This is a genomic window from Streptomyces albidoflavus, assembly GCF_000719955.1.
Lineage (GTDB): Bacteria > Actinomycetota > Actinomycetes > Streptomycetales > Streptomycetaceae > Streptomyces > Streptomyces albidoflavus.
The window spans coordinates 1-57671 of the sequence record NZ_JOII01000022.1; the positions used below are offsets into that span (position 1 = coordinate 1).

General features: G+C 74.0%; 45 protein-coding genes. 18 read left to right on the plus strand and 27 right to left on the minus strand.

What is annotated here, in order from left to right:
- Positions 1–566 precede the first annotated feature (566 nt).
- The 4 genes from IF45_RS0121085 to IF45_RS0121100 all read right to left on the minus strand — a co-directional run bounded on the left by IF45_RS0121085 (position 567) and on the right by IF45_RS0121100 (position 4099).
- Complete coding sequence (locus IF45_RS0121085) at positions 567–905, minus strand: putative WhiB-interacting protein (RefSeq protein ID WP_003950732.1); 339 nt, start codon at positions 903–905, stop codon at positions 567–569.
- Positions 902–1273 carry a WhiB family transcriptional regulator gene (locus tag IF45_RS0121090; RefSeq protein WP_003950731.1) on the minus strand — a complete coding sequence of 124 codons (372 nt, stop codon included), beginning with the start codon at positions 1271–1273 and terminating at the stop codon, positions 902–904. Before IF45_RS0121090 ends, IF45_RS0121085 begins: the two co-directional genes overlap by 4 nt.
- A gap of 167 nt (positions 1274–1440) precedes the next feature.
- On the minus strand, positions 1441–1755 hold the full coding sequence (locus IF45_RS32495) for a hypothetical protein (protein WP_008409920.1): 315 nt from the start codon (positions 1753–1755) through the stop codon (positions 1441–1443).
- A 160-nt stretch (positions 1756–1915) separates the two neighbouring features.
- On the minus strand, positions 1916–4099 hold the full coding sequence (locus IF45_RS0121100; RefSeq protein ID WP_051720719.1) for an ATP-dependent DNA helicase UvrD2: 2184 nt from the start codon (positions 4097–4099) through the stop codon (positions 1916–1918).
- Between the two features lie 225 nt (positions 4100–4324).
- Here IF45_RS0121100 and IF45_RS0121105 point away from each other — a divergent pair, with 225 nt between their 5' ends.
- Entirely contained in the window at positions 4325–4582 is a 258-nt protein-coding gene (locus IF45_RS0121105) for a mycoredoxin (protein WP_008409915.1), read from the plus strand.
- A 72-nt stretch (positions 4583–4654) separates the two neighbouring features.
- On the opposite strand, the gene nudC is transcribed toward IF45_RS0121105, so the two are convergent.
- The 5 genes from nudC to IF45_RS0121130 all read right to left on the minus strand — a co-directional run bounded on the left by nudC (position 4655) and on the right by IF45_RS0121130 (position 14959).
- On the minus strand, positions 4655–5599 hold the full coding sequence (gene nudC, locus IF45_RS0121110; RefSeq protein WP_008409913.1) for an NAD(+) diphosphatase: 945 nt from the start codon (positions 5597–5599) through the stop codon (positions 4655–4657).
- Positions 5600–5740: 141 nt separating this feature from the next.
- Positions 5741–7144 carry a dipeptidase gene (locus tag IF45_RS0121115; protein WP_030308944.1) on the minus strand — a complete coding sequence of 468 codons (1404 nt, stop codon included), beginning with the start codon at positions 7142–7144 and terminating at the stop codon, positions 5741–5743.
- A gap of 9 nt (positions 7145–7153) precedes the next feature.
- The gene (locus IF45_RS0121120; RefSeq protein WP_030308945.1) at positions 7154–10729 is read right to left on the minus strand and encodes an ATP-dependent helicase; all 3576 of its coding nucleotides are present in this window, start codon (positions 10727–10729) and stop codon (positions 7154–7156) included.
- A 183-nt stretch (positions 10730–10912) separates the two neighbouring features.
- On the minus strand, positions 10913–14290 hold the full coding sequence (locus IF45_RS0121125; protein WP_078842905.1) for an ATP-dependent helicase: 3378 nt from the start codon (positions 14288–14290) through the stop codon (positions 10913–10915).
- A 288-nt stretch (positions 14291–14578) separates the two neighbouring features.
- Positions 14579–14959, minus strand: coding sequence for an MGMT family protein (locus tag IF45_RS0121130; RefSeq protein ID WP_015507130.1), 381 nt, complete (start codon positions 14957–14959; stop codon positions 14579–14581).
- A 352-nt stretch (positions 14960–15311) separates the two neighbouring features.
- On the opposite strand from IF45_RS0121130, the gene IF45_RS0121135 reads away from it, so the two are divergent.
- The 3 genes from IF45_RS0121135 to IF45_RS0121145 all read left to right on the plus strand — a co-directional run bounded on the left by IF45_RS0121135 (position 15312) and on the right by IF45_RS0121145 (position 21715).
- A complete protein-coding gene (locus tag IF45_RS0121135; RefSeq protein WP_008409903.1) occupies positions 15312–18092 on the plus strand; it encodes a lysylphosphatidylglycerol synthase transmembrane domain-containing protein in 2781 nt (926 codons plus the stop codon).
- 104 nt (positions 18093–18196) lie between these two features.
- Entirely contained in the window at positions 18197–19783 is a 1587-nt protein-coding gene (locus tag IF45_RS0121140) for an alpha/beta hydrolase (RefSeq protein WP_030308949.1), read from the plus strand.
- Between the two features lie 315 nt (positions 19784–20098).
- Positions 20099–21715, plus strand: coding sequence for an alpha/beta hydrolase (locus tag IF45_RS0121145; RefSeq protein WP_030308950.1), 1617 nt, complete (start codon positions 20099–20101; stop codon positions 21713–21715).
- A gap of 115 nt (positions 21716–21830) precedes the next feature.
- Here the strand turns inward: IF45_RS0121145 and moeZ are convergent, their stop codons facing one another.
- The 7 genes from moeZ to IF45_RS0121180 form a co-directional block, all read right to left on the minus strand.
- Positions 21831–23009, minus strand: a complete 1179-nt coding sequence (gene moeZ, locus IF45_RS0121150; protein ID WP_008409896.1) for an adenylyltransferase/sulfurtransferase MoeZ — start codon at positions 23007–23009, stop codon at positions 21831–21833.
- Positions 23010–23090: 81 nt separating this feature from the next.
- Positions 23091–23840 carry a spherulation-specific family 4 protein gene (locus IF45_RS0121155; RefSeq protein WP_003950718.1) on the minus strand — a complete coding sequence of 250 codons (750 nt, stop codon included), beginning with the start codon at positions 23838–23840 and terminating at the stop codon, positions 23091–23093.
- Positions 23828–24844 carry an SDR family oxidoreductase gene (locus IF45_RS0121160; protein ID WP_008409892.1) on the minus strand — a complete coding sequence of 339 codons (1017 nt, stop codon included), beginning with the start codon at positions 24842–24844 and terminating at the stop codon, positions 23828–23830. Before IF45_RS0121160 ends, IF45_RS0121155 begins: the two co-directional genes overlap by 13 nt.
- Before the next feature lie 141 nt (positions 24845–24985).
- Positions 24986–26305, minus strand: coding sequence for a hypothetical protein (locus tag IF45_RS0121165; protein ID WP_030308951.1), 1320 nt, complete (start codon positions 26303–26305; stop codon positions 24986–24988).
- A 76-nt stretch (positions 26306–26381) separates the two neighbouring features.
- A complete protein-coding gene (locus IF45_RS0121170) occupies positions 26382–30488 on the minus strand; it encodes a glycosyltransferase (RefSeq protein WP_030308953.1) in 4107 nt (1368 codons plus the stop codon).
- A 199-nt stretch (positions 30489–30687) separates the two neighbouring features.
- Positions 30688–32022: a DUF3152 domain-containing protein gene (locus IF45_RS0121175; RefSeq protein WP_015507135.1), complete on the minus strand. Its 1335-nt coding sequence runs from the start codon at positions 32020–32022 to the stop codon at positions 30688–30690.
- Between the two features lie 8 nt (positions 32023–32030).
- Positions 32031–33083 carry an alpha/beta fold hydrolase gene (locus IF45_RS0121180; RefSeq protein ID WP_003950712.1) on the minus strand — a complete coding sequence of 351 codons (1053 nt, stop codon included), beginning with the start codon at positions 33081–33083 and terminating at the stop codon, positions 32031–32033.
- A gap of 247 nt (positions 33084–33330) precedes the next feature.
- Between IF45_RS0121180 and IF45_RS0121185 the strand changes: the two genes are divergently transcribed.
- From IF45_RS0121185 to IF45_RS0121200, 4 genes are all read left to right on the plus strand, one after another.
- Positions 33331–33552, plus strand: a complete 222-nt coding sequence (locus tag IF45_RS0121185) for an Rv3202a family protein (protein WP_015507136.1) — start codon at positions 33331–33333, stop codon at positions 33550–33552.
- A 206-nt stretch (positions 33553–33758) separates the two neighbouring features.
- Complete coding sequence (locus IF45_RS0121190; protein WP_003950710.1) at positions 33759–34400, plus strand: TetR/AcrR family transcriptional regulator; 642 nt, start codon at positions 33759–33761, stop codon at positions 34398–34400.
- Between the two features lie 142 nt (positions 34401–34542).
- Positions 34543–34773 (plus strand): DUF3107 domain-containing protein, encoded by a 231-nt coding sequence (locus IF45_RS0121195; protein WP_008407951.1) that lies wholly within the window; start codon positions 34543–34545, stop codon positions 34771–34773.
- Between the two features lie 289 nt (positions 34774–35062).
- Positions 35063–35338, plus strand: a complete 276-nt coding sequence (locus tag IF45_RS0121200) for a hypothetical protein (RefSeq protein ID WP_010642473.1) — start codon at positions 35063–35065, stop codon at positions 35336–35338.
- 19 nt (positions 35339–35357) lie between these two features.
- Here the strand turns inward: IF45_RS0121200 and IF45_RS0121205 are convergent, their stop codons facing one another.
- Positions 35358–36089, minus strand: coding sequence for a ferritin-like fold-containing protein (locus tag IF45_RS0121205; RefSeq protein ID WP_008407955.1), 732 nt, complete (start codon positions 36087–36089; stop codon positions 35358–35360).
- 489 nt (positions 36090–36578) lie between these two features.
- On the opposite strand from IF45_RS0121205, the gene IF45_RS0121210 reads away from it, so the two are divergent.
- Positions 36579–38555 carry a DEAD/DEAH box helicase gene (locus IF45_RS0121210; RefSeq protein WP_234344659.1) on the plus strand — a complete coding sequence of 659 codons (1977 nt, stop codon included), beginning with the start codon at positions 36579–36581 and terminating at the stop codon, positions 38553–38555.
- Between the two features lie 84 nt (positions 38556–38639).
- On the plus strand, positions 38640–39506 hold the full coding sequence (locus IF45_RS0121215) for an alpha/beta fold hydrolase (RefSeq protein WP_030308961.1): 867 nt from the start codon (positions 38640–38642) through the stop codon (positions 39504–39506).
- An 18-nt stretch (positions 39507–39524) separates the two neighbouring features.
- Here the strand turns inward: IF45_RS0121215 and IF45_RS0121220 are convergent, their stop codons facing one another.
- Positions 39525–40433, minus strand: coding sequence for an NYN domain-containing protein (locus IF45_RS0121220; RefSeq protein ID WP_010642479.1), 909 nt, complete (start codon positions 40431–40433; stop codon positions 39525–39527).
- Positions 40434–40710: 277 nt separating this feature from the next.
- Between IF45_RS0121220 and IF45_RS33410 the strand changes: the two genes are divergently transcribed.
- Complete coding sequence (locus IF45_RS33410; RefSeq protein ID WP_003950703.1) at positions 40711–40863, plus strand: DUF8834 family protein; 153 nt, start codon at positions 40711–40713, stop codon at positions 40861–40863.
- 100 nt (positions 40864–40963) lie between these two features.
- On the opposite strand, the gene IF45_RS0121230 is transcribed toward IF45_RS33410, so the two are convergent.
- Both IF45_RS0121230 and IF45_RS0121235 read right to left on the minus strand, forming a co-directional pair.
- Positions 40964–41569 carry a MarC family protein gene (locus tag IF45_RS0121230; protein ID WP_010642482.1) on the minus strand — a complete coding sequence of 202 codons (606 nt, stop codon included), beginning with the start codon at positions 41567–41569 and terminating at the stop codon, positions 40964–40966.
- A gap of 128 nt (positions 41570–41697) precedes the next feature.
- Entirely contained in the window at positions 41698–42576 is an 879-nt protein-coding gene (locus IF45_RS0121235) for a PHP domain-containing protein (protein ID WP_003950701.1), read from the minus strand.
- Between the two features lie 225 nt (positions 42577–42801).
- Here IF45_RS0121235 and IF45_RS0121240 point away from each other — a divergent pair, with 225 nt between their 5' ends.
- A complete protein-coding gene (locus IF45_RS0121240; RefSeq protein WP_010642487.1) occupies positions 42802–44052 on the plus strand; it encodes an MFS transporter in 1251 nt (416 codons plus the stop codon).
- Positions 44053–44136: 84 nt separating this feature from the next.
- Here IF45_RS0121240 and IF45_RS0121245 read toward each other — a convergent pair whose 3' ends face one another.
- Complete coding sequence (locus IF45_RS0121245; protein WP_003950699.1) at positions 44137–44754, minus strand: suppressor of fused domain protein; 618 nt, start codon at positions 44752–44754, stop codon at positions 44137–44139.
- A gap of 571 nt (positions 44755–45325) precedes the next feature.
- Between IF45_RS0121245 and IF45_RS0121250 the strand changes: the two genes are divergently transcribed.
- From IF45_RS0121250 to IF45_RS0121260, 3 genes are all read left to right on the plus strand, one after another.
- Positions 45326–46441, plus strand: a complete 1116-nt coding sequence (locus tag IF45_RS0121250) for a magnesium and cobalt transport protein CorA (protein WP_003950698.1) — start codon at positions 45326–45328, stop codon at positions 46439–46441.
- A gap of 71 nt (positions 46442–46512) precedes the next feature.
- Positions 46513–47331: a class I SAM-dependent methyltransferase gene (locus IF45_RS0121255; RefSeq protein WP_030308962.1), complete on the plus strand. Its 819-nt coding sequence runs from the start codon at positions 46513–46515 to the stop codon at positions 47329–47331.
- Positions 47332–47354: 23 nt separating this feature from the next.
- Positions 47355–47879, plus strand: coding sequence for a hypothetical protein (locus IF45_RS0121260; RefSeq protein ID WP_003950696.1), 525 nt, complete (start codon positions 47355–47357; stop codon positions 47877–47879).
- Between the two features lie 13 nt (positions 47880–47892).
- Here the strand turns inward: IF45_RS0121260 and IF45_RS0121265 are convergent, their stop codons facing one another.
- Positions 47893–48666, minus strand: coding sequence for a hypothetical protein (locus tag IF45_RS0121265; RefSeq protein ID WP_003950695.1), 774 nt, complete (start codon positions 48664–48666; stop codon positions 47893–47895).
- A 291-nt stretch (positions 48667–48957) separates the two neighbouring features.
- Here IF45_RS0121265 and IF45_RS0121270 point away from each other — a divergent pair, with 291 nt between their 5' ends.
- The 3 genes from IF45_RS0121270 (at position 48958) to IF45_RS0121280 (ending at position 52105) form a co-directional block, all read left to right on the plus strand.
- Positions 48958–50229, plus strand: coding sequence for a magnesium transporter MgtE N-terminal domain-containing protein (locus tag IF45_RS0121270; RefSeq protein WP_030308963.1), 1272 nt, complete (start codon positions 48958–48960; stop codon positions 50227–50229).
- Positions 50222–50839 carry a DUF1003 domain-containing protein gene (locus IF45_RS0121275; RefSeq protein WP_003950693.1) on the plus strand — a complete coding sequence of 206 codons (618 nt, stop codon included), beginning with the start codon at positions 50222–50224 and terminating at the stop codon, positions 50837–50839. The genes IF45_RS0121270 and IF45_RS0121275 overlap by 8 nt, the downstream gene beginning before the upstream one ends.
- 129 nt (positions 50840–50968) lie before the next feature.
- Positions 50969–52105, plus strand: a complete 1137-nt coding sequence (locus IF45_RS0121280) for an Mrp/NBP35 family ATP-binding protein (protein ID WP_030308964.1) — start codon at positions 50969–50971, stop codon at positions 52103–52105.
- Between the two features lie 81 nt (positions 52106–52186).
- Here the strand turns inward: IF45_RS0121280 and IF45_RS0121285 are convergent, their stop codons facing one another.
- From IF45_RS0121285 to sigE, 5 genes are all read right to left on the minus strand, one after another.
- Positions 52187–52930 carry a hypothetical protein gene (locus IF45_RS0121285; protein WP_008404903.1) on the minus strand — a complete coding sequence of 248 codons (744 nt, stop codon included), beginning with the start codon at positions 52928–52930 and terminating at the stop codon, positions 52187–52189.
- Positions 52931–53086: 156 nt separating this feature from the next.
- On the minus strand, positions 53087–53530 hold the full coding sequence (locus IF45_RS0121290) for a sec-independent translocase (protein WP_003950689.1): 444 nt from the start codon (positions 53528–53530) through the stop codon (positions 53087–53089).
- A 194-nt stretch (positions 53531–53724) separates the two neighbouring features.
- The gene (locus IF45_RS0121295; protein ID WP_008404906.1) at positions 53725–55443 is read right to left on the minus strand and encodes a trypsin-like peptidase domain-containing protein; all 1719 of its coding nucleotides are present in this window, start codon (positions 55441–55443) and stop codon (positions 53725–53727) included.
- A gap of 349 nt (positions 55444–55792) precedes the next feature.
- On the minus strand, positions 55793–56692 hold the full coding sequence (locus tag IF45_RS0121300) for a zf-HC2 domain-containing protein (RefSeq protein WP_008404908.1): 900 nt from the start codon (positions 56690–56692) through the stop codon (positions 55793–55795).
- Positions 56689–57498, minus strand: coding sequence for an RNA polymerase sigma factor SigE (gene sigE / locus IF45_RS0121305; protein ID WP_015507139.1), 810 nt, complete (start codon positions 57496–57498; stop codon positions 56689–56691). Before sigE ends, IF45_RS0121300 begins: the two co-directional genes overlap by 4 nt.
- Positions 57499–57671 lie beyond the last annotated feature (173 nt).

The following is a 57671-nucleotide window of genomic DNA, read 5'->3' on the forward strand; positions in this document are numbered from 1 at the left end:
GACGGGGAGGGAGGGGGGCGGGGGGCCCGAGGAGTCGACACAACGTGACTCCCCAACAAGGGTTACCCCACACAGACATCGCCCCCGCTCACCCACCGGCCTGCCCGGCCAGCCCTCTCCCCCAGCCTCGCCCCCTGTCCGGACGGTCCGCATTCGCCACACAGGCCAGACCCGGCGCCCAACGTGAGCGCACCTAGCCATGAGGCCCACCGCCCACACCGCGGACCAGGCCATCCAGTCCCCGGCCGACGCACACCGACCGTCTCTGCCAGCAGGCCACCGCCGCTTCGCGGCTCCCGACCGACCAGGCAACGAACCACGCCCGACCGAACCCGCGACAGGAAGCCACTGCCCGGAGCCCAGTCCGACGCAGGCATGCCAGCCCCTATGGGACCGGCACACCCACGCCCACCACATCTCGGAGCCCCGGGCACCGGCCCCGGCCCCGTCCGGGCCAACCGAGCCGACACCCGCCCCAGCCACATCAGGCCAGGCTCAACGGCAGCCCTGAGCAGCCCTGCTCAGGACCGCCGACCGAGCCGTCCCCCGGCCGGAACCTCCGTGGGTCAGTGCATGACGGCGATGGCGAGCGCGCGCCGGGCGCGCAGTGAGGCGCGCTCGGCCCTGCGCTGCATGCGCCGGGCGGCCATGAGGCGCTGCACGGGCCGGGCCTGTTCGGCCTCGGCGGTGCGTTGCTCCATGTGCGCACGCGCCATGGCTTCTGGAATGAGTTGCATCTCTCGGGTCCTGTTCTGACGCGACTCGTTCGCGCCGGTGATGGTGGTGTCAGGGGTGGCGGAGCCTGCGGGCGCGCTGTCTGCGGTCCTGGCGGACGCTCGCTTCATCGGGGCCTGCTTCATGGGGTCGTGCGTGAGGGGACGGTCGATCGTTCCGGTGATGTTCATGCCGCGACCGGGTTCTTGCGCGGGCGGCCACGGGGCCGCTTGCGGGCGACGACGACGCCCTGGACGAAGAGCTCTCCGCCCCAGACGCCCCAGGGCTCACGCCGGTCCTTGGCGCCGGCGAGGCAGGCCTCGACGAGCGGGCAGGCACGGCAGAGGGACTTGGCGTACTCGACGTCGGCCGGCGACTCGGCGAAGAAGACTTCGGGGTCGTAGGCGCGGCACGGCGGCGGGGTGACGAGGTTCTCGATGGCGTCGTCGAGAGCGGTGAGAGCGGTGAGCTGCGAAGACAAGGTGGAATCCTCCGGGATACCGGGTGGCGAGATCTCGTGTGTGAGCGGTGCTGACGGGACGTGCGTTTCGATCTGCACGGGGCTTTGGTTCCTCGTCTGGTCGGTCCGGCCGGTGGGCCGGGTGGCGGCTGGTACCTGCACCTGTCCAGGGGCCCTTCACTGCCTCGCCCCGCTCGGGGCAAAACAAAAGGGCCGCGGTTCCCGGGTGGGGTTCCGCGGCCCTGAAGGCGCCTGCCTGATCGAGATCAGGCTGGATCACTCCAGGGTTCGAGCCCACGGAAGGCCCACATCGTGTGCTGCTTCGTCTTCGGGAATCCGGCACCGGCTGCCGCAAAGGCATAGGCATGCGCCTGTGCCGCTGCTTCTACTGCCGGTGCCTGGGTCGGTCGCTCGTTCCGCTCTCGGACCGGGAGGTTCGAGGGGGAAATGGGGGACGCGGGACGCACGGCGGCGAGGCCGGACATACCGGTACCCAGGGACGAGACGCCGGACATGCACAGGTTGACGACGGAACGATCGGTCATTTTCACGACCGTGCTGGTGGTCTTGATGCTGATCACTTCCATCGCCTCCTCTCGGCGTCTCGTGGACCGCGAACGGTCCGGTGGTTGAACTCAGTACAGCACGGACCCAGGGCTTCGAAGAAGCGCCTGTTCCCGTGCCTAAGAACCTATGGGGATTCCCAGGGCCTGCGCAAACTATTTTCCGGACGAGTTTCCCTCAGCTCTCGCCCGCCCCGCTCACACCCTCTTGACCTGCACAGATGGCGAGAACATCGGCGCCGTAGCGGCGAAACTTCCGTACGCCGACACCGGCGATGCGGCTCAGCTCCGGCTCGTCCTCGGGGAGCTGCTCGGCGATGGCCATCAGGGTCTTGTCGGTGAAGACGCAGTAGCTGGGCTGCCCCAGCCGTTCGGCCTCGGCGGCGCGCCAGGTGTGGAGCCGCTCGTAGACGCCTTCGTCCATGTCCGAGGGGCAGCCTTCGCAGCGCATCAGCTTCATCTCGCCGGCATCGGTGAGGCTCCGGCCGCAGGTGCGGCACCGGATCGGTTTCCTCGGTCCCCGGCGGGGTGCGCCGGTGCCCGCCGAGGTACCGCCCGGACCGGCCACGGAGAAGGACGAGGCTCCCCTGGTCGCCGAGGCGCCCCGGAGGTCCTTCAGGAAGCGGCTGGGGACGCGGTGGGCGCGTCCGCCGGGGGCGCGGGAGAGCGACCAGGAGAGCGTCAGCCGGAAGCGGGCCCTGGTGATGCCCACGTAGAGCAGGCGGCGCTCCTCCTCGAGCTGTTCGTCGGTGCGGGCGTAGGTGATCGGCATCATGCCCTCGGTCAGCCCGACCAGGAAGACGGCGTCCCATTCGAGGCCCTTGGCGGCGTGCAGCGAGGCGAGGGTGACGCCCTGGACGGTGGGGGCGTGCTGGGAGGCGGCGCGCTCGTCCAGTTCGGTGACGAAGTCGGCGAGGGAGGCGTCCGGCCGGGCGGCGCCGAAGTCCTCGGCGAGCCGGGCCAGCGCGGCGAGGGACTCCCAGCGGTCCCGGGAGGCACCGGAGCCGACCGGTGCCTGGGCGCTCCATCCGGAGGCGGAGAGGACGGCGCGTACCTGGGAGGCGAGGTCGTCGGCCAGGTCGAGAGCGGCGTCGTTGCCGCCGAAGCGGGCGGCGCCGCGCAGCGCGGCCTGGGCCTCGCGGACCTCGCGGCGTTCGAAGAAGCGCTCGGCTCCACGGAGCTGGTAGGGGACGCCCGCGTCGGTGAGGGCCTGCTCGTACAGGCCGGACTGTCCGTTGGTGCGGAAGAGGACCGCGATCTCGCCGGCGGGGACGCCCGCGGCGATGAGGTCGCGGATGCGGCGGGCGGTGCCCTCGGCCTCGGACGGTTCGTCGCCGTACTCGATGTGCTGCGGTTCGGGCCCGGTGTCGCGCTGGGAGACGAGTTCCAGCCGGTGGTCGGCGGCGCGGCCGCGGGCCTGGGAGAGCAGTCCGTTGGCCAGGTGGACGATCTGCGGGGTGGAGCGGTAGTCGCGGACCAGCTTGACCACGGTCGCCTCGGGGTGGCGGACCCGGAAGTTCAGCAGGTGTTCGGGGGTGGCGCCGGTGAACGAGTAGATCGTCTGGCTGGCGTCGCCGACGACGCAGAGGCTGTCGCGGTCCCCCAGCCAGAGTTCGAGGAGGCGCTGCTGGAGGGGGCTGACGTCCTGGTACTCGTCGACGACGAAGTGCTGGTACTGGGCGCGGACGTGGTCGGCGATGTCCCGGCGGTCCTGGAGGATGCCGATGGTGAGGAGCAGGACGTCCTCGAAGTCGATGACGCCCCTGTCCCGCTTGAGCTGTTCGTAGCGGGCGTAGATCTGGGCCAGTTCGGCCGGGTCGCGGGGGGCGTGGCGCTGGCTCTTGGCGACGCTCTCCGCGTAGTCGCCGGGGACGGTCTGGGTGACCTTGGCCCACTCGATCTCGCCGGTGGCGTCGCGGAGCTGGTTGCGGTCGAGGCGGATGCCGCAGGCCGCGCCCGCCTCCGCGACCAGTTGGCCCTTGCGTTCGACGAGGCGTGGGAGTGTCCCGCCGACGGCTTTCGGCCAGAAGTACTGGAGCTGGCGGAGGGCGGCGGAGTGGAAGGTGCGGGCCTGCACGCCGCCGGCGCCGAGCTGGCGGAGGCGGCCGCGCATCTCGCCGGCGGCGCGGTTGGTGAAGGTGACGGCGAGGACGCTGGTGGGCTGGAAGCGGTTGGTCCGTACCCCGTAGGCGATGCGGTGGGTCAGGGCGCGGGTCTTGCCGGTGCCGGCTCCGGCCAGCACGCACACCGGCCCGTGCAGTGCCGTGGCCACGGCGCGCTGCTCGGGGTCCAGGCCCGCGAGCACGTCGTCGGCCGATTCCGGGACGCGCGGGAAGGATGGGGTGTGCGGTGCGGATGTCACCCCGCCATGCTGCCAGGTTCGCCGGGGTGGGCGTTGGGGTCCGTCCACAGGGAGGGCTTCCGGTCGTACTGATCACATGAATCGGGTGTGTGGTGGACCACCCCGGCGGGAATCTCGTCGCTCTCGGCTACGTTCGATCCATTGCCACCGGGCGCCTCAGCCCGGCGGAGTTCACCGCGTGTGCCCGTCCGGGTACACGGCAGAGCGATCGAGGAGCGTCGGGACATGTCGGGCACTGTGACGATGTACAGCACCACCTGGTGCGGATACTGCCGTCGGCTGAAGAGCCAGATGGACCGCGAGGGCATCGCGTACGAAGAGGTCAACATCGAGCACGACCCGGAGTCGGCCGCGTTCGTGGAGAAGGCGAACGGCGGGAACCAGACCGTGCCGACGCTGCAGATCGTCCCCAAGGCCGGCGGTGAGCCGGTGGTGATGACCAACCCGAGCCTGGCTCAGGTCAAGCAGGCGCTCGGCGCCTGACCCGCGTCCCGGCGCGTCCCCGGCCGCATCGTCACCGGATGCGGCCGGGAGCCGGGCGGTCCCCGGGGCGGGTCAGCGGCCGACGCCCGGCTTGGGGAGGGGCTCGCCGTACCAAAGCTCGATGAGGCGGGCGGCGATCGAGATGCCGTAGGGCGGGCGGACCTCGCCGGTTTCGAAGGCGGTGCGGAGTTCCTCGCGGGAGAACCAGCGGGCCTCCTCGATCTCTTCGCCGTCCACGGTGATGTGGGGGGAGGTGGCCTTGGCGGTGAAGCCCAGCATGAGGCTGGACGGGAAGGGCCAGGGCTGGCTGGCCACATAGGTGACTTCGCCGACGGTCACTCCGGCCTCTTCGAAGACCTCGCGACGCACCGACTCCTCGATGGCCTCCCCCGGTTCGACGAAACCGGCGAGCGTGGAGAAGCGGCCTTCGGGCCAGTGGACCTGCCGGCCGAGCAGCGCCCTGTCCTGGTCGTCGGTGACGAGCATGATGACGGCCGGGTCGGTGCGCGGGTAGTGCTCGGCGCCGCAGGCGGGGCAGCGGCGAATGTGTCCGGCGGCGGCGATGACGGTGCGCTCGCCGCAGCGTGAGCAGAAGCGGTGCAGGCGCTGCCAGTTCTCCAGGGCGACCGCGTGGACGAGGAGCCCGGCGTCGCGCGGGGAGAGCAGCAGGCCGGCTTCGCGCAGGCCGGCGGCGCGGGCCGACTGGTCGAAGCGGCCGGGCAGGGAGTCCTTCTGGAGGGCGAAGTAGCTCACGCCGTCCTCGTCGCAGCCGAGGAAGTAGCGGTGGGAGCGGGTGAGGGGCGCTTCGAAGGTGGGGGTCATCACCAGTTCGGTGGTGCCGTCCTCCGTCTCGTCGATGAGCGCCTGGCCGCCGGACACCACGAAGACCCGGGTGGTGGGGTGGCTCCAGGCGGCGGCCAGCCATGCCTCGTCGAGGCGGTGGTGGGCCGCCCGGTCGATGCCGCTGGGTGCGGTGAGCGGCAGCGGTTCCTTGGGTTCGTGGGTCCAGGTGGTCACAGTGGGTTCCAACTCCCCGGTGGCGTGGGTGATTCCGTGCGTCCTGCCGGGGTGACCGGGGCGGGCGCGGGGTGCGGTCGCTCCTGGTCCGCGGGGGCCGCGGTGTCGGGGTGGCCGGCGGTGGAGGCGGAGTGTGGCGGCTCAGGGGGCATGGCGTCCCTGCTGGGCGAGGTCGCCCCAGAGGTGGGCGGCGGTTTCGACGCCCTTCATGAGGAGGTCGAGTTCGACCTTCTCGTTGGGGGCGTGCCAGCCGTCGGACGGGACGGAGATCCCGAGGAAGAGGACGGGAGCGTCGAGTACGTCCTGGAGGTCGGCGGCGGGGCCGGAGCCGCCCTCACGGGTGAAGAGTACGGGTCGCTGGAAGGCGCGGCTCATGGCGCGGACGACGGACTGGAGGGCGGGATGGTCGAGCGGGGTGAGGCAGGGGCGGGTGGCGCCGCCGAAGGTCACGGTGTGGCCGATTCCGGCGGGGAGGCGCTCCGCGATCCAGGTGCGGACCTGCTCCTCGATGCGGGCGGGGTCCTGGCCGGCGACCAGCCGGAAGGAGAGCTTCAGCATCGCGGTGGCGGGGATGATCGTCTTGCCGCCGGGGCCCTGGTAGCCGCCGCCGATGCCGTTGACCTCGGCGGTGGGGCGGGCCCAGATGCGCTCCAGTGTGGTGTGGCCCGCCTCGCCGCTGGTGGCGTGGGACTTGGCGGTGCGCAGCCACTGCTCCTCGTCGAAGGGCAGTTCGGCGAAGAGGGCGCGTTCCCGGTCGGTGAGGGGGATCACGCCGTCGTAGAAGCCGGGGACGGCGACGGCGCCGCGGTCGTCGTGGAGGGCGGCGACGAGCCGGGCGGCCTCGGTGGCCGGGTTGGGCACGGCTCCGCCGAAGGAGCCGGAGTGGATGTCCTGGCCGGGGCCGGTGAGGGTGACCTCGCAGTCGATGAGTCCGCGCATGCCGGTGCAGACGGTGGGGGTGTCCTCGGACCACATGCCCGTGTCGGAGACGAGGACGGTGTCGGCGGCCAGCCGGTCGCGGCGCTCCTCGATGAGCCGGCGGAAGTGCGGGGAGCCCGACTCCTCCTCGCCCTCGATGAGCAGCTTGAGGTGGACGGCGGGGCTGGTGCGGCCGGTCGCGGCGAGGTGGGCGCGCAGGCCGAGGGTGTGGAAGAAGACCTGGCCCTTGTCGTCGGCGGCGCCTCGTCCGTACATCCGGCCGTCCCGGACGACGGGGTCGAAGGGGTCGGTCTCCCAGCCGTCCTCGCGGGCGGCGGGCTGCACGTCGTGGTGGCCGTAGACCAGGGCGGTGGGCGCGTCCGCGTCGTCGGAGGGCCAGGAGGCGAAGACGGCGGGGGCGCCGTCCGTCGGCCATATCTCGACGACGGGGAACCCGGTCTCGCGGAGCTTGGCGGCCAGCCATTCGGCGCTGCGCAGTACATCGGCTCCGTGCTCGGGCTGGGCCGAGACGGAGGGGATGCGCAGCCACTCGGCGAGGTCGTCGAGGAAGGCGGCGCGGTGGTTCTCGATGTACGTGCGGACGGCGTTGTCCAAGGTCTCGCTCATGTCAAGAGCCTATCGGGCGGCGGCCGCGGACCGGTCCGGTGGTTCTCCGATCCGCTGCGCAGGCTCCGGCGCTCCGTGGGGTGCGGGCGGCTGTTCCGGGGATGGGCCAGGCGTCGTGCCGAGGAGGATGTGCTCGATCTCTCGTCGGCCGGGGAGGTGGCGGGGCCGGACGGTCTCCCCGGTGCGGATGTAGACGAAGGCCGCGGTGACCGCTTCGAGTGGGAGCCGGTGGTGCTCGGCCCAGGCGAGTCGGTAGATGGCGAGCTGGAGCGGGTCGGCGTCGCGGGTGTGGCTGGTTTTCCAGTCCACGATCTCGTACACGGGCGTTTGCGGTCCGGTGCCGGTCGCGGTGTCCGGTTCGAGCCGGTAGACGGCGTCCATGCGGCCGCGGACCGTGCGTCCGGCGAGGGTGAGCTGGAAGGGGACCTCGACGCCGAGCGGGGTGCGATGGGCGTACTCGGTCTGCTCGAAGGCTTCCTTGAGGGCTTCGAGGTCGTGTTCGTCGGCGATGTCGGCGTCGTGGCCGGGCAGCTCCTCCGGGTCGAGCATCGGCAGCTGGACGTCTTCGAAGCGGGATTCGACCCAGGCGTGGAAGCGGGTGCCGCGCCGGGCAGCGGGCTGCGGGGGCCGGGGCATGGGCCGGGCCAGTTCCGCCGCGAACCCCGCGGGGTCGGCGGCGAGCCTCATCAGCTCGGAGGCGGTCAACGAGGCGGGCAGCACCACATCACGGGTTCCTTGGCGGGCCCGCAGCAGCTCGCCGCTGAGCGCCTCCAGGTCTTGGTCCCAGGAGTGGATGAGGCGGGCCTCCTCCGGGGTGGGGCCTTCCGTGGCGGCGGAGTCGGTCGCGGCAGGCATCGCCGGGGTGACCGCTTCCGTGACGGCTACGGGCGGTGGGGTGGTGGCCGGCCGGGCGGTGGTCCACGACTCCCAGTTACCGTCCTCGTGGCTCTCCTCGTCCTCGGGCTGCGGTTCCAGATCCTCGGGAGGGCCGTCCGGTTCTCCGGGTGCGGGATGCGCGGGTACGGCCGCATCCGGGGCGGCCTCTTCTTCGACGGCGCTCGTGGCGAGGGCTCCGGAGGCCAGGGCGTCGAGGTGGGCGCGGACCGTGGCGGCGGCGGCCCGGCGGCGGTCGAGGGCGACTTCGTCGAGCGGCAGCGGCCAGGCGAGGTCGGCCGTGGGCTCGGCCAGTGCCGGGTTCTGGGCGGCGGCGTCCGGGCGCTCGGCCCACACCTCGGTCTCCCCGTGTCCGGCGAGGCAGTGGTCGTGCAGGGCCAGCAGGAAGTCGGACGGCCCGCGGGTGCGCTTCTGGGTGGGGCCCCACCAGTGGCCGGAGCCGAGCAGCAGCTTCCGGGGCCGGGTGAAGGTGACGTATCCCAGGCGCAGTTCCTCGGTGTGCTGGTGGCCGCGCATCTGTTCCGTGAAGGCCTTGAGGCCCTTGGAGTCGAGGGCGCCGACATCCGGGAGGGTGGCGGCGTCGCCGCGCAGGGAGTGCGGGAGGACCCGGGGCTGGGCGGTCCACTTCTCGCGTCCCTGCTCGCTCGGGAACTGCTTGGCGACCAGTCCGGGGACGGCGACCACGTCCCACTCCAGGCCCTTGGACTTGTGGGCGGTGAGGACCTTGACGGTGTTCTCGCCGCCCGGGAGGGCGTTGTCGAGGCCCTTCTCGTACTGGGCCGCGGTGCGCAGGAAGCCGAGGAAGGCGAGGAGGGAGGCGTCCTTCTCCTGGGCGGCGAAGGAGGCGGCGACGTCCAGGAAGTTGGAGAGCGTCTCCCGGCGGCGGGCGGCGAGGGCCTGCGGGGAGGAGGAGAGTTCCACTTCGAGGCCGGTGGTGGCGAGGACGCGGTGCAGGACGTCCATGAGCGGGTCGGCGAGGGAGCGGCGCAGGTCGCGGAGTTCGGTGGCGAGCTGGGCGTACCGGACGCGGGCCTCGGCGGAGAACGGCAGCTCGTCGTCGGCGGAGCCGTCGAGGAAGGTGTCGAGGGCGTCGGCGAGGGAGATGACCTCGGCCGGGTCGACGCCTTCGACCGCTTCGGCGAGCCGCCGGTCGGGGTCGTCGCCGCCCGCGCGCTCACGGCGTACCAGGAGCCGGGCGCGGCGGCCGAGGAGGGCGAGGTCGCGCGGGCCGATGCGCCAGCGGGGGCCGGTGAGGAGGCGGACCAGAGAGGCGTTGGCACCGGGGTCCTGGAGCACTTCGCAGACGGCGACGAGGTCGGCGACCTCCGGCAGGTGGAGGAGGCCGGAGAGACCGACCACCTCGACCGGGACGTCCCGGTCGACCAGGGCGCCCTGGATCGCCCCGAAGTCGCCGGCGGTCCGGCACAGCACGGCGATCTCGCCGGGTGGTGTTCCGGTGGCGACGAGGTGGGCGATCCGGTCGGCGAGCCAGGTCAGCTCGTCGGCGTGGGTGTCGAGGAGGGCGCAGCGGACGATGCCGTCGCGTTCGGCGCCGGGGGCGGGGCGCAGTGCTTCGACGCCGGTGTGCATGGCGCGCAGCGGGGCGGCCATGGTGTTGGCGAGGTCGAGCAGGCGGCCTCCGCTGCGGCGGTTCTCGCTGAGGGAGTGGCGGGCGGCGGGGGTGCCGTCGGCGTGGGGGAAGTGGTCGGGGAAGTCGTCGAGGTTGGCGACGGAGGCGCCGCGCCAGCCGTAGATGGCCTGGCAGGGGTCGCCGACGGCGGTGACGGGGTGGCCGGTGCCGTGGCCGAAGAGTCCGGCGAGCAGGATGCGCTGGGCGACGGAGGTGTCCTGGTACTCGTCGAGGAGGACGACCCGGAACTCCTCGCGGAGCAGGGCGCCGACTGCCGGGTGGCGGTCGGCGAGGGTGGCGGAGAGGGCGATCTGGTCGCCGAAGTCGATGAGGTCGCGGTCGCGTTTGGCGCTGCGGTACTGCTCGACGAGCCCGGCGAGGTCGTGGCGGGCGCGGGCGACCTCGGGGAGTTTGCGCAGGTCGGGGTTGGTGAGCGGGGTGCTCTCCAGGGTGCCGAGCAGATCTTCGTCGTGGTGGCGCAGCCGGTCGGGGGTGACGAGGTGTTCGGAAAGCTCGCCGTCGAGGGCGAGCAGGTCGCCGACGAGGTCGGGGAAGGAGCGGGTCAGCGCGGGGTGGGCTCCGGGCGCCTCCCGCAGCACCCGGGCGGCGAGCTGGAAGCGGGTGGCGTCGGCGAGCAGGCGGGTGCTGGGTTCCAGTCCGAGCCGGAGTCCGTGATCGGTGAGGAGCCGTCCGGCGAAGGCGTGGTAGGTGGAGATGACCGGTTCGCCGGGGGTGTGCTCGTCCTGGGGGCCGGCGCCCGGCGGGGCGAGCGGCTCGGGTTCGGTGACGCCGGCCTCGGTCAGTGCCCTGCGGACGCGTTCGGCGAGTTCGCCCGCGGCCTTGTTGGTGAAGGTCAGCCCGAGGACCTGTTCGGGCGCGACCTGCCCGGTGCCGACGAGCCAGACGACGCGGGCCGCCATCACCGTGGTCTTGCCCGAGCCGGCTCCCGCGACGATCACCTGGGGAGCGGGCGGCGCGGTGACGCAGGCCATCTGCTCCGGGGTGAAGGGGATACCGAGGAGCTCCTTGAGCTGCTCGGGGTCGCTGATACGTGCGGGCATGCCAGCGAGGCTAGCGCCGCCGTACGACACCTGGTTTCCAAGCAGCGGCGCGGTTCAGCGTTCTGCCTGGTCAGATGGGGTGTGGTGGGGGTTGTGTGGTCGGTCACCGAGCGCCGGGGAGCCGGGGTGCGCGCCGGGGGTGCGGGTGCCGGCGCGCCCAGGGCCCCGAGCGGGCGGCCTCGCTCACTCCACCACCTGGCGCCCCTCCTCCCGGGCGCTGCACGAGGAGCGGAAGGAGCAGTGGGCGCAGTGCTGTCCGGTGGTGGGGGTGAAGCGTTCGTCGAGGACCTTGCCCGCGGCGGTGGCCAGGAGGTCGCCGACCCATTCGCCCTCCGGCGAGGGCTGGTGCTGCACCCGGGGCAGGGCGTCGCCGCCCTCCTTCTTGGGCGCGGGCTGGCGCAGGTGGACCAGTTCGGCGCCGCCGGGCTCGGGGCGTACGCCGTCGAAGAGCGGGTCGACGGCACCCTCGGTGACGGCGAGCTGGTAGACGGCGAGCTGGGGGTGGTGGGCGACCTCGGCGGCGGTGGGCGCCTGTTTGCCGGTCTTGAAGTCGACGACGTAGGCGCGGCCGCGCGGGTCCTGCTCGACCCGGTCCATGCTGCCCCGGATGCGGACCTCGTAGGGCCCGGCGCCGAGGGTGACGTCGAAGTCGTGCTCGCTGGCGACGGGGGTGCGTCCCGCCCGGTCGAGGGTGTGCCACTCCAGGAACCGTTCCAGGGCCTGGCGGGCGTTCTCCTTCTCCTGGACGGATTTCCAGGGGGCGTCGAAGGCGAGCGCGTCCCAGACCGAGTCGAGGCGTTCCATGAGGACGTCGAGGTCGGCCGGGGTGCGGCCGGAGGCCACCTCGTCGGCGAGGACGTGGACGACGTTGCCGAAGCCCTGGGCGGCCGAGGCGGGGGCGTCGGCCTTGACCTCGCGGCCGAGGAACCACTGGAGGGCGCAGGTGTTGGCGAGCTGGTCGAGGGCGCTGCCGGAGAGGACGACGGGGGCGTCGCGGTCCCGCAGCGGCACCTGGGACCGGGTCGGTTCGCGCATCCCCCACCAGCGGTCGGGGTGTGCGGTGGGGACGAGGGGCCGGCCGTCCTCGTCGGTGAGGGCGGCGAGCTTGGCGAGGCGGTGTGCGGCGGCTTCGCGGAGGGTGGCGGAGACGCGCGGGTCGACGGTGGTGGCCCGCAGTTCGGCGACGAGGGCGGCGACCGCGAGGGGGCGGCGGGGCCGCGAGGAGACGTCCTTCGGCTCGACGCCGAGTTCGGTGAGGAAGCGCGAGGGCTGGTCGCCGTCCTCGGCCGGGGCCTTGACCGCGGTGACGACGAGGCGTTCGGCGGCGCGGGTGGCGGCGACGTAGAAGAGGCGGCGTTCCTCGGCGAGGAGGGCGCCGGGGGGCAGGGGTTCGGCGAGGCCGTCGCGTCCGATGCGGTCGGCCTCCAGCAGCGAGCCGCGGCGGCGCAGGTCGGGCCAGACGCCCTCCTGGACCCCGGCGACGACGACGAGCCGCCACTCCAGGCCCTTGGAGCGGTGTGCGGTCATGAGGCGGACGGCGTCGGGGCGGGCAGCGCGGCGGGTGAGGGTGTCGGCGGCGATGTCCTGCGCCTCGATCTCGGCGAGGAAGTTGAGGGCGCCCCGGCCGCCGGTGCGTTCCTCGGCGCGGGCGGCGGTGGCGAAGAGGGCGCAGACGGCGTCGAGGTCACGATCGGCGTTGCGTCCGGCGGCGCCGCCCCGGCGGGCGGACCGCTCCAGCCGCTGCGGCCAGGTGGTGCCGTCCCACAGTTCCCAGAGCGCCTCCTCGGCGCTGCCGCCCTTGGCGAGGAGGGTGCGGGCGCGGCGCAGCAGCTCGCCGAGGAGGCGCGCGCCGTGGGCGTACCCCTCGTGGGTGACGAGCCGCTCCGGTTCGGCGAGTGCGCGGGCGAGCAGGGTGTCGGAGGGCGGCGGGAGGAGGTTTCCGGCGGCGCGTTCCTCGTCGCGCAGGGCACGTCCGAGGCGGCGCTGGTCGGCGGCGTCGAGGGCGGCGAGCGGCGAGGCGAGCAGCGTGAGGGCGGTCTCGGTGTCGAGCCAGGCGGGGGCGGTGTCCTGGGTCCCGGCGTCGGGCTCGGGCTCGGGTACGGGCCCCGCCTCCTCCTCGGCCCGGTCCTGGAGGGCGGCGGTCGCGGCGGCGCGCAGCGCGGTGAGCAGCGGGGCGACGGCTGGCTCGTGGCGCAGCGGGAGGTCGTTGCCGTCGATGTCCAGCGGCACCCCGGCCGAGGTGAGAGCCCGGCGGACGGCGGGAATGGTGTGGCCGCCGGAGCGGACCAGGACCGCCATCTCCCCCCAGGGGACGCCTTCCTCCAGGTGGGCGCGGCGCAGGATGTCGGCGATGTTGTCCAGTTCGGCGCCGGTGGTGGGGTACGTGTAGGCCTCGACGCGGCCCCCGTCCCGGGCCGGGCTGAGGGAGCGATGAGCACGGACGGTGTCGGCGGAGAGCCTGGTCAGCGGCATGCGGCGGGTGACGAGCCGGGTGGCCTCGACCAGGTGTGCGCCGGAGCGGCGCCCGGTGGTGAGGACGGCGACGGGCGCGGGCGCGCCGTCGGCGCGGCGGAAGGTCTCGGGGAATTCCAGGATGCCGTTGACGTCGGCGCCGCGGAAGGCGTAGATCGACTGGTCCGGGTCACCGAAGGCGACCAGGGTGCGCCCGCCGCCCGCTCCGGGCACGGCGGGACCGTGGTTGCCGGCGAGCGCCCGCACCAGCCGGACCTGGGCGGGGTCGGTGTCCTGGTACTCGTCCACGTAGACGGCGTCGTAGGTCTCGGCGAGCTGCCGGGCGGTCTCGGGCCTCTCGGCGAGCAGGACGGCGCGGTGGACGAGCTCGGCGTAGTCGAGGGTGCCCTGCGCGTCGAGCAGGTCGAGATATTCGGCGAGGAAGGAGGCGGCGGCGGACCAGTCGGGGCGGCCGCCGCGCCGGGCGAACTCGGCGAGCGCGTCGGGGCCGAGGCCGAGTTCCCGGGAGCGGGCGAGGACGGCGCGGACCTCGTCGGCGAAGCCGCGGGTGGTGAGGCAGGCGCGGAGTTCGTCGGGCCAGTGCACGCGGGCGCGGCCCTGGCGTCCGAGTTCGATCTGTCCGGCGAGCAGTTCGCGGACGGTGACGTCCTGCTCGGGTCCGGAGAGCAGCCGCAGGGGTTCGGCGAAGAGGTCGGCGTCCTGGTGGGCGCGGACCAGGGCGTAGCAGAAGGAGTGGAAGGTGGTGGCGCGCGGCGCGGTCGCGGTGGAGAGCCGCTGCGCCATGCGGTCCCGCAGATCCACGGCGGCGCGGCGGCTGAAGGTGAGGACCAGGATGCGTTCGGGTGGGGTGCCCGCGGCGAGGCGCGCGGCGACGGACTCGACCAGGGTGGTGGTCTTGCCGGTGCCCGGGCCGGCGAGGACGAGCAGTGGTCCCGCCCCATGGTCAACCACGGCCCGCTGGGCTGCGTCCAGTCGAGGGGGCTCCTCCGCCACGGGGGCGGAACGGACCAGTCGGTACGTGCCGGAGGCCCTCTGCCGCGCCTGCTGCTGAGGCAGGCTGCCGCTGGGAGGAGAGGAGCTCACGTGCATCGCCGGTCCTGGTGGGTGTGCTGGTGGAAGGCGCTCGGTGCGGGCCGGGGGAAGAGGGGCGCCGGCCCCGTCCGCCGGGCTGCCCGCTGCGTCCCTGGCGGCCAGGTGCCGACCACCGACCGTACCCCGAGCGGCAGCGCGTCCGGCGGGCTTGCCCTGCCGTGCGCCCCGGAGCGCGCGCCGGGCGCTCGCGGGCGCGGACCCGGCCGGAACCGGTGTCGCGCCAACCGCACCGGTCAGCGCGGCGGAGCCTGGTGGGGCCCGGCGCGGGGCGGTACGGAGCGGGTGTCAGGAGTGAGGTGTGTCACCGGTGGTGCCGTCCCAGCGGGCGCGGCGCATGTCGAGGCGGGGTGCGCTGCCCGGGGAGCCGGCGGTCCTCCGGGCCTCGCGCAGCGGGGTGCCTTCCGTGCGGTAGTGGGCGAGGGCACGGCGCTCGTGACCGGGGAGCAGCGCCCCGTCGGAGCGGACGACGCGCCACCACGGCACGGCCGATCCGTAGAGCGCCATGACGCGGCCGACCTGGCGCGGCCCGCCCTCCTCCAGCCATTCGGCTATGTCGCCGTAGGTCATCACGCGGCCGGGCGGGATCAGCTCGGCCACGTCGAGCACCCGCTCGGCGTAGGGCGGCAGGGCGGGCGGTTCGGCGGACGGCGGGGTGTCCTGGCTCACCCGGTCCATCCTGCCGCACGGCACCGACAGCCCGCCCGACGCGGCTCGAAGCCGGTGGACGGTGGGGCGGGCCGGAGCTCGTGGCCGGGACCCGAAAGGGGGGCCATGAGGCTTATCAGAGCGGATTCGCCAGCGTGCATTGCCCCCTCATGCCCCGCGGTGTCGCCCGCTCGTGCCACCATCGTGCGGGCGATGACAGGTGAGACAAGATCGACAGGACACGACGGAACGGACGGGTGTGAGTGCCGAAGCACGACGGAGCACGGCACCGGTGCCGCCGCGTCCGGATGACGACGATGCCGCCCGGGCCGTACCCGGCAGCCGTCCCGCCGACGGGGAGAGGGGCGGCCGGATGAGCGCCGGCGACGACGAGGGCGCGGGCCGTGGCCCGGCCGACGGGGGCGCACACGCGGACGGCTCCGGCGCGCCCGCGCGCACCGGCGTGGACCATGGCGCCACCTCCGCGGACCCGCATCCCAGCCTCCTGAAATATCCCCGGCCGGAGAACGCCCCGGAGGAGACCGAGCGGGACCAGGTCGAGGTGGACGAGCCGCTGCTGGCGGCCCGGGTGCACCGGCCCTCGGACCTGATGCGCCTGCTCATCGGCGTCCTGGCCATCGCGGTCCTGCTCGCGGTGGCCGCGTTCGCCCACGGCACCACCTCGGGGCTGGAGCAGGACATCCGCGAGGGCACCGGCCAGGCGCCCGACCTGCTGATCAAGTTCGCCGGCCTGGCGTCGAGCATCGCGGTGCTGCTGGTCCCGGTGGCCTTCGCCATCGAGCGGCTCATCAAACGCGACGGCCTGCGCATCGCCGACGGCGTGCTGGCGGCGGTGCTGGCCCACGGGGTCACCCTCGCCACCGACCTGTGGGTGGCGAAGTCCGCCCCCGGGTCGATCCAGGACGCTCTGACCCAGCCCTCCCCCGGTGACATCCACGCGCTCACCGACCCGGTGCACGGCTACCTCGCCCCGGTCATCGCGTACATGACGGCCGTCGGCATGGCGCGCAGACCCCGGTGGCGGGTGGTGCTCTGGGTGGTGCTGCTGCTCGACGCGCTCGCCATGCTGGTGACGGGCTACACCACGCCGTTCTCCATCGCGCTGACCATCCTGATCGGCTGGAGCGTCGCCTACGGCACGCTGTACACGGTCGGCTCGCCCAACGTCCGGCCGACCGGCCAGACGCTGCTGGCGGGCCTGCGTCACGTCGGCTTCCGGCCGGTCGCGGCGGCCCGCGCCGAGGACGTGCCGGAACCTCCGGGGGGTCTGGCCGGACGGGCCGGGCTGACACCGCCGGACCACGGCGACCGGGGCCGGCGCTACTTCGTCACCCTGGAGGACGGCCCTCCGCTCGACGTGACGGTGGTCGACCGCGAGCAGCAGGCGCACGGCTTCTTCTACCGGGTGTGGCGCCGGATGACGCTGCGCACCATCACCACCCGCCGCAGCCTCCAGTCCCTGCGCCAGGCGCTGGAACAGGAGGCGCTCCTCGCCTACGCCGCCATCGCCGCCGGGGCCAACGCGCCGAAGCTCATCGCCACCTCCGAGCTGGGCCCGGACGCCGTGATGCTCGTCTACGAGCACATCGGCGGCCGCTCGCTGGACTCCCTGGCCGACGAGGAGGTGACCGACGAGCTGATGCGCGACACCTGGCAGCAGGTGAAGGCGCTCCAGTCGCGCCGGATCGCCCACCGGCGGCTGGCCGGGGACGCCATCCTGGTGGATCGTTCCGGCAAGGTGATCATCACCGACCTCCGCGGCGGCGAGATCGCCGCGGGCGAGCTGGTCCTGCGGATGGACATCGCCCAGCTCCTGACCACCTTCGGGCTGCGGGTCGGGGCCGAGCGCTCGGTGGCCGCGGCCGTCGCCGTGCTGGGGCCGGACACCATCGCCGACTGCCTGCCCCTGCTCCAGCCCATCGCGCTGACCCGCTCGACCCGGTCCACCCTGCGCCGGCTCGCCCGGGAGCGCTCGCAGCGCGAACGCGAGGCCGTGCTGGACGCCTCCCAGGAGGCCAAGCAGCTCCGCCGGGAGACCGGCCAGCAGGAGGACCGCAAGACCGTCAAGGCCGAGAAGCAGGCCGAGAAGCGCGCCATCGACGAGGCGCTGGACGAGGCCCGCGAGGAGGATCTGCTCACCCAGATCCGCCACCAGGTGCTCCGCATCCGCCCACAGGCCCCGGTCGAGCCGGCGCGGCTGGAGCGGATCAAGGCCCGCACCCTGGTCAGCTTCATCGCCGGTGCGATCGGCGCGTACTTCCTGCTGTCGCAGCTGACCCACATCGAGTTCGGCACGCTCTTCTCGGACGTCCAGTGGGGCTGGGTGGCGGCGGCCGTCCTCTTCTCCGCGCTCAGCTACTTCGCGGCGGCGATGAGCCTGCTCGGCTTCGTGCCGGAGCGGGTCTCCTTCCTGCGCACCGTGGGCGCCCAGGTCGCCGGCTCCTTCGTGAAGATCGTCGCGCCGGCGGCCGTCGGCGGAGTGGCGCTCAACACCCGCTTCCTCCAGCGCTCCGGCGTACGCCCCGGGCTCGCGGTGGCGAGCGTCGGCGCGTCCCAGTTGTTCGGGCTCGGGTCGCACATCCTGCTGCTGCTCCTCTTCGGTTACGTCACGGGCACCGAGAAGACGCCGTCCCTGACCCCGTCCCGGACGGTGATCGCCGGTCTTCTCACGGTCGCCGTGCTGGTGCTGGTGGTCACCGCCGTGCCGTTCCTGCGGAAGTTCATCGTCACGCGGGTGCGGTCGCTCTTCGCCGGTGTGGTGCCGCGCATGCTCGACGTGCTCCAGCGGCCGCAGAAGCTGCTCACCGGCATCGGCGGCATGCTGCTGCTGACCGCCTGCTTCGTGATGTGCCTCTTCGCCTCGGTGCGCGCCTTCGGCGACGGGAGCACCACCGTCTCGCTCGCGGGCGTGGCCGTCGTCTTCCTCGCCGGCAACGCCCTCGGTTCGGCCGCCCCCACGCCCGGCGGCGTCGGCGCGGTCGAGGCCACGCTGACGGTCGGCCTCATCGCGGTCGGCCTGCCCAAGGAGGTGGCGGCCCCGGCGGTGCTGCTGTACCGCCTGCTGACGCTGTGGCTGCCGGTGCTCCCGGGGTGGCTGTTCTTCAACCAGCTGACGCGCAAGGGGTATCTGTAGGGCGCTCGGAGCGCGGGGGCGTGCCCGTGGCGTGGGGGGGGCGTACTCACTCGCACGGACCCCGCCCCGCGCGCCGGGGAGGTGCGACGCGCAGGATGGGGGGCATGCCGACTCGCCCCCACTGCAGCCGCACCCTCCTGCTCTCCACCGCACTGGTGCTCGCCGTCGCCGCCTCGGTCTCCGCCTGCTCGGACTCCGGGAGCGACGAGCCGGGCAGCCAGAACGGCTCCACGGCGGCCGGCGGGCTCGCCTCGCAGAAGCTCGACTGGTCGAACTGCAAGGCCCCCGACGACGCCCAGGGCGGCGGTACGGCGCCCTCGCCGCTGCCGGGCGGCACCGAGTGGCAGTGCGCGACGATGAAGGCACCTCTCGACTGGGACCGCCCGGACGGCGACACCCTCGACCTCGCGCTCGTGCGGGCGAAGACCAGCGCCAAGGACAAGGACCAGCGCATCGGTTCGCTCATCTTCAACTTCGGCGGACCGGGCGGTTCCGGGGTGAGCACCCTCCCGGCCTTCGGCGACAGCTACGAGACGCTGCGCAAGCGGTACGACCTGGTCAGCTTCGACCCTCGCGGGGTGGGCCGCAGCTCACCGGTCACCTGCCTCGACGACGAGCAGCTGGACGACTTCTTCCAGGCCGACTCGACACCTGACGACGCGGCCGAACGGGCCGACCTGATGAAGCGGACGAAGCAGTTCAACAACGCCTGCGAGAAGAACTCCGGCACGGTCCTGCCGCAGGTGGCCACCACCGACGCGGCCCGCGACATGGACCTGATGCGCCAGGTGCTCGGCGACGAGAAGCTCCACTACATGGGCATCTCCTACGGCACCGAGCTGGGCGGCGTCTACGCCCACCTGTTCCCGGACAAGGTCGGGCGCGCGGTCTTCGACGCGGTCGTGGACCCGACGCAGAACGCCGAGCAGGGCTCGCTGGGCCAGGCCAAGGGGTTCCAGCTCGCGCTCGACAACTACGCCGAGGCGTGCACGGCGACGACCGAGGAGTGCCCGGTCGGCTCGGACCCCGAGGACGTGAAGAAACGCATCGCCGACCTGCTGGCCTCGCTCGACAAGAAGCCGCTGCCCGCGGACGGCGAGCGCAAGCTGACCCAGTCCGCCGCCCTGAACGGCATCGCCCAGTCCCTCTACTCCGAGGACTTCTGGGAGTACCTGACGCAGGGTCTGGAGGACGCCTACGACGGGGACGGACGCATCCTGCTGGCCCTCTCGGACAGCATGACCGGCCGGAACCTGAACGGGAGCTACAGCAATCTGCAGGCCGCCAACATCGCCATCAACTGCGCCGACGACAAGCCCCGCTACACCGAGGCCGACGTCCGCGAGAAGCTCCCCGAGTTCCGCAAGGCCTCCCCGGTCTTCGGCGACTTCCTCGCCTGGGGTCTGCTGAGCTGTACCGACTGGCCGGTGTCCGGCGCGGCCGAGCACCCCGACGTGTCGGCCGAGGGCTCCGCGCCCATCGTCGTCATCGGCAACACCGGGGACCCCGCGACCCCTTACGAGGGCGCGCGGCAGATGGCCAGGGCGCTCGGGAAGGGCGTCGGGATCGAGATCACCTACAAGGGCCAGGGCCACGGCGCCTACGACAGCGGCAACGCCTGCGTCCGCAAGGCGGTCGACGGCTACCTGCTGAACGGAACCGTGCCGCAGAGCGGGACCGTCTGCTCCTGACAAGGTTCCGAGCTGGGCCGCACGGGCGGTGGCGGGAGCGCTGTTGGCTCCCGCCACCGCCCATCTCCGTCCGCGGCCCCGCATATCAGCGGGACGCCCGCTCGCGCGAAACAGCTACTCTGCGCCGCCGCCCGCGAAAGTAAACCTCACGCCTTCTCGCAGCCGTGAACCGCCTTCCACCTGCCCCTTTACGAATACGGACTCACCAGCTCCAGAAGTCCCACCCATTCCCCCTTGATCACTCTCAGTAGCCATCCCTACGATGGCGAAGCCGTCCCGAACTCCCGGTACGGCTGGGGAATCACGGGGGAAACCATGAAGCCTGGACGCCTGCTGCGCGCTGCCACCCTGCTGTTCGCGGGCCTGCTCGTCGCCACCGCCACGCTCGGCTGCACGGCCGAGGAGCGCCCGGAGGCCGAGTCTCCGCCGCCCACCGGCGGTGACGCCCCTCCGGGCTCCTCCGGACCCACCACCCCGGCGCCGGGTCCGGGCGTGGCGAAGGGCGACCCGCCCTTGCCGGAGAAACTGACGGCCCAACGCCTCAAGTGGGGCGCCTGCAAGGCCCGCGCCGGTACGCCCGCGCCGGGCTCCGCATGGCGCTGCGCCACCCTGCGGGTCCCGCTGGACTACGCCGAACCACGGGGCGACACCCTCGGCATCGCCCTGATCAAGACGGACACCACCGGTCCCGAGGACCGCCGCATCGGCTCCCTGCTCTTCAACTTCGGCGGCCCCGGCGGCTCCGGAGTCGACATGCTCCCGGCCTTCGCCCCGGGGTACGAACGGCTCCGCGCCCGGTACGACCTGGTGAGCTTCGATCCCCGTGGCGTGGGAGGAAGTTCCGGCATCCGGTGCCGCGACGACCGGGAGGTCGCCGCCTCGGAGGCGCGGGTGGACCTCACGCCGGACGACGCGGCCGAGGAGAAGGTCTACTTCGAGGACGCGGCCGACTTCGGCCGGGGCTGCGCCGAGGGCGCCGGCGACCTTCTCCCCCGGGTCGGCACGGCCGAGGCCGCCCGCGACCTGGACCTGCTGCGGCACACCCTCGGAGACCGGACCCTGCACTACTTCGGGATCTCCTACGGCACCCAGCTGGGCGCCGCCTACGCCCACCAGTTCCCCGGCCGGGCGGGGCGCCTCGTCCTGGACGCCGCGGTGGACCCCGAGGCGGACATGATCGGCCACGCGCGGAACCAGACCATCGGCTTCCAGCGGGCCCTGGACAACTACCTGCGCGGCGAGGGACGCGATCCCCGGCAGGGCAGCCGTGAGATCGCCGCTCTGCTGAAGCGGATCGACCGCGAACCGCTGCCGACGGCGTCGGGGAGGAAGCTGACGGAGTCCCACGCCCTCACCGGGATCATCAACACGCTCTACAGCGAGCTGAGCTGGCCCCGCCTCACCGAGGCGCTGGACCAGGCGGAGCGAGGGTCGGGAACCGCCCTGCTCCGGCTCGCCGACGCGTACAACGACCGTGACGAACAGGGGCGTTACGGCACGCAGGGTCACGCACAACGGGCGATATCCTGCGCCGACGATCCCGGCCGGCCGACTCCTGAGGAGGCCCGGAAGCTGTTGCCCGAGTTCCGGAGCATCTCGCCGGTCTTCGGGGAGTTCCTCGCCTGGGACACCGCCGGCTGGTGCCACGAGTGGCCGGTCGACGGAGTGGCCGAGCCCCCGGGGGTGGCGGCGAAGGGCGCCTCGCCGGTGCTGGTCGTCGGCACCACGGGCGACCCGGCGACGCCCTACGAAGGCGCGCGGCGCCTCGCCGACGGGCTGGGCGAGGGAGTCGGCGTCCTCCTCACCCATCGGGGAGAGGGGCACAGTGCCTACGGATCGGGCAGCGGCTGCGTGGACCGGACCGTGGACGCCTACCTGCTGGAGGGCACCGTCCCGAAGGACGGCAAGGAGTGCGCGGCGGACAAGCGGTGAAAGCAACGCGAGGCCCGTCCGCCTCGCGGGCGGACGGGCCTCGGGCCTCGTCACGGTGACGGCTCCCTCGGCGGGCGCTCACCCGGGGGACCGGGCGGCCGAGGTGACGTCGGACTCAGTAGACGGGCTTCTCCGGCTCGATCTGGTTGACCCAGCCGATCACGCCGCCGCCCACGTGGACGGCGTCCGAGAAACCGGCCGACTTCAGCACGGCGAGGACTTCCGCACTGCGGACACCCGTCTTGCAGTGCAAGACGATCTTCTTGTCCTGCGGGAGGTCCTGGAGGGCGGTGCCCATGAGGAACTCGTTCTTGGGGATCAGGCGGGCGCCCGGGATGGAGACGATCTCGTACTCGTTCGGCTCGCGGACGTCGATGATCTCGATGCTCTCGTCGTCGTCGATCCACTCCTTGAGCTGCTTGGGAGTGATCGTCGAACCGGCGGCGGCCTCCTGGGCCTCGTCGGAGACGACGCCGCAGAACGCCTCGTAGTCGATGAGCTCGGTGACGGTGGGGTTCTCGCCGCAGATCGCGCAGTCGGGGTCCTTGCGGACCTTGACCTGGCGGTACTGCATCTCCAGGGCGTCGTAGATCATCAGGCGGCCGACCAGCGGGTCGCCGACACCGGCGAGGAGCTTGATGGCCTCGGTGACCTGGATGGAGCCGACCGACGCGCAGAGCACGCCGAGGACGCCGCCCTCGGCGCAGGACGGGACCATGCCGGGGGGCGGGGGCTCCGGGTAGAGGCACCGGTAGCAGGGGCCGTGCTCGGACCAGAAGACCGACGCCTGGCCGTCGAAGCGGTAGATGGAACCCCAGACGTACGGCTTGTTCAGCAGGACGCAGGCGTCGTTGACCAGGTAGCGGGTGGCGAAGTTGTCGGTGCCGTCCACGATCAGGTCGTACTGGCTGAAGATGTCCATCACGTTGTCGGCCTCAAGCCGCATCTCGTGAAGGATCACGTCCGTGTACGGGTTGATGCCCTTGACCGTGTCGCGGGCGGACTCGGCCTTGGAGCGGCCGATGTCGGCCTGGCTGTGGATGATCTGGCGCTGGAGGTTCGACTCGTCGACCTCGTCGAACTCGATGATCCCCAGCGTGCCCACGCCGGCGGCGGCCAGGTACATGAGAGCGGGCGAACCGAGGCCGCCGGCGCCCACACAGAGCACCTTGGCGTTCTTCAACCGCTTCTGCCCGTCCATCCCCACGTCGGGAATGATCAGGTGGCGGGAGTACCTGCGGACCTCGTCGACGGTGAGCTCAGCAGCTGGCTCGACCAGGGGTGGCAGCGACACGGGGACTCCGTTGGTCGATCGGGGACAGGACAACCCCCGCACGGGCGGGGACCACTAGCCGTAACACTGCCACGCCCTTCTTCATTCCGAGACACCCGTTCCGACCTGCGAGACAATCGCGTCCCAGTAGCCGGGCATGGTCTCCCAGCAGGCACTTCGGCTCTCCTTGGCGGTCCGGTCGGTGAACCAGATGGTGCCCGCCCCCTGCCAGCGGGCGATGCGCAGCGCCTGGGCGAGGTGGCCGCGCGGCAGGCCGTGGACGAGATGGCAGAAGCGCTCCGGAGGGTAGGCGGCGGTCCACTCGGGCGCCTGGGACCAGCGGTAGTCGTGCCAGGGGCCGCTGAAGGTCACCAGCTGGTCGGCGACCTCGGCGTACCCGGGGTGCGGGTGGGTGCCGTGGGCGGTGACCAGGTGCCCGCCGCCGAGCAGGTCCCGCAGTGCTCCGACGACGCGCCGCAGCTCGGGGAGGGCGGCGCGTTCGGTGGGGCAGCGGTCCAGGTAGAAGCCGTCGACGAGGTACCAGTCGCGGAAGCGGTGGGCGTCGGAGAGGAGGGCACCGAAGCTCCGCTGGCCGCCCGCCAGATCGAGCTGCCCCACCACTCGGACCTGCGCGTTCCGCAGACGGCCGGCGGCTTCCAGGCAGTGCGGGTCGGGGCGTTCGCCGGGGCCGTCGGCGACGTTGAGGACGGTCCAGTGGACGCCCGCACCGACACTCGGCAGGGCATCCCACTCGCGCGGGGCCAGCAGGGGGTGGGCGTACCCGGGGACACCGAGACGGAGTTCCCCGGCGCTGACGGCGGGCTGGGTGTCGGGCTGGGTCAGATACGGCACGCCGCCTCCATCCAGATGTCGGCGAGGGACTCCTCCAGGTTGATCCGCGGCCGCCAGCCGAGGCGGTCTCGGGCGGTACGGACATCGGCCTGCTGCCAGCTCCCGCAACCGTCGGGGTACGGGTACGCGGCGGGCGAGGGGGCGAGGTCCGGGTCCGGGCGGGGGTGGCCGATGGCGGCCCGGAGTCCGCCCTGGCCGTGGTCGGCGCGGGGGTGGAGGCCCGTGGAGGCGGCGGACGGATATCCGGAAGGGGTGTCCAGTTCGTGCAGGGCCCCGCCGTAACCGGCGACGCGAGCCAGGACGGCGGCGGCGTCGCGGAGGCGGACGGCGCGGCCGGAACCGATGTTGATCACGCCTTGGGCGGCGGAGAGGGAGGCGGCATGGACGGCCCGGGCCACGTCGCGGACGTCGACGAAGTCACGCTGCACCCCGAGGCCGCCGAGCTTCAGTTCGCCGTCCCCGGACTGCATGGCCCGGCGCATCGCCTCGGCGAGCCGGCCGAGGGGCGAGCCGGCGGGGGTGCCGGGTCCTGCGGGCGAGAAGACGCGCAGCACGACGGCGTCGAGTCCGGAGCCGAGGACGAGTTCGGTGGCGGCGAGTTTGCTCACGCCGTAGGGACCACCGGGGCGGGGTACGGCGTCCTCGGCGGTGGAGGAGCCCGGCTGGCTCGGCCCGTACTCGGCGCCGCAGCCGATCTGGACGAGGCGGGCGCCGCAGCCGCTGCGCCGCAGGGCCTCGCAGACGGTGGCGACGGCGACGGTGTTGTGCCGGGTCAGTTCGCGGGCTCCGGCGCGGGTGGCCCCGGCGCAGTTGACGACCACCCCGGGGTGGACGGCGTCGAGGAACCGGGTGAGCGCGCCGGGACTGCCGGTGGAGAGGTCGAACCGCACGTCGGCGTCGTCGCCCCGGCCCAGCGCGGTGAGCTGGACGGCGGGGTCGGCGAGCAGGCGGTCGGCGACGAAGCGGCCGATGTATCCGTTGGCTCCGATCAGCAGCACTCTCATCGGTGGGCTCCCCAGCTGTTCCGGCGTCGGCTGGTCGTCATCTGGTGGTCTCCTTCGGAAGGGGCGTGGTTCGGGTGCGGCGCCGTGCGCTCCGTCGGCCCTGGCGCACGGGAGCGTGTCCGGCGCGGGCGGCCGTGCGGGTCAGCGGGTGCCGGGGTCGGTGTGGGCGGAGGCCCGGGAGAGCGCCGGTACGGCACGGCCCAGCAGGGCGAAGGCGGCGACGGCGCAGGCCAGCGTGGGTACCGCCTCGGCGCCGCACACCTCGATGAGCGTCTCGGCGGGGACGGCGAGGAAGCCGCAGCCGGGGAGCCGGGAGGCGAGGACACTGCACAGCACGGCCAGTTCGACGCCGGCCGCGGTGGCCAGGGCGACGGTGGGCATGGCCCGGTGCCCGTGCACCAGGAGCAGGCGGGCCAGGAGCAGCAGGGCGCCCAGGGCTCCGGCGCCCCCGAGGGCCGGGGGTGCTCCGAGCGCCGCTCCGGCCAGCGCGAGCAGCCCGGCCAGCGCGGCGAGGTAGCAGGTCAGGGAGGCGAGCAGCAGTGGCCGGGTGGCCGCGGCGAACTCCCCGAGCCCCCGGCTGCGGGCCAGCCTGCGGCGGGCGCCCCCGGTGAAGAGCCGGGCGCAGAGCACCGCCGGCCACACCGCCAGGGCGAGACCGAGGGCGGTCGCGGTGTCCACCGGCCAGAGCCGGTCGGGGCCGCCACGGACGGCGGCGTCGAGGAGGCCGTCCCCGAGGACGGCGTAGCCCAGCAGCCAGAGGGTGGCGAGCCGTACGGTTACCCCGGCCGGACGGGGGCTGCGCAGCGGGCCGTGCCGCAGGCAGAGCTGCACGGCACTGAGGACGGCGAGGACGCCCGCCACCACGGCGAGGGTCCTGGCCCGGCCGGGTGGCGCCTGCGCGAGACCGGCGAGCAGCCCGGCACAGAGGGCTCCCGGCAGGGCGGGCAGCAGGACGAGGGTGAGCAGCCGCGACGGTCCCGCGGCGGCGCCTGCCACCGGTTCGGGCACGGCGTGCGCCAGGGCCGGTGGGGCGGAGCGGTCCGAGCTGTGGCGGGGCACCCGGGCGTACATCTCTTCCGCCAGCGAGAAGACGTCCCGGTGCCGGAAGTGGGCGGCGGTGCGGTCCGTCATCCCGTGGGCTTCCAGTGCGGCGGCGATCTCCAGCGGGTCGACGGCGCGGGCGCAGAGTTCGCGGTGGCGGTGCATGAGCGCCTTGACCGGGTCTCCGCCGGGAGGGGCCGCTGTGCCGGGGCCGCCGCTTCCCTGAGCTGGGCTGTCGCCGGTGCCGGACGCGGAGCCGGCGGCGGTGTCGCCGGAGGGGCCGGGGCCCGCGTAGAGCGCGCCGGGGGCGCCGGGGCCCGCGAGGTTCCGGACCGGATCGGGCTCCCCCGGCCCGGTGTGGGCGGGTTGGGCGGGGCGGCTGGCCGCGTCGAGCGGGCCCGGGGCGTGGTGCGTGGTCATGGGGTGTGCTCCCTGCGATTCCTCAGCGGCCTGGCCGCGGTGGAGGGCGCGACGGCACCCTCCGTCGTTCCTGCGCTCATCCCCACGCCTCCCCGCTCACGGGGGCCGCCGGGGCACCGGGGCGCGCGGCAGTCGGTGCGGCGCCGGGGTGCGCGGGGAAAGCCGGGGCGTCCGGGCGCGTGGCGAGGGCCGGGCCGTCGGGGCGCGCCGAGAACGCTCCGGGGTGCGAAGGGGCGGATGCCCCCGCGTCGGGACACCGGGCTTCGGGGCGCATGGCAGCGACCGGGCCGCCAGGGTGCGCGCCCTCTCCGGGGGCTTCGGGCCGCCCGGCGACCTCCGGGGCGCCTGGATGCGCAGCGCCGACCGGACCGCCAGAGTGCGCACCATCCACGGCAGCGTCAGGGGACCCGGCGAACTCCGGAACACCGGGCCGCGCAACACCGGCCGGGCCGCTGGCGTGCGCGCCAGCAACGGGGGCATCGAGGCACTCGGCCGACTCAGGTGCGTCCAGCCGCGCGGCCCCAACCTGTCCGCCATGCCGCGCACCGTCCACAGGGACGTCAGGACATCCCCCGGACTCCGGAACACCCGGAACATCCGGAAGCCCAGCACGAACCGGCCCCCCGGAGTGCCCACCGTCCACGAGAGAGCCGGGACCCCGGCCGAACTCCGGAACACCTGAACGTGCGCCGGACGCAGCCGTACCGGACCCCGTTACGGACGCGGAGCCGTCGCAGTACCCGTCCGCCCCCACGACACCGGCCCCCGGCCCCTCCGCTGAGCCGTCCAGGCACACGTCGGAACCCGGAGAAGCAGGGTGCGAGTTGGAGACCGGACCGACCGAGCGGGCAGCGGGACCCTCCGTACCGAGGTGCAGGCCGTTCCCCCGGCCATGCGCCCCCGAAGCAGAGCCCGGGGAATCCCAGCCCAAGCCAGAGATCGAGCCGTCCGAGCCCAGCCCGTCCTCCGAGCCACCCGACCTCGGGCCCCGTCCCCGCGCCCCGTCCCCCGAGCCGGACACCGAGTTGTGCGAGCCCGCAGCAGAACCCACTGAAACGGAAGCCAAGTTTCCCGCAACCCCAGCTGAACCGCCCGAGTGCGAGGCAGCCCCCGCAACCCCCGGATACCAACCGGCCGCAGAGCCACCCGGACCCGATACGGAACTCCCGGCACCGGCACGCGATCCCAGGTCGGGCCGAAGGTCGTCCGGGCGTGCGGGTGCCTGAACGGAAGCATCGGCGCCGACAGTGGGCTGCACGGCTGTCGGGCCGTGGGTCGCGGTGCGGGAAGCCGACGCGACGGCCAAGCTGTCAGTCGGCCAGGGACGGGCGTCCGGAGCAGGGACCTGGGCCCCACCTGTAAGACGTCCCGAACTGCCGGCCTCCGCACGAACCGCGCCTGGCCCCCTGCCGGACCCCGGCTCGCCAGTCGTGGAGGCGGGCACGGGTCCCACGAACTCCCGGTCACCGTCACGGGCCGGACCGTCAGCGTGCTGGGCGCTGGGCCTGCCGCCGCCCCATCCCCCCGTCGCGGCGCCAGCGTCCAGGGCCTCACCCTCAACAGGAGCCGACAGCACCGAGCCGACGCCCGGGGCGTGGGCCCCTGCGAAAGCGGTCCCGGCTCGGCCGAAACCCAGTTCAGCTCCCAGGCCAAGGCCCCCGGCCGGGTCCCCCTCGATCGCGGAGCCAGGAGCGAGCCGCCCCCCAACCCAGTCGCGGCCGGAAGCCCCGGGCGCCGCACAGAAACCCGTCCCGGCATCCCCGCCCTCGGCCGCAGGCACATCCCGCCCCGCCACAACCCGCGCAGGCCCCTCGCCAACGCCAACACCCGCACCCGCACCCGCACCCGACGACGCCCACCCAACGCCCCCCGGCTCCAAGCCGGAAGACACGTCCATCCCCTCCACCGACGCCCCCTCAACACCGCCGCCGGACCAGCCCCCCGGCTCGCCCCCAGCCCCACCGGCCAACCCGATCGACCCCGACCCACCAGACCCCCCGTACCCCTCTCCCTCAGAGAACCGCTCCCCCGATCCCGCGCCCCCCGAAGCCCCGTCCCTCCACCGCTCCCCCAGAAAGGCAGGCCCCGTGGCCGCCTCATAGGCCTTCGCGCCGTCAGGCCCGGGCCCCTTCACCGGTTCCCCGGCCGGAAGCCCCTTCGGCCCCCGTCCGTCCGCGGAAACCCCGCCCCGGTCCCGGTGCGCTTCCCCGTGCCCGTCCCCAGCACGTCCCGCCGCGAACACCGGCCCCCCGGCCGCAGCCTCACCGGGCTCCTCCCCCTCGGCGAGCACGCCGTCCTTCGCAGCGGAGCCCCGATGCGAAGCAGCAGCCCCCCGTGCCGCACCGCCCTGCGCGTCTTCCCGTCGGGCCGCCGCGGTTTCGTCCAGCACGGCCCAGGTCGGGACGCGGCGGAGTTCTGCTCCGCTGGCGGTGACGGGGGTGCGGGGGCGGGCCCCGGTCGCTTCGGCGTCGGTGGCCAGGGGGCCGGGGGCGCGGAGTTCGGATGCGGGTGCGCCCCAGGTGCCGGGGGGCTTGGCGGTGTTCGGGTGGGCGGCCTCGGCCCAGGTGCCGCGTACCCGGGTCTCCGCCGGGTGGGCGAAGGGCATCGGGGTGCCTTCCTCGTCGGTGTGGGGGCGGCGGACCGGGTAGTGGGAGACGATCTCCAGGTAGAGCGCGCGGAAGCGTTCGACGTTCTGGTCGACGGAGAAGAGTTCCAGGGCGCGGGAGCGGGCGGCGGCGCCGAGGCGGTCGCGGCGGGCGGGGTCGCGGAGCAGCGCGAGGCACGCCTCGGCGAGGGCGTCCGGGTCCTTGGGCGGCACGACGAGGCCCGTACCGCCGACCGCCTCGACGACGGCGCCGACCTCGGTGGAGACGGTGGCGCGGCCGCAGAGCATCGCCTCGACCACGCTGACCGGGAAGCCTTCGACCACGCTGGAGAGGACGACGACGGCGCCGGACCCGTAGGCGGCGGCCAGGTCGGCGGAGCCCGCCTCGGCCTCGCCGGGTTCCTCGAAGCTGACGGCGCCGTCCTCGGGGCAGAGTTCGCGGGCCAGTTCGCGGCAGTGGGCCAGGTAGGCGGCGCCCTCGGCGTCTCCGGGGACGAGCCGGCCGACCAGGCGCAGCCGTGTCGCAGGCTCGGCGCGGCGGACCTCGGCGAAGGCGTGCAGCAGCATGACGAGGTCCTTGCCGGGCTCGAACCGCCCCACCCAGACCAGCGTGCGGGGATCACCCGCCGGGCCTTCGCCGACCTCCGCGAAGGGCGTCGCGTCGAGCCCGGGGTGGACGGTGCGCAGCCGGTGCCGCTCGGCCCCGCACCGCTCCTGCCAGCGGCGGACGTGGGCGCTGCCGGGGGTGATCAGGGCGGCCTGGTCGTAGACCTCGCCGGTGAGGAGCTGGTGGAAGGCGGCGCCCAGGGCGCGGACGGCGGGGGTCGAGCTTCGGCCGGCGGCGGCGAGGTAGTGACTGCGCAGCGGGACGTGGTGCTCGGTGACGAGCAGGGGGACGCCGAAGAAGTGCAGGGCGAGCAGGCCGGGCAGGGCGGCGGTGCCCCCGGAGGCGGCGTGGCAGAGGTCGACGCTGCCGAGTCCGCCCCATCCCGCGCCCCCGGAGTGCGCCCCGCGGGCGTCGCTCTCGGCGTACCAGTCGAGCGAGAGGGGCCGCAGGGCGCCTTCGATGAGGGCGGCGACGGCGAGGAGGTCGGGGACGCGGGCGTCGTGGGCGGCGCGCAGGGCTCCGGGGGCCCGGCAGGCGCGTTCGAGGATGCGGACGGCGTCCTCGGAGCGCAGCGCCGCGACCAGGCCGCCTTCCTCGCGGGCCAGGTCGGCGAGGCCGTAGAGCCCCTTGCGGAAACGGTCCTTCTGGGCGCGGAGCGCTTCCTCGTCCGTCCGGGGTGCTCCGGAGCAGACGGCGGCGGCGAGGTCGGCGTAGTGGGCGTGGAGGCGGCGGCGGGCGCGGCGGCCGTGGGTGACGCCGTCCTCCTCGGCGCACCAGAGGGGCGCGGTGCGGACCCGGTGGATCTCCGGCGGGAGCGGCACCCAGCCGGACTCCTCCTGGGAGGCGGTGCGGCTGAGGGCGTAGAGGTCGAACTCGTGGGGTGCGAGCCCGCGCACGAGCCGGTCGCACCACAGTCCGCCCTCGCCGTCCGCGTACGGGTAGCCACCCTCGGTCAGCAGTCCGATGCGCATCTGTCCACCTCCGATCTCCCGTGCGGGGAGCCGCCGTTGTCGTCCCGCCGGGGGCATCGGCCCCGCAGCGGGATGAACGTATGCGGACAGGAGGGTGGTACGACGGACGGTTGTCCGTCGCGCCATCAAAAGGGGTGAACGGGCGTAACTTTCCCTGCGCCCGGCCGTTCAGCGTGCTGACCGGCCGGGGAGGCGCGGGTCAGTTGGGGTAGGCCCAGGGGTTGGCCTTGCAGGTGATCCCGTCCATGGACAGGAACTTGGTCTGCTGCTGCATCACCGGCGCCAGCGCGCCGTCGCGGCTGCAGCTGACGTGGTTGAAGCCGAGCCGGTGGCCGATCTCGTGGTTGATGAGCATCTGGCGGTACGCGTGTATGGCGTCGCCGTAGGTCTCGGCGCCCTGGGCCCAGCGGTAGGCGTTGATCATCACGCGGTCGGTGGAGGCCGAGTCGCAGGAGACGTTGTCGATGGTGGTGTCCAGGCCGGACTTGGCGCACCATTCGGCGGTGGTGCCGGGGCTGGCCAGGGTGATGACGAAGTCCGGCTGGCCGGAGTCGATCCGCTCGAAGGTGCGGGCGCCGTCGTGGGACCAGCTGCGGTCGTCGTTGAGCGTCTTCTGCACGGCTTCGGCGAACAGCTTGCCGTCGAGGCCCAGGCCCTTCTCGACGTCGACGCGGTAGCGGAAGAGCCGTCCCTTGCCGGGGGCCTTCTCGATGCCGCGGACCGCCGCGAAATCGCCGTCGGCGGTCAGGTCGGGGTCGAGCGGCAACTTCTCGCCCATCCGCTGCTGGTAGCTGGGGGCGGCCTTCGGCGCGGGCGCCGGCGAGGCGGGCGTGGGGCGGCCCTCGGAGCGTGAGGCGGTGCCCTCGGCGGCCCGGCCGGAGTGGTCGGCGGCGGACCGGGAGCCGGCCCCGTCGTCCTGGCCGCCGAGCAGCTGCCCGCCGACGACCACCGCGAGCACGGTGACCACGGCGGCGGCGCCGATCCCGGCGGCGGCCCAGCCGCGTCCGGCGCGGCGGCGGTCGGGCCCGGCGGGCTCGCCGCCGTCCTCGTCGTCCCCGTCGCCACCGTGGCCGCCGTCCGCGCCGGCCGGGGCGGGAGTCTCCTCGGGGGCGAAGAAGTCGCCGGAGGCGTACGCCGTCGCGCCCGGAGTGCGCCCGTCGCGCTCCTCCGTCACCTGGACGGGGGACCTGCGAGGCGCTCCGGGCGCGAAGAGGTCCTCGTCCTCGAAGGCGTCGAGGTACTCCTGGCGTGGCCCGGGCATCTCCCGGCCGCCGCCGCGAGGGGCCGCCGCGGCCCGTCCGTACGGGGCGCCGCCCCAGCCTCCGCCGGGTTCGCGCTGTTCGGGGTGGCCGCCGCGGACGCCCTCGGGGGCGAGCGGCGGCGGGACGGGCGTGGTGCCGGGCGCCGCCGGGCGGGTGGCTCCGGGTGGCGGCCCGTCGGCCGGGTACTGCTCGGTGGCGCCGGTGTCGCCCGGCCTGGCCCGCCCCTGCGCGGCGGACCCGGCGGACGACGAGGGGCGACGGTGACGTCCCACGCGCGGGTTCAGCTCCCCTGGCTCGGGTCGCCCGCGCCGTCGGCGGGCGACACTTCGTCTGCGGTCGCGGCGGCGGAGCCGGTGCTGCGGCGGGAAACGGGCGGCAGGGTCTCCCCCGCGTCCGCGAGCAGCTCACGGACGGCGGCCGCGACCTCGTCCGGATACTCCATCATGGCGACGTGCCCGGCGTCCGGGAGAGTCAGCAGCCGGGACCCGCGGAAGGCGACCGCGGCACGGCGCGCCATCCGGTAGCCGACGAGCCGGTCCCGGCCGCCGTAGACGAGCAGCGTGGGCGCGAGCACCCGGCCCGCCTGGCGCCACAGGCCGTGCTGGCCGCCGAGGGTGTAGGCGTCGACGATGCCGCGGGCCGAGCGGACCATGGCGTCCCAGAAGTACGGCAGCGCCATCCGGCGTTCCATCTCCTCGACGGCGTTGCGGAGCGCCTCGGGGGAGACCCGCGCCGGGTCGCCGTAGCAGAGGCCGAGGACGCCGCGGGTGCGCTGTTCGGCCGTCAGGTCCCGGGCGAGGCGGCCCAGCAGGGCGCCCATGCCGGGCAGGGCGAGCAGGCCGGTCGGGACGGCGGAGCGCTGGATGCGCAGCTCGGGCAGGGCCGGGGAGACCAGGGTCAGGGTGCGCACCAGGTCGGGGCGGGCGGCGGCGACGCGGGTGGAGACGGCGCCGCCCAGCGAGTTGCCGATCAGGTGGACCGGGCCGCGCCCCGCCGCGTCGAGATGGCGGATGACGGCGCGGGCGTGGGCGGTGACCGAGTAGTCGCCGTCGTCCGGCGGCGGCGAGTCGCCGAAGCCGGGCAGGTCCAGGGCCTCCCCGTCGACGGTGTCGGCCAGCAGCGGCATCAGGGCCGACCAGTTCTGCGAGGAGCCGCCGAGGCCGTGGACGTACAGGGCGGGCGGCAGGCCCTCGCGGGACGGCGGGCGCGAACGCACGGTCAGCGTGAGTCCAGGCAGGCCCACTTGGCGCAGCCGCTCACCCTCCTCGACGCGGACCGCGCTCACCTTGGGCAGTACGGCGCCGGTCACCTCGGGCAGGTCGGTCGAAGACATGCGGGCAATGTTACGAGACGATCACACCACCTTTGGCGTGTTCGGGGTCACAGGACGCGGGCGCGTCACGCCGTCACGCCCGCGCGCTCACACCGGGTGCGCGCGGGGCGACGGAGCGCGCCCGTTGCGAGGGCCCCGGGCGGGTACGCGCACCGCATCGCGTCACCCCGCCGACTCTCCTACGCTCGGAAGGCGGGGCGGAGCCCTGCTGACGCGAGACCCGAGCACCCGAGGAAAGGCGGCACCCATGACGACCGACCCGACCGGCCCCGGCAGCCCGGCGACCGAGGACGACCCGCTGCTGCGGGCGCCCGAGGGGGACACGGCCGAGCAGCGCGAGCCGGCCGACCCGGACGAGCCCGACACGGCCGAGGAGGCCCTGGAGGAGGTCGACCCCGGCACCGCCAACGAGGCGGACGTGGTGGAGCAGCTCCTGGTGGTCGAGGAGGACGAGGACGACTACCGCTGAGACCGCGCGGCCCGCGAGCCGGTCCCGCCGCACCCGGAGGCTTCTTCGTGTATGTCCGCTTCCGGCGGGATTCCGGCTGGCCACGGACGGTTCCGGAAGCGCTCACTCCGTGAAATTCTGCGCTCGCACCGCGCACGTCCCGGTTACCGAAAAGTACGATGGCCGACGCGGCGCACACCGCACACGCAACGATCTTGGGAGGCGGCGTGACAGCCATCGAGCAGACAGAGGCAGCTCGTCCGCGGGGAACACGTCTGCCGCGCCGTGCCCGCAGGAACCAGCTCCTGGGCGCGGCCCAGGAGGTCTTCGTCGCGCAGGGGTACCACGCGGCGGCCATGGACGACATCGCCGAGCGGGCGGGCGTCAGCAAGCCCGTGCTGTACCAGCACTTCCCCGGAAAGCTCGACCTCTACCTCGCCCTGCTCGACCAGCACTGCGAGGCGCTCCTGCAGGCCGTCCAGACCGCGCTGTCGTCCACCTCGGACAACAAGCTGCGGGTCGCCGCGACGATGGACGCCTACTTCGCGTACGTCGAGGACGAGGGCGGCGCCTTCCGGCTGGTCTTCGAGTCCGACCTGACCAACGAGGCGTCGGTCCGTGAGCGGGTCGACAAGGTGACGCTCCAGTGCGCCGAGGCGATCAGCGCCGTCATCGCGGAGGACACCGGGCTGCCCAAGGAGGAGTCGATGCTGCTGGCCGTGGGCCTCGGCGGCTTCTCCCAGGTGGTGGCGCGGTACTGGCTCTCCAGCGCCAGCCCGGTGCCGCGCGACAAGGCGGTCCAGCTGCTCTCCTCGCTGGCCTGGCGGGGTATCGCCGGATTCCCGAAGCACACGGAGCAGGGCGGCTGACCGGAGCCCGCCGCTCCGTCACCCCCGCCCGCTGTTCGCTACCGGCGTTCGGCCGCGGGGACCGGCGCCCGGCACGACCGGGCTAATGTGGGCGCGAAGGGCGCACTTCGCGCACAACACCGACCCTCGGAGGGACATAGCCGTGGAGGTCAAGATCGGCGTGCAGCACGCGCCGCGCGAGATCGTTCTGGAGAGCGCGCAGACCGCCGAGGAGGTCGAGAGCTCCGTGAGCGAGGCGCTCGCCGGCAAGGCGAAGCTGCTGTCCCTCACGGACGAGCACGGCCGCAAGGTCCTGGTCCCCGCGGACCGGATCGCGTACGTGGAGCTGGGCGAGCCGACCACCCGCCGGGTGGGCTTCAACGCCGCGCTGTAGGACACCTGGACTCCCCCGGCCCGCCGGGGAGCGTCCACAAGGCCGGAAGGGGCGCCTCCGCAACGGAGGCGCCCCTTCCGCATGCCCGGCGCACGCCTGCTCCGTACGGATGGCTCCGGGCGCGCACGCCGGGAGGGGCCCCGGCCCGCCCCCGCACCGCGTACGGCCCGCGCGGGGCCCCGGGACCACCCCCGAACCGATGATTGGCCCCAGGACGGCCCGGGTAGGACCGGCTACGACCGATTTGCGGCGGACGGAGCCGTCCGCGGAGCCCAGTGAGGGGGACCCAGTGATCGTGGAGACAGTCGGCGCCCTGGCCATCGGACTCGCCGTGGCGTGGCTCGCCCTGCGGCGGCTACCGCACCGGCTCCCCGACCCCCGTCTGGTCGGCCCGACCGGCGCCGCCGGCGGCCTGCTCGGCGCCTTCGTCACCCACACCGCGCTCGGCGGCGCCCAGCCGCTGGTCATCCTCGGCGGCGCGCTGGTGATGGCCCTCGCACTGCTCTCGCTGCTGGTCCGGCCCGCCGGGCGGCGGCCGGTCAGGCGGACCGCCCGGCCCGCCTGACGGGCAGGTCAGGCGCGGCTCAGGAGGCCAGGCCCAGCGCGGCCATCCGCTTGGTGTGCGCCTCGGTGATGCGGGAGAACATCCGGCCCACCTCGGCGAGGTCGAAGCCGTCGGCGAGGCCGCCGACCAGCATGGTGGAGAGGGCGTCGCGTTCGGCGACCACCCGCTGCGCCTGCGACAGCGCCTCCCCCATCAGCCGCCGGGCCCACAGCGCGAGCCGCCCGCCGAGGCGCGGGTCGTCCTCGATGGCCGCCCGGACCTTGCCGACCGCGAACTCCGCGTGGCCGGTGTCGTCGAGCACCTCCAGGACGAGGTCACGGGTGTCGGAGTCGAGCCGGACCGCGACCTCCCGGTAGAAGTCGCTGGCGATGGCGTCCCCGACGTACGCCTTGACCAGGCCCTCCAGCCAGTCCGACGGCGCGGTCTGCCGGTGGAAGCCGTCGAGGGCGGCGGCGAACGGGTCCATGGCCTCGGTCGGCTCGACGTCGATCGCGGTGAGGCGGTCGCGCAACTTCTCGAAGTGGTGGAACTCGGCGGACGCCATCTTCGCCAGCTCCGCCTTGTCGGCCACGGTGGGCGCCAGCTTGGCGTCCTCGGCGAGCCGCTCGAAGGCGGCCAGCTCACCGTAGGCGAGCGCGCCGAGCAGGTCGACGACGGCGGCCCGGTACTGGGGCTCCGCGGCGGCGGTCTCCCAGTTCTGGGCGGCGATGCCCGTGGGCGTCTCGGCTGCGGGTGTGTCGGGCGTCTCCATCAGTCTCCTAGCGAACGGCCGCCGGCGTGGGCCGGCTGCGGGAACGCGCTGTCCCCGGTCGGGTGGTCTGTCACCGCGGGGCGCGGTGCGGGCTCGACCGCACAATAGCCCGGTGACCCGGGGCCCACGGGAGCGGTCGCGGGCTGTGAGACGGGCTACGTCGTCAATTCGCCCGACACGTATGCGCGAATCCGGGGTACAGTGGTAATGCGCCTGCCGAATATTCGGCGGGCCGTATGAATGAGGATGCCCGGTCGGTGGCCCGATCGGCTCCGACCCGACAGCCCTCCGGCGCCGGACCGCGCGGTGATCAGCACCGACACGCGCGACCGACGTGCGGCGGGACCCTCAGCGGCACGATCGCTCGAGCGTCGGCTGTGGTCCCGTGCCACCCGGCCCGCCCCCTTCAGCGGCGGCGGCCGGCGGTAACGGCACGGTCAAGATCCCCGCGTTCGCCTCGTACCGCGTCTCACAGAAGAGGCCAGCGCCCTGACTACCTTTCGAGAACTCGGAATCCTTTCCGAGACCGCCGAGGCCCTCGAAGCCGTCGGCATCACCAACCCCTTTCCCATCCAGGAGCTGACGCTGCCGGTCGCCCTCTCGGGCACCGACGTCATCGGCCAGGCCAAGACCGGCACGGGCAAGACCCTCGGTTTCGGCCTCCCCCTGCTGGAGCGCGTCACCGTCGCCGCCGACGTCGAGGCGGGCCGGGCCAAGCCCGAGCAGCTCACCACCGCCCCGCAGGCCCTCGTCGTGGTCCCCACCCGCGAGCTGTGCCAGCAGGTCACCAACGACCTGCTCACCGCGGGCAAGGTCCGTGACGTCCGCGTCCTCGCCATATACGGCGGCCGCGCCTACGAGCCCCAGGTGGAGGCGCTCAACAAGGGCGTCGACGTCATCGTCGGCACCCCGGGCCGCCTGCTCGACCTGGCCGGACAGCGCAAGCTCGACCTCGGGCACGTCAAGGCCCTCGTCCTGGACGAGGCCGACGAGATGCTCGACCTCGGCTTCCTGCCGGACGTCGAGCGCATCGTGACGATGCTGCCGGCCAAGCGCCAGACCATGCTGTTCTCGGCGACCATGCCGGGCGCGGTCATCGGCCTCGCCCGCCGGTACATGACGCAGCCCACGCACATCCGCGCCACCTCGCCGGACGACGAGGGCGCCACCGTCGCCAACATCGCCCAGCACGTCTTCCGCGCCCACTCCATGGACAAGCCGGAGCTGGTCTCCCGCATCCTCCAGGCCGAGGGCCGGGGCCTGGCGATGATCTTCTGCCGGACCAAGCGCACCGCCGCCGACATCGCCGAGCAGCTCCAGCGCCGCGGCTTCGCCTCCGGCGCGGTCCACGGCGACCTGGGCCAGGGCGCCCGCGAGCAGGCGCTGCGCGCCTTCCGCAACGGCAAGGTCGACGTCCTGGTCTGCACCGACGTGGCCGCCCGCGGCATCGACGTCGAGGGCGTGACGCACGTCATCAACTACCAGACGCCCGAGGACGAGAAGACCTACCTCCACCGGATCGGCCGCACCGGCCGCGCCGGGCGCGCCGGCATCGCGATCACGCTGGTCGACTGGGACGACATCCCGCGCTGGCAGCTGATCAACAAGGCGCTGGAGCTCACCTTCAACGACCCGGTCGAGACGTACTCCACCTCCCCGCACCTCTACGAGGAGCTGCGCATCCCGGAAGGCACCAAGGGCACCCTGCCCCGCGCCGACCGGACCCGGGCCGGACTGGCCGCCGAGGAGCTCGAGGACCTCGGCGAGACCGGCGGCCGGGGCGCCCGGGGTGGCCGCGCCGACGCGCGTCGCGGCAGGGGCGGCCGGTCCGAGGGGCGCGAGGAGCGCCAGGAGGAGCGGAGCGAGCCGGGCGAGCGTCCGGCCCGCCAGCCGCGCCGCCGCCGCAGGACCCGCTCCGGCGAGGCGCTCGCGGCCACCGGCGCTCCGGCCGTGACCGAGGCCCCGGCCACGGCGGAGGCCCCCGCGAAGGCCGCCCCCGCCAAGGCGGAGGCTCCGGCCAGGGCCGCCGCCCCGGCGAAGGCGAAGGCCAAGGCGTCCGCCCCGGCCAAGGCCGAGGAGGCTGTCGCCGCCTCGGAGACCGCCGAGGCCGCGGCGCGTGCTCCGCGCCGTCGTCGCCGGACCCGTCCGGTGGCCGAGGCCCCGGCGTTCCAGACCGTCGAGACCGCTGCGGCCGAGGCGGCCGCCGAGGCCGCCGCGCCGCGTCGCCGGACCCGCAAGGCCGCCGCCGAGGCGGAGATCCCCGCGCAGGCTCCGGCCGCCGAGCAGGCGGCGGAGAGCGACGAGGCCGCCCCGGCCAAGCCCCGCCGCCGCACCCGCAAGCCCGCCGCCGCCAAGGCCGAGCAGGCACCGGCCGAGCAGGCGGCCGGCGCCGGGGAGTCCGCTCCCCGCGCCCCCCGCCGCCGCACCCGCAAGGCGGCCTCCGCCGCTCCTGCGGACGCCGAGTAACCGGCGGACACGACCGGCCCGACGGCCCGGCTCCCTTCCGGGGGGCCGGGCCGTCGGCATGCGGGGGCGCGCTAGCCTGCGGGCATGAGTAAGCCGCCCACCTTCGTCCCGCCCGCCTGTGCCCGTGCCGAGAGGCTCGTGACGGAGCGCGGGGAGTTCGCCGTACTCGACGCGCGTCCCGCCGGGGCGGTGCGGGGGACGGCCCTGCTGGTGCCCGGGTACACCGGGAGCAAGGAGGACTTCATCGCGCTGCTGGAACCGCTGGCCGCGGCGGGGTTCCGGGTGGTCGCGGTGGACGGCCGGGGGCAGTACGAGACGCCGGGCCCGGCGGACGAGGCGGCGTACGCCCGCCCCGAGCTGGCGGCGGACGTGCTGGCGCAGGCGGCGGCGGTGCGCGGGACGGGGCGGGTGCATCTGCTGGGGCATTCGCTGGGCGGGCAGATCGCGCGGGCGGCGGTGCTGCGGGACGCGGAGCCGTTCCGCTCGCTCACCCTGCTGTCGTCCGGGCCCGCCGAGGTCTCCGGGGAGCAGCAGCAGCGGATCGAGCTGCTGACGGCGGCGATGGCCGCGATGAACATGGGCCAGGTCTGGGACGCGATACAGGCGATGGCCACCCCGGAGGAGCTGGCCGAGCCCGACGAGGACGGGGCGCGGGCCGAGGCCGCCCTGCGGGCGCGCTGGCTCCTGCACTCCCCGGCCCAGCTGACGGCGACCGGCCGCCAGCTGCGCACCGAACCGGACCTGGTGGCGGAGCTGGCCGCGTGCGGCCTCCCCACCCAGGTGGTCTCGGGCGAGCGGGACGACACCTGGCCGGTGGAGCTGATGGACGACATGGCCCGGCGGCTGGAGGCGGACCGGGTGGTGATCCCGGGCGCCGAGCACTCCCCCAACACCGACAACCCGGCGGACACCGCACGCGCCCTGGCCGGGTTCTGGAGCGCTCACGCGTAGGAGCCGTACGGCTCTCGCTCAGTACTGGGTGCGCAGGTGCTCCCAGAAGCCGTCGCGCAGGGCGCGGCGCAGGTCGGACTGGCCGCGCAGGGAGTAGGCGAGCTGGCGTTCGGCCTCGACGAGGAGGGCCTGGTCGTCGGGGGCCGGCAGGTAGGGGTGGCCCGGGAGCAGGTCGATCAGGGCGGTGCGGCCGCGTTCGGCGAGCCACTGGGCGGCGATGCGGGCGCCGGTGAAGCGCACGTCGTCACGGGTGGGGCGGGGGGCGCCGGTGGCGTCGTACGAGGGGGTGGTGGCGCGGCGCGTCAGGTACGGCTGGAAGAAGGCGAGGTCGAGGGTGCGCTGGGTGTCGACCTCCCACAGGAGCGGGTCGGCCTGGTTGCGGCCCTCGGGGGCCTCGATGCCCCAGAGGTGGACGCGGGCGCCGTGGCCCTGGGCGGACTCGACGGCGGAGACCAGGTCCTCGTCGCCGCCGATGAGGACGGCGTCGCTGATGGCGCGGTGGCGGGCGAGGGATTCGAGGTCGCCGCGGATGAGGGAGTCGACGCCCTTCTGCTGGTTGTTGGCGTTGAGGTTGCCGAGGCGGACCTTGACGTCGGGGAGGGCGGCGATGGCGAGCTGCTCGGCGGTGTGGATGCGGCGGCGGGCGCCGTCGTACCAGTAGACGCGGAGCAGGCGGCTGTCGGCGAAGATCTGGCGGGCGCGGTCGATGAGGGCGTCGATGAGGCCCTCGGCGTCGAGGTCGAAGGCGCCGCGCTCCTCGGTGCCGGTGACCAGGCGTCCGGCGGCGGCGTAGAGGTAGCCGGCGTCGACGAAGACGGCGTGGGTGGAGGGGGTCTTCGCCACCTCCGCCAGCATGCGTTCCAGCAGTTCGTTGGTGCGGTCGATGCGGGCGTGGAGCGCGGTCAGGTCATCGTCGTCGTTGAGCACCGGTCCATTGTCGCGGGCGGGGGCGGGGGCTGGGTTCCGGAGCACGATGGATACGCGTCAGTAATTAGATACGCGAAAGTTTTCGTTAGCGTAGGGAATGTTCTCGGGCTCCGGAGACGTTGAACCCTTCGGAGCGCCGCCCAGCGAGTGCGGCGCTCCCCCGCAACTCACTCTTGACCGTCCGGCAATGCCGAAGCACCGGAACGGGGCAAGACTGATGTCTCGCACCACGCGTTCCCCGGCACCCCGGCCGGAGGACCGACGAAGGGAGAAGCATTTGCGCTTCGAGATCATGCGACTCGACGACGTCGACGGCGCGGCGCTGGAAAGCACCGTGGTGGACGCCGACTCCGTGAACCGGATCGTGCAGCAGGCCGCCGCGATCGGCCAGCGCCTCTACATCCGCCCGGCCGACACCTCCGCCTCGTAACACCGCACGAAGCCCCGCCCGGCTTGGGCGGGCACACAGACGCGGAAGCCTCCGCACCGGAATCCCCGGTGCGGAGGCTTTCGCGTGTGCGGGGTGGAGGTCAGGTGCCCTGGACGACCTGGGTGACGCCGTTGATGATCTGCTGCACGGCGAGGGCGGAGAGCATCATGCCCGCCAGCCGGGTCACCAGGACGACGCCGCCGTCCTTGATGACGCGGATGATCAGCAGGGAGTACCGCATCGTCAGCCAGAGCACCACGTGCATGGCGACGATGGCGGCCCAGACCGAGACCTGCGCGGAGGCGCCGTCGGCGTCCTGGACGGCGAGGATCACCGAGACGATGGCGCCGGGACCGGCCAGCAGCGGCATGCCGAGGGGGACGAGGGCGACGTTGACGTCCTTGGTCTGCTGCGGCTCCTCGGTCTTGCCGGTGAGCAGGTCGAGCGCGATGAGCAGCAGCAGGAGACCGCCGGCGATCATCAGCGCCGGTACGGAGACGTGCAGGTAGGCGAGGATCTGGTGGCCCAGCACGCCGAAGACGGCGATGACGCCGAAGGCGACGCAGACGGCCTGGAAGGCCATCTTCCGCTGGACCTTGGCGGGGCGGCCGGCGGTCAGCGCCAGGAAGATCGGCATGATCCCCGGCGGGTCCATGATCACGAAGAGGGTGACGAAGAGGGAGGCGAATACGGCGACGTCGAACACGGTGGGGCCTTGACTTGCTCAGGGGCGGGCACGGCGGCACGGTGAGGCCGCCGCGGGTCCGCGAGGGGTACGGAGGGAGGGGGCGCCCGAGGCGCGGGGAAGGACGGGACGGCCGGGCGGCCGGCCGGTCAGGCGCGCGGGCGTCCGCCGGCGCCGGGGACCGGGAAGGCCCCCGTGGCCCGGCGGGTGATCTCGCCGTAGATCTCGGGGTCGGTGGTGTGGGCGCCGAGGGCGATGTCCTTGCGGGTGCCGTGGTAGTCGCTGGAGCCGGTGACGAGCAGGCCGAGCTCGGCCGCGAGGGCGCGGACCCGGGCGCGGTCGGCAGGGCCGTGCTCGGCGTGGTCGGCCTCGACGCCGTCGAGCCCGGCCTCGGCGAGACGGGCGACGGCCTCCTCGGGCACCACGTGGCCGCGCTTGGCGGCGCGCGGGTGGGCGAGGACGGTGACGCCGCCGGCGGCCTTGACCAGGCGGACCGCCTCGAAGGGGTCCAGCTCGTGCTTGGGGGCGTACGCCCGGCCGCCGTCGGCCAGCCACTCCTCGGTGAAGGCGTCGGAGACCGAGGCGACCACGCCCAGCTCCACCAGCGCCTCGGCGAGGTGGGGGCGCCCGACCGAGCCGTCCCCGGCGATCCGGGCGACCTGCTCCCAGGTCACGTCGACGCCGAGGGCGCGGAGCTTGTCGACCATGGCGCGGGCGCGCGGCACCCGGTCGTCGCGGACCAGTTCGCGCTGGCGCAGCAGTTCCGGCTCGTCCGGGTCGAAGAGGTAGGCCAGCATGTGCACGCCCATGGGGCCGTCGGGCCCGGTGAGGCGGCAGGAGAGTTCGGCGCCCGGGACGAGGGTGAGCCCCTCGGGGAGCGCGGCCGCCGCCTCGGCGTGGCCGCGGGTGGTGTCGTGGTCGGTGAGCGCGACGACGTCCAGGCCCTGCGCGGCGGCGGCGCGTACCAGCGCGGCGGGGGTGTCCGTGCCGTCCGACGCCGTGGAGTGGGTGTGCAGGTCGATGCGCACGACGCGGTACTCCAGACGTGGGGGGGGCGGACTCTTCTGCGGGCCGCGCGTACGGGCCCGTAGAAGAGGATAACGGGACGCGCCGGGCAAGCCGACACGCCGAGGGGCGGGGGACGGGGGCGGGGACGACTGGTGCGTCACATCCAGATAGATGTAGCTTGCACTAATTAGCTTGGCTAACTTATCGTGGACGTACCTCACCCCCCAGGCAGAAGGAGCGGAACCATGCGGAGCGAGACCGCGGAGCCGGATCCCCTCACCCACGGCGCCGGGCGCCCCTCGCTGCTGCGGCAGCCCATGGCCGTCTGGGCCACGGCCGGCGCCTCGGTCGTCGCCTTCATGGGGATCGGCCTCGTCGACCCGATCCTCCCCTCGATCGCGCAGGGCCTGGACGCCAGCGCCTCCCAGGTCTCCCTGCTCTTCACCTCGTACTTCCTGATCACCGCCGTGGCGATGCTGGTCACCGGGTTCGTCTCCAGCCGGATAGGCGGGCGCAAGACGCTGCTGCTCGGTCTCGCCCTGGTGGTGGTCTTCGCGGCGCTCTCCGGGACCTCGGACTCGGTCGGCGAACTGGTCGGCTTCCGGGCCGGCTGGGGCCTGGGCAACGCCCTCTTCGTCTCGACCTCGCTCGCCGTGATCGTCGGCGCCGCGGCCGGCGGCAGCGCCGCGGCGATCCTGCTCTACGAGTCGGCGCTCGGCCTCGGCATGGCCTGCGGCCCGCTGCTCGGTGCCGTCCTCGGTGACGCCAGCTGGCGGTACCCGTTCTTCGGCACGGCCGCGCTGATGGCCATCGGCTTCCTCGCCATCACCGCCCTGCTCAAGGAGCAGCCGAAGCCCGCCCGGAAGACGACTCTGCTCGACCCCGTCAAGGCGCTCGGCCACGGCGGCCTCGCCTCGGTCGCGGCCTCGGCCTTCTTCTACAACTACACGTTCTTCACGGTGCTGGCCTTCACCCCGTTCGTGCTGAACATGACCCCGTACAAGTCCGGCGCCGTCTTCTTCGCCTGGGGCCTGCTGCTCGCCGTCTTCTCGGTGCTGGTCGCCCCGCGCCTCCAGCGGCGGTTCGGCTCGCTGAAGGTGCTCGGCGGCTCGCTGCTGCTGCTCGCGGTGGACGTTCTGGTGCTCGGCTACGGCAACCACACCGTCGCCATCGTCTGCACCGTCCTCGCCGGTGCCTTCATCGGCGTCAACAACACCGTCTACACCGAGCTGGCGCTGGGCGTCTCGGACGCGCCCCGGCCGGTGGCGAGCGCCGGGTACAACTTCGTGCGCTGGTTCGCGGCGGCGGCCGCCCCGTTCTTCGCCCCGAAGATCGAGGAGTGGACCAACCTGCACATCCCGTTCGTGGTCGCGGCCGTCACCGCGGTTCTCGGCGCGGGCGTGGTCTGGGTCCGCCGCCGCGCCCTGGCCGAGGAGGCCGCCGAGGAGGAGCCGCGCCACGCCGTGGAGGACGGGGTCGCCGTCTTCGCCGAGTGAATGCCGCACCGTGGCCACAGCACGGCGGGCCGTCCTCCCTGGGGGGTGGACGGCCCGCCGCCTGTGTACGGACCGGGGCCCGGGTCAGTCCAGCGGCACCGAGGCGCGGTGCGGGTCGCGCAGGTCGGTCTCATGGGTGAGCCAGCGCTCCTGGAGGGCCTGGGCGCCGTGCACCCGCTTCCAGGCGGCCTCGTTGGGCGTCATCGGCAGCAGCGGCAGGAAGCGGACCGGCTCCATCGGGTCGTCCAGCTCCAGGTCCTCCACCAGCCCGCCCGGCTCGGCGACCAGTACGGAGCTGAAGGGCGCCCCGGGCCAGAGCGGCTCACCGACGTCCAGCGAGGCGCCCGGGGCCACGATCACCCCTTCCACCTGCGGGGAGGCGGCCAGGACGGCGAGCGGGCGGAGCACCTTGTCCGTGTCGGCGACCCCGGCGGCCACGGTCAGCACCAGCTCGGCGCGGGGGCCCTTGACCGGGTCGGCCAGGGTGGCCGTGGGGTCGGCCATCGGCTGGGCGGACATGCCGAGGGTGGCGTACCGCACCAGGGGCCGGTCGGCCGCGGCGGCGGGTCCGGGGGCACCCGCGTCGAGGAAGCGCAGCACCTCGACGCGGTCGGTGCCGAGGAAGGTGATCGCGGCGCGGGCGTCGGGTTCGCCGAGCGCGCTGCGCAGCCGGGCCTCGACCAGCGGGAGTACATCAGCCATGCCGTGACCCTAACCGGCGCCCTCGCGCGGCTCCGGGGCGGGCGCGGGGGCGAGGGCCGGCGGTACGGCCGGGTGGCGCAACCGCGGGCGTGAGGCGGGCCACAGCGGGTGAACTGCCGCGTATGGAACAGGCAAAGTGGGGTCTTGACACACCGGGCTGCTGCTAGTCTGGGCCGCCGGTCAGGCCAGCGCGCCGAGCGCGCTTTCTCGCCCGACATCGTCATCCCTCAAGGGGGACCGGCCGGAGGAGGTGGGGCTGTCATGGATCGAAGTCGACCGTGCAGTACGACCCGCCCTTCCCTCCGGCGGCAACGTCGCCGCCGCTAGCCGCTCTCCGCGGAACCGAAGCTGAACTACCCGGGCCCGGCCCGGCGAAACCTCTCGGTCTTCCCTCCGCGCGGCTCGACGGAAGGGCTCCAGGCACCACGCCCCATCCCCGTTCAGCCGCGTTGGCCGCCAGCATGCCGGTGCGGTGCTCCCCGCTTTGCGGATGAGCCGGCCGCCCTGGTCCGGACGTCCCCATTCCGGGTAGTTCCACCCGGCGGCGGCCCCGTCGCAAGGAGTCCGCCCCATGTCGATGATCCGTGACCTGCGTGCCGCCGTCCGGCCCTCGCTGCGCAAGGCCAGCCCCTCCGGCGCCGCCTACGACACCACCCGTTCCGCCTCCGCCCACTCCGCCGTGGTGGACTGCGCCGTCTACCGGGACGGCCGCCGCCTCGTCCACGAGGAGCCGCTCACGCCGCACGAGGCGATGCTGCGGGTCCGCCGTGGCGGCGGCTTCGCCTGGATCGGCCTGCACGAGCCGACCGAGGAGGAATTCGCCGGGATCGCCGCCGAGTTCGGGCTGCACCCGCTCGCCGTGGAGGACGCCGTCCACGCCCACCAGCGGCCGAAGCTGGAGCGGTACGACGACACCCTGTTCACCGTCTTCAAGACCATCCACTACGTCGACCACGCCGAACTCACCGCCACCAGCGAGGTGGTGGAGACCGGCGAGGTCATGTGCTTCACCGGCCGGGACTTCTTCATCACCGTCCGGCACGGCGGCCAGGGCTCGCTGCGGGCGCTCCGCCGCCGTCTCCAGGAGGACCCCGAGCTGCTGGCGAAGGGCCCCTCGGCGGTGCTGCACGCCATAGCGGACCACATCGTCGACGGCTACCTCGCGGTGGCCGACGCGATGCAGGACGACATCGACGAGGTGGAGACGGAGGTCTTCACCGCGCCGGGCAAGGGCACCTCGCGGGGCGTCGACGCGGGGCGCATCTACCAGCTCAAGCGGGAGGTGCTGGAGTTCAAGCGGGCGGTGGCACCGCTGTCGCGCCCCCTCCAGCTGCTCAGCGAGCGCCCGATGCGGCTGATCGACCCGGACATCCAGAAGTACTTCCGCGACGTCGCCGACCACCTGACGCGGGTCCAGGAGCACGTCCTCGGCTTCGACGAGCTGCTCAACTCGATCCTCCAGGCCAACCTGGCGCAGGCCACTCTCGCCCAGAACTCGGACATGCGGAAGATCACCTCCTGGGCGGCGATCATCGCCGTCCCCACGATGATCTGCGGCGTCTACGGCATGAACTTCGAGTACATGCCGGAAGTGGAGTGGAAGTTCGGCTATCCGCTGGTGCTCGGCGTGATCTTCGGCACCTGTATCGCCATCCACCGCACGCTGAAGCGGAACGGCTGGCTCTGAGCACCAGGGTGCCGGGTCCCGGACCGGGGAAAACGGTGGTCCGGGACCCGGGTCGCGGCCATGATGGCCTGATGCCGCACAGCTCTTCCGACACCCCCGCCCCCCGCTCCCCCGGCTCCGCCCCGGAGGCCGGCTTCGACGCGCTGGTGGCCGAGGCCGAGGCGGCCCCGGTCGACGGCTGGGACTTCTCCTGGTTCGAGGGGCGGGCCACCGAGGAACGCCCCTCCTGGGGGTACCAGCGGCTGCTGGCCGGTCGGCTCGCCGACCCCGCCGTCCGCGCCGCCCTCGACCTCCAGACCGGCGGCGGCGAGGTGCTCGCGGGGGCGGGCCCGTACCCGCCGGCGATGGCCGCCACCGAGTCCTGGCCGCCGAACCTGGTCCGCGCCACCCGGCTCCTCCAGCCGCGCGGCGTGGTCGTCGTCGCCGGTCCCGAGGAGCCGCCGCTGCCCTTCGCCGACGGCGCCTTCGACCTGGTCACCAGCCGCCACCCGGCGACCGTGTGGTGGCCGGAGATCGCCCGGGTGCTGGCGCCCGGCGGCACCTACTTCGCCCAGCACGTCGGCCCGGAGACCGTCTTCGAGCTGAGCGAGTTCTTCCTCGGCCCGCTCGGCGGCGAGGTCCGCAGGCTGCGCCATCCCGAGGCCGAACGGGCCCAGGCGGAGGAGGCGGGGCTGGAGATGACCCACCAGCGCACCGAGCGGCTGCGGATGGAGTTCCACGACATCGGCGCCGTCGTCCACTTCCTGCGCAAGGTGGTGTGGACGGTGCCGGGCTTCACCGTCGAGGCGTACCGCGACAAGCTGCGCGAGCTGCACGGGCGGATCACCGCCGAGGGCCCCTTCGTCGCCCACTCCACCCGCACCCTGGTCGAGGCCCGCCGTCCGGCCTGAACGGCTGCCTCTACGCTGAGCCCATGACGCAGACGACGCTGCTGGAGCGGGCCCTCATCGAGGAGGCCACCAAGAAGTCGGGGCTCATCTGGGTCCAGGGCGGCCCGAGGGCGGCCCGGCCGGTGTGGCACGTGTGGCTGGACGGCGCGGCGGTGCTGGTCGGCGACGGCCCGGGCGAGCAGCCGCTGCCGGAGCTGACCGACGGCGGCCAGGCGTCGGTGACGGTCCGCAGCAAGGACAAGGGCGGGCGCCTGCTGACCTGGCGGGCCGCGGTGTCCGAGGTGGCGCCGGGGACCGAGGCGTGGGAGGCGGCCGTCGCCGAACTGAAGGGCAAGCGGCTCAACGCCCCCGACAGCGAGCACCTGACCGAACGCTGGGCCGGGGGCTGCCGCGTCGTCCGCCTCACCCCGACCGGGACCGTCGAGCCGCTGCCCGACTCCAGCCTCGCCGAGCCGCCCGCCGCGACCCCGGCGACCACCCGCGAGCCGGTCCCGGCGGCCCTTCCCAAGCTGCTGTTCGGGCGGGGGCGGCGCAAGGGGCGCAAGTGAGGCGCCCGCCCGGTCAGTCGCTGGGCAGTTCGCGGCCGTAGTCGACCATCTCGTCCTCGGCCGGGGCCTTGAGGGTGAACTTCTCGTTCCAGTCGCGCATCCGCAGCTCGCCCGCGTCCCCGGCCCGTGTGAGGCGCAGCGGGTACGCGGTGCCCTCCAGGGAGACGTCGAGGGTGCCGCCCGCCCCGCCGTCGCCGGAGACGGCGATGGTGCGGGTCCCTCCGACGCTGCCCCGGTCGCCGGTGGCGACCTTGCCGTGCAGGGTGAGCAGTCCTTCGAGGAGGACGTCCTTGTCGGTGAAGGTGGTGAGCTGCTTGTAGGCGGGATCGCCCTCGGGGACCTTCACGAACATGCCGTCCAGCTTGTCGGCGGCCTCGCTGTCGGCCTCGGTGGACTTGCCGTCGCCCTTGTCGTGGGTCCAGAAGTCGGCCCGGGCCTTGAGGAAGAGCTGCTCGCCCACCCGCATCAGCTGGAACTCGCCGTTCTTCGACGTGACCTTGCCGAGCCCACCGTCCTCCTTCAGCTGCATGTCGAGCTTGAAGGTCTCGCCCTCGCTGATCAGCGAGCCGGTGAGGCGGACGGTGGCGGAGGCCCCGGCGGCCTTCTTGGCCTTGGCGTGGATCTGGGCGGCGGAGAGCTTGCCCACGCCGTTGGTGCCCTCGTCGGGGTCGGGCGAGGAGCAGCCGGTGAGCGCGGTGATCCCGGCGACCAGCCCCGCACAGAGGGCCGTCGTACGCGGCGCGGCCTTGCGGGCACGGCCCAGAGGGTGGCTCCCCGGGGAAATCACAGTCACGTCGGTCGCTGCCTCTCGTCGGGGGGCGTCGTGGTGGCCGCACGCGGGGCGGGCCGGCCGGCTGCCGTACGCGGCAGTACGGCAGCGTACCCGGGGTCACAGCCGCCGTCCGGAGGTCCCCCTTCCGCGGCCGGGAGGAGCGCTCCGCGCCTCGCGCCCGTCGGGCCGTACGGACCTCGGGGCCGGGCGGCGGGGCCCCGGACGGGCTAGCCTGATTCCGTTGCCGATCTTGGGGAACGCGCAACAGGTCATACATCTGTCCCCGAGGAGGAGGTGGCGCGGCCCATGGCGGGAGGCACTCCGAGGATCTTCGTCTCGCACCTGTCCGGTGTCGCCGTCTTCGACCCCAACGGCGACCAGGTCGGCCGGGTGCGGGACCTGGTGGCGATGTTGCGGGTGGGGCGCAGGCCCCCGCGGCTGCTGGGTCTCGTGGTGGAGGTGGCGACGCGCCGCCACATCTTCCTGCCCATCACCCGCGTCACCGGCATCGAGTCCGGCCAGGTCATCACCACCGGCGTGCTCAACGTCCGGCGGTTCGAGCAGCGGCCCACCGAGCGGCTGGTCATCGGTGAGCTGCTGGACCGGCGGGTGCGGCTGCTGGAAACCGACGAGGAGGCCACCGTCCTCGACGTGTCGATCCGTCAGCTCCCGGCCCGCCGCGACTGGGAGATCGACCGGGTCTTCGTCCGCAAGGGACGCGGCGGCGCGCTGCGGCGGCGCGGGGAGACGCTGACCGTCGAGTGGTCGGCGGTCACCGGGTTCTCGCTGGAGGAGGAGGGCCAGGGCGCGGAGAGCCTGCTGGCCACCTTCGAGCAGCTGCGCCCGGCCGACCTCGCCAACGTCCTGCACCACCTCTCCCCCAAGCGCCGGGCGGAGGTGGCGGCGGCGCTCCAGGACGACCGGCTCGCCGACGTGCTGGAGGAGCTGCCGGAGGACGACCAGATCGAGATCCTCGGCAAGCTCAAGGAGGAGCGGGCCGCCGACGTCCTGGAGGCGATGGACCCGGACGACGCGGCCGACCTGCTGGCGGAGCTGCCGGAGGAGGAGAAGGAGCGGCTGCTCACCCTGATGCAGCCGGGCGACGCCGCCGACGTGCGGCGGCTGATGGCGTACGAGGAGCGGACGGCGGGCGGGCTGATGACCACCGAGCCGGTGGTGGTGCGGCCCGACTCGACGGTCGCGGACGCGCTGGCCCGGGTGCGCAACCCCGACCTCTCCCCGGCGCTGGCCGCGCAGGTCTACGTCTGCCGGCCGCCCGACCAGACCCCGACCGGCAAGTACCTGGGCACGGTGCACTTCCAGCGGCTGCTGCGCGACCCGCCGTACACGCTGGTCAGCGCGATGCTCGACGACGACCTCCAGCCGCTGTCGCCGGAGACGCCGCTGCGCGCGGTGGCCGGGTTCTTCGCGACGTACGACATCGTGGCGGCGGCCGTGGTCGACGAGAGCGGGTCGCTGCTGGGCGCGGTGACGGTCGACGACGTCCTGGACCACCTGCTGCCGGACGACTGGCGCGAGACGGAGTTCCTGCTGTCGGGGGAGGAGAACGATGAGTGAGCGGGGGAAGGAGACGCGCGAGGACCGGGAGGCGCGCGAGAGCCGCGAGCGCGAGCGCCGGGTGAACGAGTCGGCGCGTCCCCGCATCCGCCTCGACGTGCCGCGCGCCCCGCGCCGCCGGGTGCTCCCGGAGTACGACCCGGACGCCTTCGGGCGGCTCTCGGAGCGGATCGCGCGGTTCCTCGGGACGGGCCGGTTCATCGTCTGGATGACGGTCATCATCATCATGTGGGTGGTGTGGAACGTCACCGTCCCCGACTCCCTGCGCTTCGACGAGTACCCGTTCATCTTCCTGACCCTGGCCCTCTCCCTCCAGGCGTCGTACGCGGCCCCGCTGATCCTGCTGGCGCAGAACCGGCAGGACGACCGCGACAAGGTCAACCTGGAGCAGGACCGCAAGCAGAACGAGCGGTCGATCGCGGACACGGAGTTCCTCAGCCGCGAGGTGGCCGCGCTGCGGCAGAACCTCGGCGAGGTGGCGACCCGCGACTGGATCCGCTCCGAGCTCCAGGACCTGCTGCGCGAGCTGGACGAGCGGGGCCGGCCGGTGGAGGAGGGTGCCGGGCGCGGGGAGCACCGGCCCGGCGAGGGCGGCCCCGACCGGGGCTGATACGGCGTGACCAATCAGACAGCGGACCACCCCCGCCCCTACTGACCAGTAGCATCGCGCTCCCGCACCCGCCCCGGCCCCTCCCCCGCCCTTCCGGAAAGCCTGGACGGCCCCCGTACTATCGGGGGTATGGCAGCTACGGAAGACGCGGTGCGCGAGGCACTGGCGACAGTGGACGACCCCGAGATCCATCGGCCGATCACCGAACTCGGCATGGTCAAATCGGTGGAGATCGGCCCGGACGGAGCGGTCGCCGTCACGGTGTACCTCACCATCTCCGGCTGCCCCATGCGCGAGACCATCACCCAGCGGGTGACCGACGCGGTGCAGGCCGTCGAGGGGGTCACCTCCGTCGAGGTCAGCCTCGACGTGATGAGCGACGAGCAGCGCCGCGAGCTGGCGAACGCCCTGCGCGGCGGCACCGCCGAGCGCGAAGTGCCCTTCGCCAAGCCCGGCTCGCTCACCCGGGTCTACGCGGTCGCCTCCGGCAAGGGCGGCGTCGGCAAGTCCTCGGTGACGGTCAACCTGGCCGCCGCGATGGCCGCCGACGGCCTCAAGGTCGGCGTGGTCGACGCGGACATCTACGGCCACAGCGTGCCCCGGATGCTCGGCGTGGACGGCCGCCCGACCCAGGTCGAGGACATGATCATGCCGCCGTCGGCCAACGGCGTGAAGGTCATCTCGATCGGCATGTTCACCCCGGGCAACGCCCCCGTGGTGTGGCGCGGCCCGATGCTCCACCGCGCGCTCCAGCAGTTCCTCGCGGACGTCTTCTGGGGCGACCTCGACGTCCTCCTGCTCGACCTGCCGCCCGGCACCGGCGACATCGCCATCTCCGTGGCCCAGCTGGTGCCCAACGCCGAGATCCTGGTGGTGACCACCCCGCAGCAGGCCGCCGCCGAGGTCGCCGAGCGGGCCGGCTCGATCGCCGTGCAGACCCACCAGAAGATCGTCGGCGTGGTCGAGAACATGTCGGGGCTGCCCTGCCCGCACTGCGACGAGATGGTCGACGTCTTCGGCACCGGCGGCGGCCAGGTCGTCGCCGACGGCCTGACCCGCACCACCGGCGCCACCGTGCCGGTCCTCGGCTCCATCCCGATCGACGTGCGGCTGCGCGAGGGCGGCGACGACGGGCGCCCGGTGGTCCTCACCGACCCCGAGTCCCCCGCCGGCAGCGCGCTGCGCTCCATCGCCGGGAAGCTGGGCGGCCGTCAGCGCGGCCTCTCGGGCCTTTCGCTGGGAATCACCCCGCGCAACAAGTTCTGACCGCGCACCGCTCGGACCACCGGGGCGCCTTCCCACCGGGGAGGCGCCCTGTCCCGTACTCCGGGGAGCACGGGCCCGGCGTCACCCCTGGTCGGCGTAGGCCGCCACGTCCTTGACGACGGCGAAGCCGAGGCCGTACGCGCTGAGCCCGCGCCCGTAGGCGCCGAGGTGGACGCCGCCCGGGGTGGAGCCGGCCAGGACCCAGCCGAACTCCGACTCGCGGTAGTGGAAGGGCGTGGAGACGCCGTCGACCGGGAGCATCAGCGTCGACCAGGCGGGGCCCTGGAGGTCGTCGGCGAGTGCCCAGGCCGTCTCGGTCTGCTGCTCCAGCCAGTCGTCGCGCAGGGTGTGGTCCATCTGCGCGGGCCAGGTCACGGCGAGCAGGCCCTGCCCGGCCAGCCAGGCCGCCGACGCCTCGGAGGTGGCCTCCAGGACGCCGGTGCCGTCGGCGGTGCGGCGGACGGGGCTGTCGCCGACCGTCACCACCACGGCGAACCGCTCGCGGGGGCCGTCGGCGTCGCCGAGGTCGGCCCGGACCACCGGCTCGTCGCCGTGGCCGAGCGAGCCGTGCTGGACGGTGCCGTCGGCGTCCTGCCCGATGTGGTGGAGCCGGCGCGGCCCGGTGTACGCCTCGTCCAGCGCGTACCAGGGGAACGGAGCGGCCAGGAAGCCGTCGAGCGCGACCCGGCGCCGGGGGCGCGCCGGAGCGGGCCGTTCCTCCTCGGGTGCGGCTCCGCCGCCCGCCTCGTCGGGGGCCGTGGCCTCCTCGTCGGGGCCCTCCAGGACCGTCGCCGACTCGCTCTGGGACTTATCCGTGGTCTCCATCTTGCGGCCCTTCCTCGCTCTCGCCCGTCCGGAGCGGCCCGCCCCCCTCGGGCGTCCTCGGTCCGGACAACAACACAGGGAGAATAGCCACCCCGCTCCGGGGACACGGGATTGAAGGGTCCGCGCGGGCGCCGGGTTGGTCCGGACGCCAGGCGATCAGGTGGCGTCGATGTCGAAGGGCGGGCGCTCGCCGGCCGCCACGGGAGCGCTCTTCTCGGGGCGCTTGGTGAGGTCCACGGGGCCGTCCGCGGCGGGTCCGGCGACCGACTCGGCCTCCTCGCGGCCGTTGACCGCGTCGGCGACGTCGCCCATCTCCTTGCGGAGGTCGAAGCTGTCGCGGATGTCCTTCAGCCCGAGGTCGTCGTTCTCCAGCTGCTTGCGGATGAAGGTCTTCGGGTTGAGGTCCTCGAACTCGAAGTCCTTGAACTCGGGGCCGAGTTCCTCGCGGATGTCACGCTTGGCGCTGTCGGAGAAGTCGCGGATCTTGCGGATGAAGCCGGCGACGTCCTGGATGACCTTGGGGAGCTTGTCGGGGCCGAAGATGAGTACGGCGAGCACGACGATCGTCAGGACTTCGAGTAGACCAATGTCGTTGAACACCTAGCAGCTCCTTGCGGCGGTCCGCGGCCCCACGGCGGGACATCACTCGACCGGGGCCCGCTCCACGTTACCCGGCCCGCCCCGGCGGGCGGTACCGTACCGCCCCACCCGCCTCACCGTGCACCCGGCGTTCGCCCCCGCGCCGCCCGCGGTACGCCCCCGGGCGGCGGTGGCCCCGCCGGTGTCACGGCAGCTCAGGAGGGGTCCGAGGAGCCCAGTTCGAGGGTGACCCGGCGGCTTTCGCCGTCCCGCTCCACCGTGAGGGCGAGGCGGTCGCCCGGCCGGTGCGAGCGGATCTTGATGATCAGCTCCTCGCCGGAGGCGACCGGGACGCCGTCGACCTCGGTGATCACGTCACCGGCGGCGATGTCCGTCCGGTCGGCCGGGCCGCCCGGGGTGACGGCCGGGCCTCCCCCGGCCGCCTCGCCGCCGACCTTGGCGCCCTCGCCCTCGTACCCCATGTCGAGGGTCACCCCGATCACCGGGTGGGTGGCCCGGCCGTGGTTGATCAGTTCCTCGGCGACCCGCTTGGCCTGGTTGACGGGGATGGCGAAGCCGAGGCCGACGCTGCCGGCCGAGTCGTCCTGGCGGGCGGGGCCGCCGGCGGCGTGGATGGCGCTGTTGATGCCGATGACGCGGGCGCGCTCGTCGACGAGGGGGCCGCCGGAGTTGCCCGGGTTGATGGGGGCGTCGGTCTGGAGGGCGTCGACGTAGCTGATGTCGGTGCCGTCGCCCTTCTCGCCGCCTGCCGTGATGGGGCGCTCCTTGGCGCTGATGATGCCGGAGGTGACGGTGTTGGCCAGGTCGAAGGGGGCGCCGATGGCCACCACCGGGTCGCCGACCCGGACGTCGTCGGAGTCGCCGAGCGGCAGCGGGGTCAGCCCCGAGACGCCGGAGACCTTCACCACGGCCAGGTCGTACCCCGGGTCTCCGCCGACCAGGCGGGCCCGGGCGGTCTCGCCGCCGTTGAAGGTGACTCTTATCGACCCGCCGTCCGAGGCGGACTCCACCACGTGCTGGTTGGTGAGGATGTGGCCCCGCCCGTCCAGCACGAAGCCGGTGCCGAGGGCCCCGCCGTCGCCGCCGCTGACGTGGAGCGTGACGACGCCGGGCAGGGTCCGCGCGGCGATCCCCGCGACGCTGTCCGGGGCGCGCTCACCGGCCTGGCCGGACGTCTGCTCCAGCTCGACCGTCCCGAGTCCGCCGTGCCGCTCCAGCCGCATCCCGACGTACCCGCCGACGGCCCCCGCGACCAGCGCCAGCACCAGCGCCGCCCCGACCAGCCGCCCCCGCCCGGCCCGCCGCTCCCGGCGCCGCTCCCCGGGCCCGCCGCCGGACTCCGCGACCAGCGCCCCCGGCGCCGCCCACGGGTCGTAACGCCCCCACTCCCCGCCCTGCGCCGGCCCCGCCTCGGGCACGGGCGGTACGGGCGTGCCGTGGGCCGGCGTGCCGGGCGGCAGGTAGGTGCCGTGCGCCGGGGTCGGGACGGGGCGCTGGACCGGCGGGGCGGGGGCCCAGGGCCCCGGTTCGCCGTAGGGCGGGGTGCTGTACGGGTCGGGGGCGTGCAGCGGGCGGGGGCGTTCGGCCGGGGCCTGCTGCTGGGCCGGGACGACGGCGTCCGGGGCGCCGCCGGCACGCGGGGCCGGGACGGTCGCGGGCGGCTCGGTGGCCGGGGGGACTGCTGCTTCCTCCGCCTGCCCGGGGACGGTGGGCGCGGCGACCTCCACGGGCTCGGCGGGGTCCGCCTTGGTCAGCCCGACCGGCCGGGGAGGCGTCGTGGTGTCGGTTCCGGGGGACGTGGAGGCGTCGGGAGCCGTCGCGGAACCGCCGGGCTGTGCCGCCGTCCCGTGGGAGTCCCCGGTCGCGTCGGGCACGGTCCCGTCGGGCGTTCCGGTGGGCTTCGCCTTGTCCATGGTCTCCCCGCAGCCTGATGACGGGCCGGGTGTGCGGCGGACGCACAACGCCTTGCTCCGTCGGATCGAGTGCCGGGCCCGCCCTCGCCCTCGGGGCGTCCGGGCGCGGGCCCTCAGGGAATTCAACCAGGTTCTCGAAGGGGCCGTGGCGGGCTCCGCCCCGGGGGTGCCGACGAAGTCCGGTGCGGGCTCCGGGCCGGGCGGTTCGCCCGCTCCGCGGCCACGCGGCCGCCCGCTCCGGGATCGACACCGCCGTCGGCGAGGCGCGCAGAGCCGGCTCAGCTCTCAGCGCCCCGCAGGGACGGGGAGGAGGCCCGCTGGGCCTCCTCCACCGGGCCCCGGCCGCCCGTCAGGGCGCGGCGGAGAGCCCGGAGACCCCGGGGAGACCGGCCGACGGGGCGGCGGCGATCCCGGAGCGGGCGGCGTCCTGGGGTGCGGCGAGCGGCAGGGGGACCGATCGCGGGGGCCACGGCGCGGGTTTGCCGGGCGCCTTGAGGAGCGCGGCCGAGTACGGGTACGGCTCCAGCTCCTCCAGGAGCGGGGGCGTGCCCGGGTGGCGCGGGGCGGCGTCGCCGACCTGCTCGCGCGGGCCGGAGCGGGTCTCGCCCTGCGCGGCGAAGGCCGGCGGGGAGCCGCCCCGGCGGCTGCGGGAGTCGGGGGCGGCCTGGCCGGTGCCTGCCTGGGTGCGCAGCGGCGTGACGTTGCTCTTGCCGCCGCCCGCGCGCTCCGTGGTGTCGACCGGGGTGCCCGCGGCGACCCCGCCGAGCGCCAGCGCGGCCAGCGAGACGGCACCGGCGGCGGCGAAGGCGAACCGGCGCCCCCGGGAGGCGGAGCGCTCGGCCTCGGCGCGCCCGAGGTCGTGGATGCGGAAGCCCGAGCGCGGCTCGTCGGGGCCGGCCGGTGTGACAGGGGCGTACCGGAAGGGGCCCGGGGCCATGCCGAAGTCGGCGGAGCTGCCGAAGGGCGGCCCGGCACCGAAGCCCGAGCCGGAACCGGTGGGCCCCTCGGGGCCGGCCGCCGGAAGGCCCTGGAGGCGGGCGAGGAAGCTCTCGCTGGGGGGCGGGGGCGCCGCCGTGGCGAAGACCGACTTCAGGCGGCGCTGCGCGTCGGCCTCGGCCTTGCACTTGCAGCAGGTCGCCAGGTGGGACAGGACCCGCTCGCGGGCCTCGTGCCCCAGCTCGCCGTCGACCAGTGCGGCGAGGCGGTCCCCCAGGTGCTGTTCGACGGGTGTCGGACGTGAACCGCTCACGTGGACGCGCCTCCTCCTCCCAGCAGCGGAGCCACCGCCCCGGCCAGGGAGCGGCGCTCGGCGCGGGCCTCGGGCGAACGGTGCTTGAGCGCCTTGCGCAGCTGCGAACGGCCCCGGTGGATACGGCTGCGGACCGTGCCGAGCTTCACGCCGAGGGTCGCGGCGATCTCCTCGTACGACAGGCCCTCGATGTCGCAGAGGACGACGGCGGCGCGGAACTCGGGCGCGAGGGTGTCCAGCGCCTGCTGCACGTCCGCGTCGAAGTGGGTGTCCTGGAAGACCTGCTGGGGCGAGGGCTCGCGGCTGGGCAGCCGCTCGGCGGCGTCCTCGGCGAGGGCGTCGAAGCGGATGCGCTGCTTGCGGCGCACCATGTCCAGGAAGAGGTTGGTGGTGATGCGGTGCAGCCAGCCCTCGAAGGTGCCGGGCGTGTACGTCGACAGCGAGCGGAAGACGCGGACGAAGACCTCCTGGGTGAGGTCCTCGGCGTCGTGCTGGTTGCCCGTGAGGCGGTAGGCGAGGCGGTAGACGCGACCACTGTGGTTGCTGACGATCTCCTCCCAGCTGGGCGGGGTCCACGTCGGCGAGTCCGCGTCGGCGGCGAAGGTCGCGGTCTGCACGGATTCGGCGGCGGGCGCACCTCCCTGGGCCGGCGTACGGCGGCGCGGAAGGCTTCGGTCAGCGGTGTCGGTCACGGATTTCGGCTCGCCGGCCGACCTGAGAAGACGTCTGAGTACACCTCCCCGGTCACCGGCCGCAGCCGCACCTCCCCTGTCGGCTCTGGTGGTGTCCAGTGGAGCCCCTACCATAGCCACCCCTGCCGTTAGCTCGGGATAAGAGTTTTTACCAGGAATTGGCGTGGGACCCGGGAAGGTGCCCGAGGCGGCCGCGAGGGGCCGCCCGCCGGCCGGACCGGCTCCGGCGCCGGGCACGAACACGCTGGTCACGGCCGCGCCGGGCGTCGTGTGCGCCGGGCGGCGGG

What these genes read in the sequence shown, in the direction of transcription:
- IF45_RS0121085 (WP_003950732.1), bottom strand. Translation starts at nt 905, where the DNA reads ATGAACATCACCGGAACGATCGACCGTCCCCTCACGCACGACCCCATG.
- IF45_RS0121105 (WP_008409915.1), top strand. Translation starts at nt 4,325, where the DNA reads ATGTCGGGCACTGTGACGATGTACAGCACCACCTGGTGCGGATACTGC.
- IF45_RS0121115 (WP_030308944.1), bottom strand. Translation starts at nt 7,144, where the DNA reads ATGAGCGAGACCTTGGACAACGCCGTCCGCACGTACATCGAGAACCAC.
- IF45_RS0121120 (WP_030308945.1), bottom strand. Translation starts at nt 10,729, where the DNA reads ATGCCCGCACGTATCAGCGACCCCGAGCAGCTCAAGGAGCTCCTCGGT.
- IF45_RS0121125 (WP_078842905.1), bottom strand. Translation starts at nt 14,290, where the DNA reads ATGCACGTGAGCTCCTCTCCTCCCAGCGGCAGCCTGCCTCAGCAGCAG.
- IF45_RS0121135 (WP_008409903.1), top strand. Translation starts at nt 15,312, where the DNA reads ATGAGCGCCGGCGACGACGAGGGCGCGGGCCGTGGCCCGGCCGACGGG.
- IF45_RS0121140 (WP_030308949.1), top strand. Translation starts at nt 18,197, where the DNA reads ATGCCGACTCGCCCCCACTGCAGCCGCACCCTCCTGCTCTCCACCGCA.
- IF45_RS0121145 (WP_030308950.1), top strand. Translation starts at nt 20,099, where the DNA reads ATGAAGCCTGGACGCCTGCTGCGCGCTGCCACCCTGCTGTTCGCGGGC.
- IF45_RS0121160 (WP_008409892.1), bottom strand. Translation starts at nt 24,844, where the DNA reads ATGAGAGTGCTGCTGATCGGAGCCAACGGATACATCGGCCGCTTCGTC.
- IF45_RS0121165 (WP_030308951.1), bottom strand. Translation starts at nt 26,305, where the DNA reads ATGACCACGCACCACGCCCCGGGCCCGCTCGACGCGGCCAGCCGCCCC.
- IF45_RS0121170 (WP_030308953.1), bottom strand. Translation starts at nt 30,488, where the DNA reads ATGCGCATCGGACTGCTGACCGAGGGTGGCTACCCGTACGCGGACGGC.
- IF45_RS0121180 (WP_003950712.1), bottom strand. Translation starts at nt 33,083, where the DNA reads ATGTCTTCGACCGACCTGCCCGAGGTGACCGGCGCCGTACTGCCCAAG.
- IF45_RS0121185 (WP_015507136.1), top strand. Translation starts at nt 33,331, where the DNA reads ATGACGACCGACCCGACCGGCCCCGGCAGCCCGGCGACCGAGGACGAC.
- IF45_RS0121205 (WP_008407955.1), bottom strand. Translation starts at nt 36,089, where the DNA reads ATGGAGACGCCCGACACACCCGCAGCCGAGACGCCCACGGGCATCGCC.
- IF45_RS0121215 (WP_030308961.1), top strand. Translation starts at nt 38,640, where the DNA reads ATGAGTAAGCCGCCCACCTTCGTCCCGCCCGCCTGTGCCCGTGCCGAG.
- IF45_RS0121240 (WP_010642487.1), top strand. Translation starts at nt 42,802, where the DNA reads ATGCGGAGCGAGACCGCGGAGCCGGATCCCCTCACCCACGGCGCCGGG.
- IF45_RS0121245 (WP_003950699.1), bottom strand. Translation starts at nt 44,754, where the DNA reads ATGGCTGATGTACTCCCGCTGGTCGAGGCCCGGCTGCGCAGCGCGCTC.
- IF45_RS0121250 (WP_003950698.1), top strand. Translation starts at nt 45,326, where the DNA reads ATGTCGATGATCCGTGACCTGCGTGCCGCCGTCCGGCCCTCGCTGCGC.
- IF45_RS0121255 (WP_030308962.1), top strand. Translation starts at nt 46,513, where the DNA reads ATGCCGCACAGCTCTTCCGACACCCCCGCCCCCCGCTCCCCCGGCTCC.
- IF45_RS0121260 (WP_003950696.1), top strand. Translation starts at nt 47,355, where the DNA reads ATGACGCAGACGACGCTGCTGGAGCGGGCCCTCATCGAGGAGGCCACC.
- IF45_RS0121270 (WP_030308963.1), top strand. Translation starts at nt 48,958, where the DNA reads ATGGCGGGAGGCACTCCGAGGATCTTCGTCTCGCACCTGTCCGGTGTC.
- IF45_RS0121275 (WP_003950693.1), top strand. Translation starts at nt 50,222, where the DNA reads ATGAGTGAGCGGGGGAAGGAGACGCGCGAGGACCGGGAGGCGCGCGAG.
- IF45_RS0121280 (WP_030308964.1), top strand. Translation starts at nt 50,969, where the DNA reads ATGGCAGCTACGGAAGACGCGGTGCGCGAGGCACTGGCGACAGTGGAC.
- IF45_RS0121285 (WP_008404903.1), bottom strand. Translation starts at nt 52,930, where the DNA reads ATGGAGACCACGGATAAGTCCCAGAGCGAGTCGGCGACGGTCCTGGAG.
- IF45_RS0121295 (WP_008404906.1), bottom strand. Translation starts at nt 55,443, where the DNA reads ATGGACAAGGCGAAGCCCACCGGAACGCCCGACGGGACCGTGCCCGAC.
- sigE (WP_015507139.1), bottom strand. Translation starts at nt 57,498, where the DNA reads ATGGTAGGGGCTCCACTGGACACCACCAGAGCCGACAGGGGAGGTGCG.